This window comes from Hyphococcus luteus, assembly GCF_002943565.1.
Taxonomy (GTDB): Bacteria; Pseudomonadota; Alphaproteobacteria; order Caulobacterales; family Parvularculaceae; genus Hyphococcus; species Hyphococcus luteus.
This window is the reverse complement of sequence record NZ_PJCH01000007.1, coordinates 1-55,399: the sequence shown is the minus strand read 5'-3', so window position 1 is coordinate 55,399 and position 55,399 is coordinate 1. Positions and strand designations below refer to the sequence as shown.

Here is a 55,399-nt window from a genome sequence, read left to right as displayed (position 1 = left end):
GCCATCGCCGCCTCGCTCGTCTGCGGGTACGCCGGCATGGTCGACAAGATCGAACCGCGCGCGGAATATGTCGGCCAGGGCTATGACGACAGCGACAGCCCGCTGCCCGCGACGCTCACCGAAAGCATCGAAACCTTTTCCGAATCCGACGCCTTGAAAAAATACCTCGGCGAAGGCTTCGTCGACACCTACGCCGCAATCAAGCATTCCGAATTCGAACACCGCTCCAGCGTCCTCTCTCCCTGGGACGTGCGTTATCTGATGGTCAATGTGTAAACAATGAAAACCAATCTCGACATTAAGGCGCTCGACAGCGCGCACCACCTCCACCCGTTCACCACGCATCACGAATTGCGCGAACAGGGCCCCCGCGTCATCACTCACGCCGACGGCGTTTACATCTATGACGAGGACGAAAACCAGATCATCGACGGCATGGCGGGGCTGTGGTGCGTCAATATCGGCTATGGCCGCCAGGAGCTTGTGGACGTCGCCGCCGAGACGATGAAGACCTTGAGCTATTACAATCTCTTTTTCCAGACGACGACGCCTTATGTGGCGAAGCTCGCCGATCTCATCGCGGAAAAAACCCCCGAAGGCCTCGACCAGATCACTTTCGGCAGTTCCGGCTCGGAAGCGGTCGACACCGCGATCAAGCTGATCTGGTATTACTGGAATCTCGAAGGAAAGCCCGAAAAGAAAGCCATCATCAGCCGCGAGCGCGCCTATCACGGCTCGACCGTCGCCGGCGCCAGCATGTCCGGCCTGCCCTTCATGCAGGGGATTTTCGACCTTCCCCTGCCGCGCTTCCATCATGCAGGCCCGCCGCCGCATTATTATGAATACGCGAAGGACGGCGAGAGCGAACACGACTTCGCCATGCGCTGCGCCAAGGCGGTCGAAGACAAGATCCTCGAGCTCGGGCCTGAAAATGTCGCGGCCTTTGCGGGCGAGCCGGTCATGGGCGCCGGCGGGTTGATGCTCCCGCCCGAGGGCTATTGGCAGGAGATCGAGCGCATCTGCCGCAAATACGACGTTCTTCTTTGGTCGGACGAAGTAATCTGCGGCTTCGGGCGCACCGGCGAGTGGTTCGGCTGCCAGACTTACGGGTTCACGCCGGACATCATGACCATGGCGAAAGGCGTCACCAGCGGATATGTGCCGCTGTCCGCCACAGCACTCAACAAGCGCATGGCCGATCCCATCATCAACGCCGATACGGAAATGGCCCACGGCTTCACCTATTCCGGCCATCCGGTGGCCTGCGCCGTCGCCATCCGCAATATCGAATTGCTCGATGAACTCGGGCTTGTGGGCGAGCGCGGCGCGGAAATCTCGCGCTATTTCCAGGACAAGCTGAAAACCCTCGACGATCATCCGCTGGTGGGCGAGACGCGCGGCGTCGGGCTTCTCGGCGCGCTCGAAATCGTCAAGAACAAGGAAACGAAAGAGCGTTTCGACCCCGCCGGGTCTGCAGGGCTTGCCTGCCGCAATCATTGCTTCCAGTCCGGCGTCGTCATGCGCGCCGTGGGCGACGCCATGTTCCTGTGCCCGCCGCTCGTCATTTCCGAATCCGAAATCGACGAAATGTTCGCGCGCATCCGTAAAGCGCTCGACCTGACGGCGAAAGAACTGGACGCTTGAGCGACGCATGGCGGATGAGGAAAGACATAAAAGCCTTGAGAAGATGAAGGCGCGCGCGGAGGAATTGTTCGCCGCGACGCCGGATCTCAAATTCGTCGATGTCTTTCTCTCCGACCTCAACGGCGTCTTGCGCGGCAAGCGCCTCCCCGCCTCGGCGGCCATGAAACTGTTCAAGGGCGGCTTGCGCATGCCGCGCTCGCTCATCGGCGTCGATGTCTGGGGCAATGACGTGATGGAGAACGGTCTCGTTCTCGAGACTGGCGATGTGGACGGGCTTTGTTTTCCCGTCGGCGCGGGGCTTCTTCCCTGCCCCTGGACGGCGGAGCCGGCCGCGCAGATCATGCTGATGATGGGCGACGAAAACGGCGAAGCCTTTCACGCCGATCCCCGGCAAGTGCTGATCGACATGAAAGCCCGCCTCGCGGCGCGCGGCCTTCACCCCGTCGCGGCAATGGAGCTCGAATTCTATCTCCTCTCCCCTGACATGGACGAGCTTGGCCGGCCCCTGACGCCGGCCTCTCCCACGACAGGCCGGCGCATCGGCGATGCGCGCATGTACGCCATGTCAGAACTCGATGCGTATGGGCCGTTTTTCAATGATCTTTACGCGGCCTGCGACGCGCAAGGCATTCCTCTCGGCGCGGCGATCGTCGAAGGCGGCGCCGGACAGTTCGAAGTCAATCTCATGCACCAGCCGGACGTTGTCGCCGCCGCCGACCAGGCGGTCCTCTTTCGGCGCGCGGTGAAAGGCGTCGCCGCCAAACACGGGCTGATCGCCAGCTTCATGGCGAAACCCTTCGGCGATCTCGCGGGCAACGGCCTCCATGTTCACATGAGCATGCTGAACGGCAAGGGCGAGAATGTTTTCGCCGGCGCGGGTGACAAAGATTCGGCGCTTCTCGGTCAAGCGGTTGCGGGGCTCCTCGCTGCAACGCCCGAGGCGATGATTTTTCTCGCCCCCCATTTAAATTCTTATCGCCGGTTTCAGGATGCGAGCCACGCCCCCACCTCGCTCACCTGGGGCTATGAAAACCGCACAACAGCGATCCGCGTTCCGAACGACTCCGCCGCCAACCGCCGTTTCGAGTTCCGCATCGCCGGCGCCGACGCCAATCCTTATCTTCTGATGGCGGCGCTTCTCGCCGGCGTTTCCCACGGGCTTGAAAACAAGCTGGCGCCGCCGCCGGAAACGCAAGGCAACGCCTATGAATCCGGCGCGGAAAAAGTTCCAACCTCCTGGGACGGCGCGCTCGAGACTTTCTTGCAAGGGAAAATCCTGGCGCCTGCTTTCGGCGATCTTTTCACGCAAGTTTATGGCGCGCTCAAACGTCAGGAAATCATGAAAGCCAATGAGCGCGTCACCGATTTCGAATATGATTCCTATCTTCAGGCGTTTTGATCCTTCCCATGCAGATAAGACAACAGCACGCCCCCTCCTATTACGCCGCCAGCGCCACCCCCGCGCCGGAACGGCCCGCGCTCGATGAGGACATCGAGGCCGACATCGTCATTGTCGGCGGCGGCTTCACCGGCGTCGCCTCGGCATTATCGCTCGCCGAACGCGGCCATTCCGTCGTTCTTCTCGAAGCCAATCGCATCGGCTGGGGCGCGTCGGGACGCAATGGCGGACAATGCCTTGGCGGCTGGTCCGGCGAAGGCGAACTCGTCAAACAGGCGGGGCCCAAGGCCGAGGAATTTCTCTGGAACACGCGCTATCTCGGCAATGACATCGTCGAGGCGCGCATCCAGAAATACGACATCAAATGCGATTATGTGCGCGGCGCGGCGACCGTCGCCCTGAACGCCCGCCAGATGAAAGCGCTCGAAGAGGAATACGCCGACTACGCCGAACATGGACTGGACGAGGTCGTGGAGCTGGCGGACGGACCGGCTTTGCGCAAACACGTCGTCACGGACGCTTATGTGGGCGGGCTCATCGATCATCGCGGCGCGCATTGTCACCCGCTCAATCTCGTCATTGGCGAAGCGGCGGCGGCGGAGAAAAACGGCGTCAAGATTTTTGAAGGAACGCACGTCACGAAGATCGAGCACGGGCCCGCACCGGTCGTTCACACGGACCGCGGCAAGGTTACGGCGAAATATGCGATCCTTGCGGGCAACGCCTATCACGCGCTCGAAAAGCAAAAGCTTTCAGGCTACATGCTGCCGGCGAAAACCTATATCATCGCCACCGAACCGTTGAGCGATGCGCTTGTGCAAGAGCTGCTCCCCACCAATCTGGCTGTTTGCGACGCCAACTGGGTGCTCGACTATTTCCGCCTCACCGGCGACAAGCGGCTTCTTTTCGGCGGGCGCTGCAGCTATTCCAATCGCGACATCGACGACATCGAAGGCTCGATGACGCCCAGCATGCGCCGGGTATTTCCTCAGCTGAAAAAAACAAGGGTCGATTTTTCATGGGGCGGCGTGATAGGAATCCCTTTGAACCGCGTGCCGCTGATCGGCAAAGTCAGCGATAACGTCTTTTATGCGCAAGGCTATGCCGGGCATGGCGTTAATTGCGGGCATATTGTCGGCGAAATGTTCGCCGACGCCATTCGCGGCAAGGAAACTGGCGTCGATCTTTTCGACGCGACGAAACATTTCCGCGTGCCGGCCGCGGATGCGATCGGCGGCCCCATGCTCGCGCTGGGCATGAGCTGGTATCGCATGCGGGACGCGCTGGGCATTTAGAGCGCGGATAAGCCGGCGATTATCATTTCTGTACGGATCTATTTGATCGCACAGATGTGATCTCAAAGCCGCCGCTCTCGCAACTGCAAAAAAGACCTCTCCGGAGCCGCCCTGCCGGGGCGATTCAGTTTGCGCCGGCCCGGAAAAGCGGGCACGATGCCCTAAGGAAAATTGAGGTTGCGATGGACGGATCAGCGGCGCCCGGCGTGAGCCCGCCTTCACGAGAATTCTCCACAAATCAGTTTCAATTGCTGGCGGCTTCGCTGCGTCAGGATGTTGATGCGCGGCTGGCGGAGCTCCTGCCTTTCAAACCGGACGAGCCGGGACTGAAAGGCGCCATCGCTCATGGGGCCTTTTCCCCCGGCAAACGCCTGCGCCCGATCATGACCATGCTCGCCTGCCGCCAATGCGGCGGCGACGCCGCGGAGGCGCTGGACGCCGCCTGCGCCGTTGAAATGATCCACGCCGCCTCGCTGATCGTCGACGATCTGCCTTGCATGGATGACGCGCATTTGAGACGCAACGGGCTCGCCACCCATGTGGCCTATGGCGAAGGCGTCGGCATTCTCGCTTCCATCGCGCTCGTCAACGAAGCCTTTCGCACGCTGGCGAAAATGGACGGCGTCGATCCGCAAAAACGGCTTATCGCAACGGAAAAACTCGCCGACGCCATCGGCGTTGACGGCCTCGCCGGCGGACAGGAAAGCGATCTCGCCCGCAACGGCGCCGCGCCGGAGGGCGGCATGCGCGCCATCGAACAAAGCCATCTGGAAAAAACAGGCGCCCTGTTCTCCGCCGCCGCCGGCATCGGCGCGGTCATCGCCGGGGCGCGCACGATAGAGATCGACGCTATGGAGCAGTTCGGCTCGGCGCTTGGCCTCGCCTATCAGACCTTCGACGACGTCATCGACGCCGAATGCGATGAAAGTCAGACCGGCAAGGATTCCGGCAAGGATGAAAACCGCACCACCGTCGTCACCTTGATGGGCGCGCGCAAGGCGAATATGACCGCAAGCCATTGGATCGGCGAAGCCGTTGCGGCTGCGGCCCGCGTCGATTGCGGCGCCGGCGCGCCGCTCGCCGATCTCGCCCGCGCCGTCGAAGAGAAATTCAAGGCGCTGACCAGAAAAAGCTGACGCGCATTATGGACGCCCTCGCCTTCATCGCAGTTCTCATTGGCTTCATCCTCCTGATGGAGGCGGTCGCCTGGATCACACATAAATATGTAATGCACGGATTTTTGTGGTCCCTGCACAAATCCCATCATGAACCGCGCAAAGGAACGTTCGAGAAGAACGACTGGTTCGCGGTGTTCTTCGCTATCCCCTCTATGATTTTAATGTATTTCGGCGTGCACGGAACGCCCCTGGCGCTCGCAGCGGGGCTCGGCATTCTCGGCTATGGGCTCATCTATTTCTTCTTTCACGACATTCTCGTCCACCGGCGGATCGATTTCGGCCTCAGGCCCAAAAAGGGCTATCTCGCGCGCGTCGTGCAGGCGCACCGGCTGCATCACGCCGTCGAGGGCAAGCATGGCTGCGTTTCCTTCGGCTTTATCTTCGCGCCCTCGCCGCAAAGATTGAAAACGATGCTCGCCGCCACCCAGGACAAGACCATGCGCGCCCCGGCGAAGGCTTGATGAAATGACCGATCATCCCCGCGCAGGCGGGGATCCGGCCCATCTGCGTTGATTTCAATATCTGGGTTCCCGCTTTCGCGGGAAAGAGCGGATACGAGTCAGCTTCTCGCAGGCCTTGTCCACAAATCGCCGCGAGGACTTAAGGCGCGCCCGCGCAAACACACCGCCTGCCCGCCGCTCGCCGCGACGCCCAAGGCGGCAAGCCACAGCTTTCTCGGATTGGAGATGACCGTGCGCCTGTCCCAGGCGGCGGGGCCCAGTCTTTCCACCTTGCGGCCGATTTCGCGATAGACATTGCGCGCGGCGAGCACCGCGGCGGCGGCGCGCAAAGGCAGGCGCCGCGCGCCTTGGCTGGAGGAGGCGTAATAGCGGTCGGCTTCGGCAAGCACTTTCGCGACGACAGAGGCAATCGCGTTGCGGTTCGACGGATCGCGCAACGCCTCCGGCGTTCCCGGCACGTCCGCCTGCGCCAGCCAGTCCCGGGGGAGATAGACCCGCCCGCCCTCTGCGTCGTCGACCACATCGCGGCAGATATTGGTGAGCTGAAAGGCGAGCCCGAGATCGCAGGCGCGGTCGAGCGTTCCATTGTCGTTCGCATCGACGCCCATGACGATAGCCATCATCACGCCGACAACCCCGGCGACGCCGTAACAATACTCCATCAGCTCATCGAGGGTTTCGTATGTGCGCCCCTCGGCGTCATGGGCGAAACCGTCTAGCAAATCCATGGGATAGGCTTCGGGGACGCCCCGGCGCGCAGCGACGCCCATAAAACCGTCAAAGGCGGGAACCCCGGTATGCTCGCCATTCAAGGCCATGCGCGTCTGCGCGCGCAACAGCTCCAGCCGGTTCTGCATGTCCTCTTTAGAAAGCCCTGCATCCGGCGCGTCGCCGCCCAGCGTCTGCCCGTCGATCACATCGTCGCAATGGCGGCACCAAGCGTAAAGCATGTGCACATCGGCCTGCATCGCCTTGCCGAAAAGAAGCGAGGCGAGCGCGAAGCTTTTCGAGCCTTTCGCAATGCTCTCGGCGCCGTGTTCGGCGAGGCTCGCCTGCGTGTCGGCGACGGCTGTCATCTATTCCGCGACTTTCAAAGCAGGGGCCAGGTCTTCAAGCATCAAACCCGCCGTCGCCTTCGCCGAGCCGACAACGCCCGGCACGCCGGCGCCCGGATGCGTTCCCGCGCCTGCAAAATAGAGATTGGGAATCTTGTCGTCGCGGTTATGAGTGCGGAAATAGGCCGACTGCGTCAGGATCGGTTCGATGGAAAAGGCCGAGCCCGCATGGGCGTTAAGTTCGGTCTCGAAATCCGCCGGCGTGAAAATGTGGCTCGTCACGAGATCCTCGCGCAGGCCGGGGATGTAGCGCTTTTCGAGATAGTCGAAAATCCGGTCGCGATATTTCGGCCCTTCCACTGACCAGTCGATCTTCGCTTTTTCGAGATTGGGCACCGGCGCCAGCGCGTAAAAGGCGGAGCAGCCTTCCGGCGCCAGCGCGGGATCGGTCTTGGTCGGCATGTGCAGATAGAGCGAGAAATCATCCGGCAGGTCGGGCCCTGAGAAAATCTCCGAGATCAATTCACGATAGCGCGGCCCGAACAGGATCGAATGATGCGCCAGATGATCGTGTTTTTTCTTGAGACCGAAATAGGCGACGAAGAGCGAGTTTGAAAAACGTTTGCCCTTGAGCGACCGGCCCATAGACGCGCCGCGCGCATCCTTGCCGAGCAGCTTGTCGTAAGTGTGGACAATGTCGGCGTTCGAGGCGACGGCGTCGAAACGCTCGCGCCGCCCGTCTTCGAGCACCACCTCGTCGATGAGCCCGTCTTTCGTCGTCAGCTCCGCCACGGGGGCGTTGAGGTAAATCTCGCCGCCGAGATCGGTGAAAAACCGCGCCAGCCCGGAGACCAGCGCGCCGGTGCCGCCGCGCGGAAACCAAACGCCCCATTTGCGCTCCAGCGCATGAATGAGCGCATAGATGGACGAGGTCTTGAACGGATCGCCGCCGACGAGCAGCGTGTGAAAGCTGAAGGCCTGGCGCAGCTGCGGGTCCTTGATGAAATCGGACAGCCGCCCGTAAACGCTGCGGAAGCTTTGCAGCTGCGTCAGCTGCGGCGCAACGCGGATCATCGACCAGAAATTGAGGAACGGCACGGCGCCGAGCTTCACATAGCCTTCCTCGAACACCTTTTCGGAGAATTCATAAAAGCGTTTATAGCCTTCGAGGTCTTCCGGGTTCTTCTCCTCGATCTGTTTGTAGAGCCGCTCTTCGTCGCTGCAATAATCGAACGTATAGCCGTCCTCCCAGCAGAGCCGGTAGAACGGGTCCACATTGATGAGCTCCACATAATCGGACAGCTTTCTTCCGGTGAGCGCGAAGAGTTCTTCCAGCGCCGACGGGTCGGTGATGACGGTCGGTCCCGCGTCGAAGGTGAATCCGTCTTTTTTATAAACGTAAGCGCGCCCGCCGGGCATGTCGCGCTTTTCAAAAAGCTTGGTCTCAATCCCCGCCGATTGCAGCCTGATCGCAAGCGCCAGCCCGCCGAATCCGGCGCCGATCACCGCCGCTTTTTTGACTTCGCTCATCTCTTCCTATCCGTTTCCCATCACGCTTTCTTCGCGCATGACGCCCGCCGCCTTCACGACCGGCACCGGCGGCTTGCCCATCAGAATACGCGCCTTGTCCGCAAATCCCGAGCGCCCCGCATAGAACCGTTCAATGAGCGGTTCGGGCATTTTGTAAAACCGTTGAAGCACACGATAGCGCTTTTCGGGCGACGCTGCGAGAAACAGCATGCGCGTCAGGAAGCGGTAATAGCTGCGTTCGCGCCAGGCCCGCGTCGAATGGCCTCTGGTCACATTATAGAGAGCAGGCGCGGAAAGGTCGTCCTGCCCTGCGATTTCAAGCGCCAGCGCGACGGCGTCCGGCAGGGAGTAGCCGGTCAGCGGATGAAACAGCCCCGCGCGCATGCCGCCGCGCGCGAGCGGCCCCTCGACGCCTTGTTGCGGCGCGTCCCAGAAGGCGTCGATGTCGCCGCCAAGCGCGATGGGCAACACGCCCTCTTCCTCGCGGATGACCTCTTCAATGCGCCAGCCTTGCGCCGCTGCGTAATCGGCGATCTCCTTGCGGAAGACATCGACCGGCAGACCAGGACCGTCCGCATAGCGCGTATCCTCGATCAGCAATGTGCGCTCGTCGAAAGGCAGCACATAGATAAAACGGTATCCGTCAATTTGCGGCACGGTTGCATCCATGATGACCGGCGCGTCGAACCCGTGCGGGGCAGCGAGCCGCAATTCCTGGCCGACGAATTTTTGAAAACCCAGTTTCAGATGCGGCGAGGCTGCCGCACCGCGGCAGTCGAGCACGGCGCGGGCGCGGATGGTTTCTCCGGATTTCAAGGTCACGCTTTCCGGCGACGCTTTGTCGACAGGCGCTTCGAGACGCACGGCGGCGCCAAGCATCTCCATCAGCACGTCATGAAAACGCGACGAAGCGATGGAATTGTAGCCGGTGGAAAGGCGGCGCTCATAAGCCGGGAATTTTACCTGCTGCGCGGGCCATTTGTAGCTGATCAGCGGTTCGATCAGGGCCATGCCCTCACGCGTGAGGTCCGTATCGTGAAACGACCAGGTGTGCTCGCCGCCAAGGCGCGGCCCCGCCTCGATCAGCGCTACAGAGAGATCCGGCTTGCGGCGGTGGAGCGCCAGCGCCGCAAGACCGCCCGCCAGCCCGCCGCCCAATATCGCCAGATCAATGTCGCTCATGCCGCTTTTCGCGTCCTTTCATTCCATGACAGTGTAGCGGAATTTCGCTAGAAGTCGCTGATGAATTGGGTTTCCGAGATCAGCCCTGGCGAACTGGCGTTCACCTATTCCGCGCTCACCGCGATCATCTGGGCGCGTTATTTCGCGGTCGCCGGGCTGTTCTACTGGCTCTTATGGGGGCGCCCGGAAGAGAAAGTGCGCGCCACAAAGCTGTCGCCCGTGCGGCCGACGCGGAAAATCGTTTCCTTCGAAATCCAGATGTCGCTTCTGTCGTCGCTGATTTACGCCGCGCCGGGCGCGATCGTCATCGAGGCGTTCAAGCATGGCGGCACGGCGATTTATACGGAGATGAACGGGATCGGCGACTGGCTGTGGATTCCGGTTTCGGCCTTTATCTATCTTGCGATCCATGATGCTTATTTCTACTGGTCGCATCGGGCGATGCATCACCCGAAGCTTTTCCGCGCTATGCACCTTGCTCATCACCGCTCGCGCCATCCGACGCCCTGGGCGGGCTTTTCCTTTCATCCCTGGGAATCGCTGATCAGCGCCTGGCCGCTGCCGCTCGCGACATTCTTTATCCCGATCCATGTGGGCACGGTTTTCTTTTTGCTGATTTTCATGACCGTCGTCAGCATTACCAATCATGCGGGCTGGGAAATCCTGCCGCGCCGGATGACTCACGGGACTTTCGGACGGCATGTCATCTCCGCCACCCATCACGACGTGCATCACACCGATTACAGCGCCAATTACGGGCTCTATTTCCGGTTCTGGGACAAGCTGATGAAAACCGACAAAGGGTTCGGCAAGCGGACGGCGACCTAAGCCGCCCCGCCGGCGAATTTCACCAGCGCGGCGATGCGTTTTTCGATGGGCGGATGAGTGGCGAAAACGCCGGCGAAGGGGTGGGAATTGTCCACCATCATCTGCTGGATGTCGTTCGGGGCGTCGACCGTCGAGTGGCCGGAAATCTTCTTCAGGGCCGAGATCATGGCGTCGGGATTGCGGGTCAGCTCCGCCGCGCCGGCGTCGGCGAGATATTCGCGCTTTTGCGACAGGGAAAAGCGGATGACGAGCGCCAGCACATAGGCGATGACGATCATGGCGATGGCGATGAGGATCAGAACGCCGCCGCCGCGGCTGTCCCCGCTCCTTGAGCGCGTATGCCCGCCGATCCGGACGCCGCGATAGAACATGGAGCGGAAAACGAGTTCGCCGAAGAACGAAAAGACGCCGACGAAAATCACCGCGATGATCAGGAGCCGCACATCCTTGTTCATAATATGCGTCAGTTCATGGGCGAGCACGGCCTCAAGCTCGTCCTTGTCGAGCGTTTCGATCAGCCCGCGCGTCACCGTCACCTTGTAGCTTTTCTCCGAAAGCCCGCTCGCAAAGGCGTTCAAGGCCGGGGTCTCGATGATGTTGAGCGTCGGCATGGTCAGCCCGCGCGAGACGCAGAGATTTTCAAGCAGGTTGTAAAGCTCCGGCGCCTCTTTGCGCGTCAGGCCGCGCGCGCCCACCGACATCTCGATGATCGACTGATAGGAAAACCAGGCGATGGCGAACCAGAGCGCCGCGCCTAAAAACGCGAACGGCCAGAGCCGGCGCAAATGATCGAGGGCGAGGACCATGCCCTGCCCCACATTATCGATGGGCTGGGTCAGTCCCACATAACCGACCGACAGCCCATACATTAGCAAAAGCAACAGAACCGGAAACCCCGCCATGAGGACGACGGATTTCAGATTGTTGTTCCAGATATGGGTCTGAAGGCCGAAAGCGCCCATCAGACTTCTCCTTCCCCATAATACATATGCAGCGTTCCCCAAACTACTGGTGGATCATCATGCGGGCGCAATCTCATATTTTCAGCTAAGTGTTCGTCGAATTCTTCAAATCTCTCTGTATCGCAAAGCTGTTGAATATCTTCCACCGAAAGGACATGCAGCCCGATTTCACTAAACGATTTTCTAATTAACGTCTTAACCTCATCTTCTTTGCTGGCCAAAATACCGACCCACCCTACTGCCCCGTGTATATCCGGAGGCAGAATATTTTGTATGTCGGATGACTTCGCTGCACGAATAAAATCAACAAGAGCGATGTGCCATTCACCGCATAATTTGACCTCGGGATCCAAGGATCACCCCTCCCCAAAAGCGAAACGCGCCGCCGCCGCGGCATGCAGCCCGGTCGTGTCGAACACCGGAATATCGCAATGGTCCTGCGCGAGGATCATGCAGAGCTCGGTGCAGCCGAGGATGACGCCGTCCGGTTTGTGGCGGTCGATGATGGCGAGGAGCTCGTCACGCGAGGAATCGTAAACATTGCCAAGCACCAGTTCGTCGAGAATGACGCGCCCGATGAGCGCCTGTTCTTCCTCCGTCGGAACCAGCACTTGGCCGTCATAGCGCTTGGCGAGTTCGCTCCGGTAATGCGCCTCGCCCATCACCACGGGCGTGCCGAGAAGCAGCGGACGCTTGGCGCCTTTTGCTTTCATTTCTTCCGCGAGCACATCCAGCATATGAATGAGCGGAAGGCGCGTTTCGCGGGCCACCGCGTCGGCGGCGACATGGGTGGTGTTCGAACAGATGACGAGCGCCTCGACGCCGGCGCTTTCCAGATGTTTCGCACCCTTCACGACTTGCCGGTTAAACGCCTCCCAGTCGCGATTGTCGTAATGCTCGATCATCACGCCGTAATCGAGCGCGTAGAACATAAGATTGGCGGAATGGAGCGGCCCCAGCCGCGCCCGCGCCGCCTCAGTGAGGAGGCGGTAATAGATGACGGTCGCTTCCGGGCTGACGCCGCCGATGAGGCCTAAGAGTTTCATGACGAAGCTCCTTGCGGCGCGCGGCGCATGGAAAGCAGCGGCGGCGCGCCCGCTGGCAGGGGCAAAGGCGCCGTGACCCTAAACCCGAGCCGTTCGTAAAGCGGCGTATTTTTCGGGTTGGAGTTTTCGAGATAGGCGATCGCCCCCTCCTCGTCCGCGCGCTTCAACCCTTCGCGCAACAGCGCGCCGCCAAGCCCTTGCCCTTGCGCGCCCGGCGTCACGCCGACGGCGAAGAGATAATAATGCGGCTCTTGCGGGTGATGTTTCTCAAGGACCCCTGCAATTTTCAACGCGCGGGCGACGGCGCCGAAGCCGCCATGCCGGACCGACGCAAGGGCGATCCTCAGTTCATTGAGCGGCGGCAGGCTCAAGGCTGCACCGGCGGGAAGCCAGAGCGTCGCGGCCCTTCCGCCTCCAACGCCGCCGTCTGCGATATGCCCGAAGCCGTGTTTCAAATAGACCCCGCGGGCGAGTTCATGAAAAATCGTGCGAAAAGCGCTGTTCCCGCCGAATGTCCAGCTCATCACCGGGTCGGCGGCGAAAGCCGCGGCGAGTATGTCCGCCGCCGCGCCCGCATCGTCCATCCCGGCGGCGCGCAGCGCGGGCCGCTCCGGCGACATGATTAGAACTTCACTTCCGGCGCCGCTTCAACTTGCGCTCGGCTGGCTTCTGGAATTTCAAAGAATTCTTTCTTGGTGAAACCGCCGAGCGGCGCCACGAAATTGCCGGGGATCTGCTGGATCGCCGTGTTGAACTCCTGCACCGCATTGTTGAAGAAGCGCCGCGCCGCGGCGATCTTGTTTTCAACATCGGAAAGCTCGCTTTGAAGCTCCAGGAAGTTCGTATTGGCCTTGAGATCGGGATAAGCTTCGGCGAGGGCGAAAAGCCGTCCGAGCGCGGCGCCGAGGACGCCTTCCGCGGCGCCCTGTTCCGCCGGACCATGCGCGGCCTGCGCATTGTTGCGCGCTTCGATGACAGCGTTCAGGGTTTCCTTTTCATGCGTGGCGTAGCCCTTCACCGTCTCCACGAGATTCGGGATCAGGTCATGGCGCTGCTTTAACTGCACGTCCACGTCGGCGAAGGCCTGCTCCGTGCGCTGAGAAAGCGCGACGATGCGGTTGTAGATCGTGATGACGAAAACAACGACAACGACGATAAGGCCGAGAAATATGAGAATGCCGGACATGGCGTCTCCTTTTTGGATGTGAGGCGGCTTTCAGGCAAAATCGGGCTTTTCCCGCCGCGCGCCGGAATTTTCCTGTCAGTTTAGGGGGTTCGCCCGCCCCCCGCAATCCGCGAGACTCCTAGGCGGAAGGGATCAGCCAAAAGTTAACCGCCGCATGTGCATTGCTCCATCCCGTTTGCCTGGCAGGCTCTTACGGACGAGGCGAGATTTTCCGCATAGCGGCGATAGCGCGCATTGCCCTTGTCGATGAACACTTCAAGCGCCGAATCAAGATGCGCGAGCGAGACGTCGAAGGCGCCCGGATCGTTTTTCAGGACCCCCAGATTGCACTGAAGTTCGCCGAGATTGAGCTCCACCTCCGCCCAGTTCTCCGGCAGGGTCTCGCGCCGGTAAACGCGCTGCGCCGCGATGAAATCGGCTACGGCGCCGGAAAGCCCATCGGCGTCGCCCTCCATCTGCGCGAGGATCGCCGTCGCCGCGGCGAGATTGTTCTGGGTCATGGCCCAGTCGATCGCCGTATTGTCAGGAGAAAGGCGCGCTACGGCGTCAGCGCATCTTTTCTTTGCTTCACGAACCTGCGCCGCCGCTTCTCCGCCGAGGCGGGCGCCATGCTGGTAAAGCGCCAGGCAGATATTCTGCTGGGTGATCGCCCAGTCGAGCGGCCGGCGGTCGGGATCGAGCGCATCGAGCGCGCCTTTAAGATCGGAAAGCCCCTTGTCGAAATAATCCGAGGACGCATCGCCTTCGCTCAGTTCGCCCAAGCGCAGATAAACGACGCCGAGATTGCGACGCGCGGTGAGCTGTTGCTGCGGCGCCGGCGGACCATCCTCCAATACCAAAAGGAGCCCTTTTTCAGCCGCACGCAATTCGCCCAGCGCCGCGTCGCGGGTCTCGGCGTAATAATGAAGGCGAATGTGAGACGACGCCTTGTTGACCTGCAGCGCCGCCCAGTCTCTCGGGAAACGCGCTCTCGGGCGCACGGCGAGCCCTGCCTCGCATGCTTCGAGCGCATCGCGATAATGGTCCGCCTTGGCGTCGTAATCGCCGAGCAGGCGCAAATCGTAACAAAGCTGCATGTTGATCGCGGCCCAGCGCTGCGGATCGATTTCAGGATTGACCGAGCGCGCAAGATTGCGCTGACTGACGACCGCCGCGCGCAGCCAGTCGGCGGAGGATTTGTAAGACTGCATCGCCGCGTCGCGTAAATCCGCGAGCGCCGCGTCGCCGGGCGCAACGAGCTCAAGCGCGAAGCGCTTCACATCGGCGAGCGCCTCGCTGGGCAGTCCGATGGGCACGCGCAGTTCGATATTGTCTTCTTCGACTTTCAAAGGACGTCCCGACACCTCCAGCGCTTGGGGCGAGACGTCGCGGCGGGTGGTGATGAAACGCACGATGATGTCATCGCCGTCAAGCTCGCCCCAGAGCATCACATGCCCGCCCGCGCGGCCGAGTTTCTTTCGTCCCTTCTCGCGAATCTCGGCGAGCTTGCGCCGGAGGTCGCCGGGGCCGGTCCAGCGCGGGCGCGCGCAGGTCGCAATCACCGACGTATAAGGCGCGAGATTGCGGTCATTGGCGAGGCTTGCGGCGAGATATTGCTGGGCGCGGTTTTCGGGATCGCCGGCGAAGCGGGCGACGACGATCCCCAAGGTTCCCTCTTCCACCGCCGGGCGCGCCACCGCTTCGCGCAAGCCGCATAACGGCCCTGAAGGCCGGACCGCCAGCGACGCGCCCAGGAGGAGAAATGCAAAGACCAGCGAAAAAATCGCCAGCGTCTGAAGCCGTTCGATGCGCGAAAGCCGCGCTGCGGTTTCCGATCCGGCGGCCGCCCAGCCCTCGTTCGCCGCCGCCGGCGCCTCGGAGCGGTCCGCAGATGCGTCCGGCTCTTCAAGATAGAGCGTCTGCGCCTCGACGCCGAGGCCGCGGGCGACGCGCTCCAACGTCTGGGGGTCGACGGGAAGCTCGCGGAAGACCTTGCTGACGAGATCCTTCGGCGCCGCGTCCAGCTCTTCAAGATCGGCGATTCGTTCGGCGAGCGCGGCCTGGGTCTTGCGCTCGAGATCGCTTGCTCCGAGCGCCTGCTCAAGCTTGATGCGCGAGGCGCGCACGCCCCTTCGCTTGGTCCGGGGAAGCTGATCTTCCGATTCGGCCATCGCTCGTCCGAAACCCCTCTTCTCGCCCCCGGACTTTTCGCCCCCGCACTTTCGCAAAGACCAGGCCGCCAGCGCGCCGGAAAACTAGCGTTAATAGCGCTAAGTGTCTATTTCCGCCGATTTCGCTCGACGCTTTTTTCTCCGCATTTTCATATCCCTAGCTCTGGCGCGCCCGCTCAAGGGACGCCGCCGGAGAAAAGCGGCCGGCCCCTTTAAGGGCGGCCCGGATATCAAAGGAGATAGAAAATGCAGCATCCCCCTCGCCGGATTTTGCCGTACCTCATCGCGGCGTTCGCCGCCGCAGGCCTGTCCGGCTGCGGGGGCGAGAAGTCATCCGATTCATCCAGACCATCCTCATCGAGCGAAGACAGATGGCTCGACGCCTGGGGCCCGGAACAGATGTATCTCGCCCAGATCAAAATGGAGGCGATCGACGCCGGCGAAAACCCGAACGCCGCCGACCAGAGCTGTGAAGCCAAGCTCGAACTGGCCGAAGAATCCTTGAGCGACACCAGCAATGTCGGGACCGTCGTTCAGTTGATGTACAAGACCTGCGCCGATGCGGGTCTCAAATTCCAGAACGAGGTCCGGTGCGAAGCCGACCGGCTGCAGGTGCTGTGCCGGTAAGGCAGGCGCGAAACGGCTTCAGCAACAATCCATGAGAATTAGACCCCATTCGGAGAAAACCGATGAAGAAGATTGGCGACGGCATTGCAATATTTAAGAAATACAGCCTTTTTGAGGTAACCGGTGAGGTCGAGAGCGAGACCACGCGCGCCGAGACGGAAGTGCGCGGCGAAATTCCTTCCAACCAGGGCCCCTTTGCGGGCCGCATTTCTTCGAAAACCACGCGTTACCAAACCATCTATCTGAAAGACGACGATGGCGGGCAGTACGCTGTCAATCTCGTCGATTTCGTCATCCCCTGCCGCGAGGGACACAAGCTTGTGGTCCGCGGCGCCGACAAGAACCTGTGGTTCGACGTCACCAACGAAAACACCGGCGAGGCTTATGAAGACGGGTCCGGCCTCGCCAAATACGCCTTTCCCGATCTTGTGGTCTTCGGCGGCGCGGGCGTCGTCGCCGCGCTCGTCTTGCTCATGATCATGATGAGCGAGGGCGGTTTCGGCGAAAAGCTTTTCTTCGGCGTTCTCGGCGGCGGGGTTTCCGGCGCGGTCGTCTTCGGCCTTCTCTGGGTGCCGGGCCGCATCGTCGCCTCGATGCGCGCCGCCCAGATCAAGGCCAAACTGAAACAGGTCGTCGGCGCCTATCGGCCTCACTGACAGGCCTCGCGGCGCGGGCCCTACTGCGCCGTAATGCCGCCGTCGATCTTGAATTCGGAGGCGGTGATGTAACGCGACTCGTCGGCGGCGAGATAAAGGATACAGTAGCCCACGTCTTCCGGTTCGGCGAGGCGGCGCCACGGGATCTGCTGGACGAGGCGTTTTTCGCCTTCGTCCCCGCCGCCGCCCAGTTCGATCAGCGGATCGATGATCGGCGTGCGGGTGAAGACGGGATGCACGGAGTTGCAGCGGATGTCGTAGCCCGACCGCGCGCAGTGGAGCGCAATGGATTTGGTCATCATCCAGACCGCCGCTTTCGCCGTGTTGTAAGCGATCATATTGCCGTCGGCGATCAGGCCGGCGACCGATGAGATATTGATGATCGACCCCGGCTGCGAGCGCTTAAGGTAAGGCATCGCCAATTGGGTTCCGGTGAAAATGGAATCGACGTCGATCGCCTGGGTGCGCCGCCAGTTCTCCTCCGTCTCGGTCTCGATGCTGCCGAAGGTTCCGACGCCGGCGTTGTTGATGAGCGTGTCGATCCCGCCCATCGCTTCGGACGCAGCTTCGAGCGCCGCCGTCCAGTCGTCACGGTTCGTTACGTCATGTTCGATGGACGACGCCGCGCCGGCATGTTTCTCATTGATAGCGGCGGCGGTCGCTTCCGCGCCATCGCCGTTGATATCGGTCAGAAAGACTTTCGCCCCTTCGTCGGTCAGCATGCGCGCGAAACAGGCGCCCAGCCCTTGCGCCCCGCCGGTAATCACAACCTTTTTGCCGCTGACGCGTCCCATAAGCCGTCTCCTCTGATTTCCCACTTTTGGGACACCCTAGCCCAGCGCAGGAGAAACCGCAGGCGGCAAATGCAGCTCTGGAGCGGCATTCCTGCTGGCGGCGTCATGCCGCAATGCGTCTTCGCCGCCGGCGTCATATATTCGGTTTATGGAATACGCTGACGCAGACAAACCTGCTTCCGCGCCGCCCGAAGGCGGCGCCAAGGGACTCGACTGGCGGCTTGTGCGGTTTTTGCTGACGCATCTCATCATCGGCACGGTGAGCGGCTGGATTTTCGTCGCCGCCCTCATCTGGTTCGACATTGGCGGGCTCGGCTCGCTGGTGACGGGCTCTTCCGTCGGGCCGATGGCGGTCATCATGTTGATGATCGTGATGATGATCACCTGGGGCGCCGGCTCCATGGGCACGGCGGTCTTCCTCCTGCCGCGCAAGGAAGAGGACGACGACAAGGGCAAGCCCATGCCGCTGTTTCCTTTGCGCTTGCAGCCTGCCCGGGCGAATGCGCCGCGCCGGCGTTAATTCAGATTTATTTCGACGGCGCCGTCAGGAGATAAAGGCCGAGCCCGCCATAGACGCTGGCCGACAGCGCCTTCATGCCTTTTTGCGCGCGCGGATCTTCAACAAACCTGGCGCGCAGGGCGCCCGCCGCGGCGGCGACCGCGATAAGAACGCAAGTTCCGGTGAAACTGAAAATCGCGCCGAGGACGAAGATCTGAAAGGCGGGGCTTCCCGCCTCCGGCTGAACGAAGCCGGGCAGGAAAGCCAGAAAGAAAAGACCGACTTTCGGATTGAGCAGATTGGTGAGCATGCCGGCGCGAAACGCCTTCAAGCCGCCGCCCGCCCCACTCATCTCCGGCGGCGCTTTCTTTTCCATGATGACGCGCACCGCAAGATAAAGAAGATAAAGCCCGCCCGCGATCTTGATGATCGTCAGCGCGTGATCCGACGCCGCTAGGAGCGCGGCGAGCCCCGCCGCCGCGGCGACCGCCCAGCCCAGCGCCCCGGCGCCGACGCCGAGCGCGGCGGCGATCCCGGCGCGGGTTCCGCCCCGCGCCGACGAGGCCAGCGTGAACGCCATGTCCGGCCCGGGCGTGATGTTGAGAAGAAGCGCGCCGCTTAAGAACAACGCAAAAGCCGTTCCCTCGATCATGGCCTTGCCTCCTCAGCGGATGAGCGCCGGCGCTTATTCGCCTTTTTGAAGCTGCTGGACCGCCTCGGCGAGGAAATCGGTCATCTGGCGACGAATCTGATGGTCCGACTGATCGACCCCGGCGGCGTCGAAATCCGCCCGGATCTTCCGGAACACATCGTCGTCGCCCGCCTCTTCGAAATCGGCTTTGATGACTTCCTTGACGTAGCTTTCGGCATCAGCCCCGGTCTTGCCCATGAGGTCGGCCGCCCAAAGCCCTAAGAGCTTGTTCCGGCGCGCTTCAGCCTTGAAGCGAAGCTCCGCGTCATGGGCGAATTTCTTCTCGAACTTGTCTTCGCGATCATCGAAGGTCGTCATCGGGTGCCTCTCCAAACTCGTAATGAAAACGGGCCTTTGCAAGGGTACTTAATGCCGGTTTGGGCGCGGCGCAATGTAAAGCGGAAAATTGTCGGGCCCGTCTCCGGCAAGGGGCTTTTCATCGCCCGCGGGGGAGCGTAAACCCCCGCTTCTCCCGCCGCGCCAGCCGTGCTAGCCAAAACGGGAGGGCCCGCAGCCCGCAAATGGCGCGACCCGGCCCTTGAAATAGCCCGCCCTGCGCCGATCTATCCGCCCGCAAGGCGCTGAAAGGATTAATAAAATGGCTCGCCGCAAACAAATCTACGAAGGCAAGGCGAAAATCCTGTTCGAAGGGCCGGAGCCCGGCACGATCATCCAGTATTTCAAGGACGACGCCACCGCCTTCAACAACCAGAAAAAAGCGGTGCTGGAAGGCAAGGGCGTCCTCAACAACCGGATTTCCGAATTCATCATGACCGGGCTCGAGCGCATCGGCGTTCCGACCCATTTCATCAAGCGCCTCAATATGCGCGAGCAGCTCGTGCGCCATGTGGAAATCGTGCCGCTCGAAGTGGTGGTGCGCAATTACGCCGCCGGCAGCATCTCGAAGCGCCTCGGCATCGAGGAAGGCACGGCCCTGCCCCGCTCGGTCATCGAATTCTATTTCAAGAGCGACGAGCTTGGCGACCCTCTCGTTTCCGAAGAGCACATCACCGCCTTCAACTGGGCCAACCCCCAGGAAATCGACGACATGATGGCGCAAGCGCTCCGGGTGAACGATTTCCTGTCGGGCCTGTTCGCCGGCGCCGGCATCAAGCTCGTCGATTTCAAGATCGAGTTCGGCCGGCAATATGAAGGGGACATGATGCGCCTCATCGTCGCCGACGAGATCAGCCCCGATTCATGCCGGCTGTGGGACATGGAAACCGGCCACATCATGGACAAGGACCGTTTCCGCAAGGATCTCGGCGAGGTCACCGACGCCTATCGGGAAGTGGCGCGCCGCCTCGGCATTTTGCGCGAGAACGAAAGCTCCGGCCAGTCGGGCCCGGTGCTGGTCTCCGACAACGAAAAATAAGTTCGCAGCGGAAAATCCGGACCTGTTAGGGAAATATAAGGCGGGGGCTGCCACTTTGCGGCCACGACGCCCGCCCCACCTAACTGTGGTCAATCAAGTCTTGAACTAATCGTTAAAAATCACCCCTGTTTGCGAACGCCCCGGCAAGCTTTCTGGGGATAACCTTAAGCCGTTATGGCTTATGTAGGATCAGCACAGGGTTCCGGGCGCGCCACGGCTGGCGCGGTTACGCCCGTGCGCGCTGCAGCGGCTGACCGTAAAGCCCCCGATCCGCTCAATCCTGAAGAATCGGCCCCCAGAGAAAACAAGCCGGCAGGGTCCGCCGAGACCGATTCGAAAAGAACGACGGATCGCGAGACGCCGAAACAGCCCGCCAGCGACCCGCACGCGGAAGCGGCTGCGCGCCGCGCCGCCCAAAACAGCCCTGCCGACACAGGCCCCGAGCCGCTGACGCCGCCAGAGAAACGCGCCGAAGACATCAAGGCGCTGAAAAAACTCGAATCACAGGCGCTCTATTCCGGTCCGCCGACCATCCGCGAGCGCGCCGTCGCCCAGCTTGCGCACGCCTTTCTCATCCGCGAAGAGGCCGCCCTGCGCGCCCACGAGCTTGAAGAATCCTGGAAAGAAAGTCAGCGTCAGGACGCCGCGCGCTTCCTCGCCGCCCAGGCCGCCGCCGCTTACCGCCAGCTTGACGGCTTTTCCGGCGCGCCGTCTGACGCCGCGCTCATTCACTGACCTTCCGGCGCTCGAGCGCCCGCCTTTCCGGCCCCCTCGCATTGCGCGCTTTCCCGGCCCGGTGTATCAGCCCCGTTGACGGCTTAGACCAGCGGGCGAAGGGCTCATGAAAGCGAAAATCACCATCACGCTCAAAAACGGCGTTCTCGATCCGCAAGGCGCGGCCATTGAAAGCGCGCTCGCCGGGCTCGGCTTTGCAGGCGCGGAAGATGTGCGTCAGGGCAAGGTGATCGAGATGAAGCTCGCCGAGACCGACGAGGCCGCCGCCCGGGCCAAAGCCGAAGACATGTGCAAAAAACTGCTCGCCAATCCGGTGATGGAGAACTACTCCATCGAAATTCTCGCCTGAGGGCGGTCAAACGACATCATGGTCAAACTCGCCGCCAAGCCCGATCCGGTCGATATCGACCTTCACCAATCGGCGCTGGTGGTCGTCGACATGCAGAACGCCTTCGCGTCGAAAGGCGGGATGCTCGACCTCGCCGGTCATGACATTTCGAAGGCGGCGGCGGTCGTCGACATCAACAAAAAGCTGATCGAAACGGCGCGCAAAGCGGGCGTCAAAGTCGTCTATCTTCAGGTCGGCTACAAGCCGGACCTCTCGGACGCCGGCGGCCCGCGCTCGCCGAACTATCACAAGGAGCTTTCCTTGCGCACCATGCGCGCGCGGCCCGAGCTTGAAGGCAAGCTTTTGATCCACGACACATGGGACTGGGAGATCGTCGACGACCTAAAGCCGCAGCCGGGCGATATCGTCATCCGCAAGTCCCGTTACAGCGGCTTCGCCGGCACGACCCTCGACAACGATCTGCGCGCCTTGAATATCCGAACGCTCTTCTTCACCGGCATCGCCACCAATGTCTGCGTGGAAAGCACGGCGCGCGACGCCTATTTCCAGGAATACTGGCCCGTCATGGTGGAAGACGCCATGAACCATGCGGGACCCGACTTCGTCCGCGATGCGACCCTCTGGAATTTTGAAAACGTCTTCGGCTGGGTGACCGATTCGGACAATCTCATCGCCGCCTTTGAAAACAAGACCAACCAGTGATGGACCTGTCATGAAAACCGCTGTCATCGTCTTTCCCGCCTCCAACTGCGATCGCGACATCGCCGTCGCGCTCGAACAGGCGACCGGAACCAAGCCGGCGATGGTCTGGCATGGCGACACGGATTTGCCGGATGCGGATTTCTACGCCCTGCCCGGCGGCTTTTCCTATGGCGACTATTTGCGCGCCGGCGCCATGGCGGCGAAATCGCCGATCATGCAGGCGGTGATCGACAAGGCGAAAGCCGGCGCGCCGGTGATCGGCGTATGCAACGGGTTCCAGGTCCTGTGCGAGACGGGGCTCCTCCCCGGCGCCCTGATGCGCAACGCCGGGCTCGATTTCGTCTGCCGCACGGTGACGCTCAAGATCGAGAACAACCAGTCGATCTTCACCCGCGGCTTCGAAAAAGGCGCCTATGTGAATTTTCCGGTCGCCCATCATGACGGCAATTACTACGCCGACGACGAAACCCTCGACCGGCTCGAAGGCGAAGGCCGCGTCGCGCTGCGCTATGTGGACAACCCGAACGGCTCGGCCCGCGACATCGCCGGACTGATCAACGATTCCGGCAATGTCATGGGGCTGATGCCGCACCCGGAACGGGTGATCTCTCCCCTCCTCGGCGGAACCGACGGCGCGGCGTTTTTCAAGGGGCTGATCGAGGCGGTTTCCTAGCCCCAAACCGCCGGACGGCGGCCCGCCCAGGGCTTCGCTTCTTCGAGTTCATAGGCGAGCGCGAGCAGCCGGTCTTCCCGGCCCAAGGGCGCGCCAAACATGGCTCCGACGGGAAGCCCGTCCGGCGACATGGACAGCGGCAGAGAGATCGCCGGCGCGCCGGTGACGTTATAGAGCACCGTATACTGAACATAGTCCGTCAGACGCTGCATCAGCGTTTCGTAATCGAGCGTCGCGCCGAGATAACCGATCTCCGGCGGCGGCGCCGTCACCACCGGCGACAGAACGAGATCGTAAGTCTCGTGAAACGCCGCCATGCGCGCCGCCACGGCCTGAAGCCGCTCGATGGCGCCGGGAAAGTCCGCCTCTTCGCGCTCGAAACGGTCCGCAAGCCCGATGGTGAAGGGTTCGAAGGCGAGCCCGTTGCGCGGCAAATGAAAAGTCTTTTCCCACATGGCGACGGTCGCATGCGCGAACGCCGCCCAGTAAAGCGTGAAATCTTCGGAGAGGCCGTCATCCACGGGCAAGGAAGCTTCCTCCACATGGTGGCCGAGATCCGCGCAAAGCGCAGCGGCGTCTTCTGCCGCCTGCTTCACCGCCGGGTCGGGCGCCCGGCCGGCGAGACCCTGCGTCGTCACGGCGATGCGCAGGCGCTCCTTGCCGGGCGCCGTAACGAGCGGCAAAGGCGCGAGCCCGCTTTCGCTCGAAGGCAGCGCCAGCGTCGCGGCGACCGCCGCCGTATCGCGCACCGTGCGCGTCTGAACGCCGTGAACGGCGAGCGAAATCGGGCCCACCGCATCTTCCGGCCGCGCCATCGGATTGCGCCCCCGCGAAACTTTCAGCCCCACATTGCCACAGCAGGAGGCCGGAATGCGGATCGAACCGCCGCCGTCGCTGGCGTGCGCGATGGGGACGACGCCGCTCGCGACGAGAGCCGCCGCGCCGCCCGAAGAGCCGCCCGTCGAATGCTCCGTATTCCACGGATTGCGTGTTTGGCCGGTTGCGATGGATTCGGTCGTGGCGGAAAGGCCGAATTCCGGCGTCGCCGACTTGCCGAGGCTGACGACGCCCATCCCCAAAAACGCATCGATGAGCGGCGTCTGTTCCTTGCCCTTGTAGAAGGGGAAAGCGCGGCTGCCGAACCGGGTGGTTACGCCCGTAACGTCGTCGAGATCCTTGACGAAAGTCGGCACGCCCGCCCAAAGACCGGCATTGGCTCCCTTGGCCGCCGCCTCTTTCCGCGCGCGCCGGAAGGTTTTGGTGACGATGGCGTTGATCTGCGGATCGACGCGCTCGGCCCGCGCGATCGCCGCCTCGACGGCTTCGGTTGGTCCAAGCTCGCCCGATTTGAGTCGCGCCGCCGTCTCCACGCCGTCGAGTTCGGCGAGGTCGTTCGAGGCCGCCTGATCGGGCCGCGAACACGCGCCCGCCGCCGTTAAGAGCATGGCGGCGTAACCGCCGGACTGCATCAGGTTCCGCCGCGTCAGTGACATGCAAAGCTTCCTTTTATTCCCGGCCCGTTTCCGGCATCATCGGATGCTGTAAGGGGCCGCGCCCAAAATCAAGAACGAGACGCAGGACGCAAAAGGGAGACGTCATGAAGAAGCTCATATTCGCAAGCGCAGCAATGCTGATGCTCGCCGCATGCGGCGAGAAACAGGAGGCTGCGCCGGCCGGCGACGCCTCTTATCAGGAAACCCTGATGGCGGCGCTTCTCGACGCCGAGCCCGGCGACGTCATCGAGATCCCCGAAGGCCGTTTCGCCTTCGACCGCTCTTTGAGCCTCACCGTCGACGGCGTCACGATCAAGGGCGCCGGCATGGATAAGACGGTTCTGAGTTTCGCCGGACAGATTGCCGGCGCCGAGGGCCTCCTCGTCACCGCGAGCGATTTCACCATTGAAGACCTCACCATCGAGGACACTATCGGCGACGCGCTCAAAATCACCGAAGGCGAGAACATCGTCATCCGCCGGGTGCGGACCGAATGGACGGGCGAGCCGAAAACCGAAAACGGCGCCTACGGCATCTATCCCGTGCAGGTCAAAAACCTGCTGATGGAGGAATCCGTCGCCATTGGCGCTTCGGACGCCGGGCTTTATATCGGCCAGTCGCAGAACGTCGTCATCCGCAACAACCGCGCGGAATACAATGTCGCCGGCATCGAAATCGAGAACACCTTCGACGCCGACGTTTACGGCAATGTCGCGACCAACAACACCGGCGGCATTCTCGTCTTCAACATGCCGAACCTCAAACAGCCCGGCGCACGCACCCGCGTTTATGACAACGAGATTTACGAGAACAACACGAAAAATTTCGGCCTTGAGGGCACCGCCGTCGCCTCCGTCCCGGCGGGCTCCGGCGTCGTCATCAACGCCAATGACGAAGTCGAGATCTTCAACAACGACATTCGCGACAACAAGACGGCGAACGTCATTGTCGCCAGCATCTTTTCTTCCGGCCTCTCCACCGATGGCATGGAGGCGGATTTCGATCCCTATCCGGACGGCATCTACGTCTACGGCAATCGTTTCGAAGGCGGCGGCGGCAATCCCGACGGACTTGAGCTTAAGGCGCTGAAAGTCGCGGTCGCCGGTTTGGGCAGCCTGCCCGACGTCCTGTGGGACGGCTATGTGGATCCGGCGCTATCCGGCCCCAAAGAGGTTTTGTGCGTGCAGAACGGCGAAGCGAAAGTCCTTAATGTGGATGCGCCCAACGACAACAAGAGCCCGAAAGTCGAAGACGGCGCGGCCCATGACTGCGCTTTTGACAAGCTGCCCCCGGTTGAACTCAAAGGACCCCTCGCCGGCTTATGATTTCAAAGTTTGCCGCTGTTGCGTTGATCGGTTTCTCGCTCGCCGCCTGTTCGCAAGAAACGGCGCCGACCTATCACGCCGAAGACAATCCGGAGCATTTGAGCGACTGGGGCATGATCGCGGCGAAGGACGGCGCGCTTCGTTTAAGCGAGGGCGTGACGCCTTACGATCTCGCTACGCCGCTGTTTTCCGATTACGCGCTGAAACTCAGGACGGTCTGGACGCCGGGGGGAAAACCCGCGGTCTACAATCCCGACGACGCTTTCGATTTTCCGGTCGGGACGGTGATCACCAAAACGTTTTATTTTCCGGTTTCGGAAAACGACTGGACCGGCGATATCCTGATCGGGAAAGAGCGCAGCCTCAATGACGGCCCAAAAGGCAAAAGCTTGGCGCTCGATCATCTGCATCTCGTGGAGACTCGCATCCTCGTCCATCGCGAAGATGGCTGGGATGCGCTCCCTTATGTCTGGAACGAGGCGCAGACCGAGGCCGTATTAAAACGCACCGGCGCGGTCGTTCCCATGACGCTCCACCGGGATGACGGGCGCATGGAGCCCTTTTCCTATCTCGTGCCAAACGCCAACCAATGCGCCGGCTGTCACGCCGACAATGCGACGACGAAAGAGATCAAGCCCATCGGTCCCAAGGCGCGACACCTCAACAAGCCGTCGAGCTTCGCGCCCGGCTTCAACCAGCTCGATCACTGGCTGGCGAAGGGCCTTCTTGCCGGCGAGATCGAGGCGCCGGCGCCGCGCAATGTCGACTGGACTGATGAAACCGCGCCGCTCGACGCCCGCGCGCGCGCCTATCTCGACGCCAATTGCAGCCATTGCCACAATCCGGACGGGCCTGCGGACACCTCCGGCCTAAATCTGGAACCCGACGCCTCCGGCCCCGCCATGGGCAAGTGCAAAGCGCCCATCGCAGCGGGCCGCGGCACCGGCGGGCGGCCCTATGACATCGTCCCCGGCCGGCCCGATCTTTCCATCACCGTCTTCCGCATGGAAACGACCGACCCCGGCGCCATGATGCCTGAGCTCGGCCGCGCCGTGAGGCATGAGGAAGGCGTCGAATTGGTTTCGAAATGGATTGCGCAGATGGAAGGCGGTTGCAGTTAAGCGCCCGCCATCATCTTCCGTACCCGCCCCATCGCCATCATCGGGAAATAGTGGCGGTAGAGATTATAGTTGATCATGAAGGCGCGGGAGAGTTCGGGGCCCTGCTTTAACCGCTCCTGCAATTGCGGATCGGTGAGCTTGATGTGCTGGCCGACGCCGTAGCCCGGGAACCCTGTGCCGGTATATTCCGGCTCTTCCCAGGCGCCGTCCTTCTGGCGCTCGATCAGGAACTGGACGCCGTCGGCGATGGCGCGTTCGTCCTCGGCGCGCCCCACGGCGGCGAGGCCCATCAGCGCCCAGGCGGTCTGCGAGGCGGTCGACTTGCCCCGGCCCATCTGTTTGACGTCCATATAGGAGGCGCAAGACTCGCCCCATCCGCCATCCTCGTTCTGATGCAGGATCAGCCAGTCTGACGCCTTCTTGATATAATGCTGCGTCATGTCCTCGCCGATGGCTTCGAGCGCCGGCAGGACCGCGCCCGTGCCGTAAACATAATTGACGCCCCAGCGGCCGAACCAGGCGCCGTCCGCCTCCTGCTCGGTCTTGATGTAATCGAGCGCGCGGAGCATGACCGGATGGTCTTTCCGGATCCCGAGCTTGCCGAAGGCTTCGATGATATGCGCGGTGACGTCCACCGAAGGCGGGTCGAGCGCTTCGCCGAAATCGCAGAACGGAATCTTGGTCAGGATCTGCTTGTCATTATCCTTGTCGAAAGCGCCCCAGCCGCCGTTTTTGCATTGCATGCCGATGAGCCATTCAACGCCTTTTTCGATGGCCTCTTCAATGCCCTTGTCTTTCCATTTCGGATCGTTGCGGAAGGGCGCGAGCGCGATCAGCGCCACCGCCGTATCGTCTGTGTCCGGATAGTAATAGTTTTTATATTCGAAAGCCCAGCCGCCGGGCTCGAGCTTCGGACATTTGACGCTCCAGTCGCCCTTGCGCAGGACTTGCTGCGAAAGGAGCCAATCGAGCGCCTTTTCGACTTCCTTTTCGTGGCGCTCGCTAAGATCGCAGTCTTCCAGCGCCAGCAAGGTCAGTTCGGTGTCCCAGACAGGGCTGGTTGAGGCTTGTATCCATGTCGCCTCGCCTTGATCGACGCGCCAGCGCGGATCGTCGAGCGCGCCAAGCCCTTTCGCAACGACCGAATGATCGTGCGCATAACCTTCATTGTAGAGCGCCATCAAGGAATAGATCCATGGCGGCTGGATCCCGCCCCAGACGCCATCGGCGTCCTGATGCTTGATGATCCATTCGAGCGCGCGAGAGATGGCGCCCTTGCGCAAAAGGCCGATCCCCGCCGTCTGACCGAAACTTTGCAGCGCATGCAGAATTTTATCCGCCGTCAGGAAAAATGCTTCAGCGAAGCCGGCGCCCGGCTTTTCGGGATAGGCGTAATTATATTTCTCGCGCCCTTCCGGAAAAAGCTCATCGAGCCGGCGTTCCGCCGGCAAAGGCCGCGACGGCCGGCGCGCGGAAAGAACCGCGATGGGCATCAGAGTCGCGCGCGCCCATTGCGCGAAATTGTAGATCGAAAACACGAACCAGTTCGGAAAGAAGATCACTTCCGGCGGCAGGTTCGGGGTCTTCTTCCACGGCCACTCGCCGATCAGCGCCAGCCAGTAGCGCGTGAAAACGCGGATGTTTTTTAGCCCGCCTTTGGAGAGAATCCATTCGCGCGCGCGGACCATATGGGCTGCGTCCTTGTCGTCGCCCATGGAGCGCAGCGCCGCATAAGCCTCGACCGTCGTGTTGATGTCGCCGGCGGGCGCCCCGTAATAAATTTCCCACGAGCCGTCTTGGCGCTGCGTTTCGCGCAGGGATGCGGCGAGACGCGGGCGCAGATGATGGTCCTCAAGCTCCATGAACCACAGAGCGAGAATCCACTGCGCCTCCATGCAGGCGTTGGATTCGAGCCGGCCGACCCAGTAGCCCTCCGGTTTCTGCCGCGGCGCTAACCAGTCCGCCGCCGCCTCGATCGAGGCCGTAAGCTGGCGGTCGAAATTGGAGCGCTTGTCCGCGCCGGCTTCCTTTTCGTCGAACATGACCTAACCCCTTGACGCACCGGGTTCTTAGCGCGCCATGAGCGACCGCGCCAGACCTTGACGCCGTCTTCCGCCATCCCCTGAAAAACGCGCGCGCCGGCCCCTTGAAAACCAATATATATCATTTATGTTATATGATAAGTATAGGATGAAAGTGATGGCGAAACCACTGCCCATAGAGGACCTTAAGGACAATGCTGAAGACGTTTCGGCGCTCCTCAAGACTCTCTCGCACGCCAACCGCCTGATGATCGCCTGCGCCCTCACCGAAGGCGAGAAAAATGTCAGCGAGATCGCGGCGGAGGTCGACGCGCCGCAGCCGCATCTTTCCCGCGATCTCGGCCGGCTGCGCGCGGCCGGACTCGTCAAGGCCCGGCGGGAATCGAAAAACGTCTACTATTCGCTGGCGGATGACCGATTACCCAGCCTCGTAGGCGCGCTGTGCGCCGCTTTCGGTCCGAAATCAAAACAACCCCGGAAAGGAGACCGGTCATGAAACCCGTCGTCAAAACCTTCTTCGATGAACCAACCTCGACCGCAAGTCACGTCGTTGTCGATCCCGCCACGAAAAAATGCGCCATCATCGATTCCGTGCTCGATTACGACCCGGCCTCAGGGCGCACGATGACGAAATCCGCTGACGAGATCATCGCTTACGTCAAGGAGAACGGTCTTGACGTCGAGTGGATTCTCGAAACCCACGTCCACGCCGACCACCTCACCGCCGCGCCCTATCTCAAGGAAAAACTCGGCGGCAAGATGGCGATCGGAAACAAGATCGATGTGGTGCAGTCGACCTTCGCGAAGATTTTCAACGCCGAAAGCGCGTTCAAACGCGACGGCAGTCAGTTCGACCGGCTCTTCGCCGACGGCGATAGGTTCAAACTCGGCGAGATCGACGCTCATGTCATCCACACGCCGGGCCACACCCCTGCCTGCACGACCATCGTGATCGGCGATGCGGGCTTTGTCGGCGACACGCTCTTCATGCCCGATTACGGCACGGCGCGCTGCGACTTCCCGGGCGGGGACGCCGCAACCCTTTACCGCTCCATCCAGAAGATCTTCGCCCTGCCCGGCGACACGCGCCTCTTCATGTGTCACGACTACAAGGCGGAAGGCCGGGACGACTATGCCTGGGAGACAACCGTCGCCGAAGAGCGGGAGAAAAACATCCATGTTCATGAAGGCGTCAGCGAAGAGGAGTTCGTGAAAATGCGCGAAGCGCGCGACAAGACGCTCGCCATGCCGCGGCTGATCCTACCCTCGGTTCAGGTCAATATGCGCGCCGGCGACATGCCGCCGGCGGAAGACAACGGCGTTTCCTATCTCAAAATGCCGGTGAATCAGTTCTGATTGCAGAAAAGCAAAAAGGCGCGCCCATATGCTGAGCCGCTATCTTCCCATCCTGCGCTGGGGCCGGCGTTATACGCCGGCCCTTTTCGCCGACGACGCGCTCGCCGCGCTGATCGTCACCATCATGCTGATCCCGCAATCGCTCGCCTATGCGCTGATTGCAGGTCTGCCGCCGGAAGTCGGCCTTTACGCCTCCATGGCGCCGCTCCTCGCCTATGCGGTTTTCGGCACGAGCAACACGCTCGCCGTCGGACCGGTAGCGGTTGTCTCCTTGATGACCGCCAGCGCGGTCGGCCGTCTCGTCGAGGCCGGCGGGCCGGATTACATCATGGCCGCGGCGGCGCTCGCCCTCATCACCGGGGTCATGCTGCTGGCGCTGGGCGTCTTGCGGCTCGGTTTCCTCGCCAATTTCTTAAGCCACCCGATCATCGCCGGGTTCATCACCGCATCGGGCGTTCTGATCGCGGCGAGCCAGATGAAGCATGTGCTCGGCGTTTCCGCCCATGGCGACACGCTCGTCGAAATCGGCGAAAGCCTTGGCGCGCATCTCGGTCAAACCAATCCCGTAACCCTCGCGATTGGCGCCGGTTCAATTTTATTCCTGTTCCTGACGCGCGCTTTTCTGCAAAAGCTGCTGCACGCGGCCGGCCTCTCAGAACGGCTCGCCGCCTCCATCGCCAAGGCGGGACCGCTCCTCGCCGTCATCGGCGCCACGGCGATTGTCGCCGGGTTCGGTCTTGAGGCGAAAGGCGTCGCCATTGTCGGCGACATTCCCCGCGGCCTGCCGCCGGTCGCCGTTCCCGATTTCGACGCGGCGCTATGGCGCGAACTGGCGGGCGCCGCATTCCTCATCACCATCATCGGTTATGTGGAATCGGTGTCCGTGGCGCAGACTCTTGCGGCGAAACGGCGCGAGCGCATCGACCTCGATCAGGAGCTCGTCGGGCTCGGCGCCTCGAACATTGCAGCGGGCGTCACCGGCGGCTTTCCGGTCACCGGCGGCTTCGCGCGCTCGGTCGTGAATTTCGACGCCGGCGCCCGAACGCCCGCCGCCGGCGCCTTCACCGCTGCCGGCATTGCGCTGGCCGCGCTCTTCCTAACGCCGTTTCTTTATTATCTGCCCCAGGCGACACTCGCCGCGACCATCATCGTCGCCGTCCTGTCGCTGATCAATATCGGCGCGATCCGGCGCACATGGGCGTATTCGAAAAGCGATTTCGCCGCGATGATGATCACCATTTTCGGCGTCTTCCTGTTCGGCGTCGAAGTCGGCGTCACGGCAGGCGTCGCGCTCTCCATCCTTCTGCTTCTTTTCCGCGCCTCGAAGCCCCATTGCGCCATTGTCGGCCAGGTGCCGGGCACGGAGCATTTCCGCAACATCAACCGGCATGACGTCATCACAAGCCCAAGCGTCGCCGCCCTGCGTATTGACGGCAATCTCTTCTTCGCCAATGCGCGTTTCCTGGAGGACAAACTCTTGGGGCTCGCCGCGGACGCGCCGGAGCTTAGACATATCGTCCTGATGTGTTCGGCCGTGAACGAAATCGACGCCAGCGCGCTCGAAAGCCTCGAGGCGATCAATGAAAGGCTGAAACAGGCCGGCGTTGTTTTTCATCTATCGGAGGTGAAAGGTCCGGTCATGGACCGGTTGAAACACTCGCATTTCCTCGAGCGCCTGACCGGCCGCGTGTTCCTCAGCCAGTTCGACGCCATGCACGCGCTTGCCCCGGAGACATTCAAACTCGTCAATGGCGCGCCTTCGCATCAATCCGCCGACGTGCTAAAATAAATAGTATGACGAGTGAAAACTTCTTCACCGCCTTGCATGCGGCCTATCGCGATGCGCTTGACAAGCCTTTCCTGACCCTTCCCGACGGGCGCAGCCTGTCCTATGGCGAGATGGATGCGCGCTCGGCGCAGATGGCCGGCGCCCTGCGCGCCCTCGGCGCCAGTCCCGGCGACCGTATTGTCATGCAAGTCGACAAATCGCCGAAAAATATCGCGCTCTATCTCGGCGCCATGCGGGCCGGACTTGTCTATGTGCCGCTCAACACCGCTTATACTGCCGAAGAAGTCCGTTATTTTCTCGAAGATGCGGCGCCGAAAATTTTCGTCTGCACTCGGGAAAGCCACGACCAATTGGCGCATGTCGCAAAGGAAGCGGGCGTCGACCATGTGCTGACGCTTACGGCCGACGGCGCGGGAACGCTCTGCGATGCGGCCTTCGCTGCAAAGCCGGACGAAACCATCGTCCCGCGCGCGGAAACCGATCTCGCTGTCATCCTTTACACATCCGGCACCACGGGGCGCTCCAAGGGGGCGATGCTCACGCATGAAAATCTCGCCTCCAACGCGGCGACCCTGAACGCGCTTTGGGAGTTTTCAGAAACAGACGTGTTGCTGCATGCGCTGCCGATTTTTCATATTCACGGGCTTTTCGTGGCGCTGCATACGGCGATGCTCAGCGCCTGCGAAATCCTGTTCCTGCCGAAATTCGATGTCGGCGACGTCCGCAAGGCCCTGCCGCGCGCCAGCGTGATAATGGGCGTGCCCACTTTTTACACGCGCCTGCTCGCGGAAAAGGATTTCGGCAAGGGCGACACGGCGCATATGCGGCTTTTCATATCCGGTTCGGCGCCGCTGACCATTGAAGCGTTCAACACGTTCGAGGAGCGAACCGGCCATCGCATTCTTGAACGCTACGGCATGTCGGAAGCGGGCATGATCGCGTCAAATCCGCTCGATGGCGAGCGCATCGCCGGCACGGTCGGTTACGCCTTGCCCGGCATTAACGTGCGCATCGCCGGCGAGGCCGGCGCGCCCGGCGAAGTGGAAGTCAAAGGCCCGAATATCTGCGCCGGCTACTGGAAGAAGCCCGACAAGACGCAAGAGGCGTTCACCGAAGACGGCTGGTTTCGAACAGGCGATGTGGGAATGCTGAGCGACGACGGGCGCCTGTCGCTTGTGGGACGCGAAAAAGACCTCATCATCGCCGGCGGCTTTAACATCTACCCCATCGAAATCGAACAGATTCTCGATGCGGTCGCGGGCGTCGCCGAAAGCGCGGTCGTCGGCGTTCCCCATGCCGATATGGGCGAAGGCGTCGTCGCGGCGCTGGTGGCCGACGGCGCCGCGCCAGATGAAGACATGCTCGCCGCCGCCCTCTCGCCGCTCGCGAAATTCAAACGCCCGCGCAAATTCTACTGGCTCGACGCCCTGCCCCGCAACACGATGGGCAAGGTGCAAAAACAGGCGCTACGCGAACGGTTCAAAGACGCTTTTACGAACGGTTGAAGACGTCGCGGTGAAAAATGAGTGTTTCATCGCCGTGATAGTCAGCGCGCGCCGCTTCGCGGAAGCCGCATTTTTCCGCGACTCGTATCGAGGCGAGGTTTTCCGGGCTGATGATGCAGGACATGGTATCTTCACTCAAATGCTGGTCGCCCCAGGCGACGACGGCGCGCGCCGCCTCGCTCGCATAACCCTTGCCATGCGCCGAGGGCGCCAGCGCATAACCCAGCTCCGGCATGCCCTTGATCGACGGCGTCAGATCACGCTTGAAATCGGCGAGCCCGATCTCGCCGATCACGGCGCCGGAGTCGCGCTCGACCAGCACCCAATAGCCGTAGCCGAGATGCGCCCATAACCCTGCATTGCGCAGGAATTTCATCCAGACCTCTTCTTCGGCCCGGGGTTTGCCGCCGATGAGACGGGTGACGTCCGGGTCGCTCCACATCTTAAGAATGGCCGGAAAATCCTCGAGCCTGTGCTCGCGCAAAATGAGCCGCGCCGTTTCGAGAATCGGAATGGAAAACGCCGTCACGCCGTCTATTCCGCTTTCGTTTCCGCAATATAGTCGTCGATTTCGTCACGAAGAATGTCGAGCGGCAGACCGCCTTTGTCGAGCACTGCATCGTGAAAGTCGCGAATGTCGAATTTGTCGCCCAGCTCGCGCTCGGCTTTCTCCCGCAGCTCCCACAGCGTCAACTCGCCCATCTTGTAAGCGAGCGCCTGCCCTGGCCAGGCGATATAGCGGTCGACTTCGGTTTGCACATTATGCAGCGACAGGGCGGTGTTGTCGGCGAGATAATCCATCGCCTGCTGGCGGGTCCAGCCTTTCGCATGAAGCCCCGTATCGATGACGAGACGGCAGGCGCGCCACATCTCCATGGAAAGCCGGCCGAAATCGTCATAAGGGGTTTGATAAACGCCCATCTCCACGCCGAGCTTTTCGGAATAAAGCCCCCAGCCCTCGCCAAAGGCGTGCGGATAAAACTGCTTGCGGAATTCCGGCGCATCTTCGACTTCAAGCGCCAGCGCATTTTGCAGATGGTGGCCGGGCACCGCTTCATGCAGGGTCAGCGCCGTCATTTCATAAAAAGGCCGTTTGTCGAGGGCGTATGTGTTCACCCAATATTGCCCGCCGCGGGTTCCGCCCGGCGGCGCTGATACATAACGCCCGCTCGTATAGTTCGGCGCGATTTCCGCCGGCACCGGCTCCACCGAATAAGGCTGACGCGGCAGTTTGCCGAAATAGCCCGGCAGGCGCCCGTCAATATCCTTGGCGATCCAGGCCGCGCGCTCCAGAAGCGCCTCCGGCGTTTTCGGATAGAATTGCTTGTCCGTGCGCAGGAAGTCGACGAACTCATCGAACGTGCCGTCGAAACCGGTCTCCTCGATGACGGCGTTCATCTCCTTGCGGATGCGCGCCACTTCCTTAAGGCCGAGCGCATGAATGCTTTCGGGCGTCGCGTCATCGAGCGTCGTGAAATAGCGCACCAGGTCGCGATAATAGTCGCGTCCGTTCGGCAGGTCATAGGCGCCGAGGGTGTCGCGCGCGCCCGGCATATATTCGTCGCGCATGAAATCCACGAGACGCGCGAAAGCGGGAATGACCTCGTCTTCAAGCACGGCCTTGCCTTCCTGGCGCAGGGCCGACTGGCGCCGCGACGAGATCGCAGACGGCATCGCCTTGAATGGCGCGTAATAGGGATGCGCCGCCGCATTGTCTTTCACCTGCGCCTCGAAGGACGGCATGATGTAAGGCAGGATCTCCTTCGGCTGGGTGAAGCCGTCGGCGAGGCCCTGGCGCATGTTCTCGATATTCTGATCGATATAGGCCGGCAAAGCCTTCAGCCGCGCAATGTAGTTTTCATAATCCGTTTCCGTGCGGAAGGGGGCCGCGCTCACGACATAGCCGAAATTGGTGTGAAACCCCGTATCGGCGAGAAAGGGAATGCGCCAGCTGTCATAAGCGGCGAGCGTAATGTCGTGCTTTAGAATAAACGCCAGAAGATCGGCGCTGAGCGCGTGATTCTCATCGACCGCGCTAAGATCGATCGCTTCGAGCCGGGCCAGAAACGCTTCGGCCTCTTCGCGGCGGCGGGCATAGTCGGATGGCGCGACGCCCGGGATCTTGTCGTCATAGCCGGAAACGCCCGACTGCGTCGCCGCAAACGGGTTTTCCTCCATCTCGTTCGCCCAGTAGTCGTCGAAAAGCGCATCGAGATCCTCGGCGGGCCCCGCCAAAGCGGCGCCCGGCAAAATTGCGACGCCGACGAAGATCGTCGCCGCGGCGGCCAGCGCTTTCAACATAGATATCTCCCTGCCTGATCTGCCCTGCATCCCCTTATTTTTCTTATCACGCGCCGCCACGCATCCAAAATACCGCTTTTTTTGAGGAACGCTCCCGCGCCGCGCCTGTTCTTTTCAAGGCAGACACCATCACTGAAGCCATCGGGAAGCGCGGGGCAACCCTATGAAATACTTTAGCTATGGCCGCACCCAGTCGACCCCGGCCAGCGCGCCGGGCAAAGACGGAAGCGAAAACGCCGGAGAAGCCGTGAAAGAGACGGCGGACGGCGTTGATTCGTTTTTCGACAAGCTCGGCCCGCGTCTTCAGGAGGGCTGGGACTGGATTCAGGCCAACGGATCGGACTTCGCCCTCGCGGTCGGCGCCTGGATCGCCGTCTTCCTCGTCTTGCGCATCGCCCGGGCGGTGATCGCCGGTTTCATCAAGCGCAAGAAAAAAGGATATTACGATCCAGCCAATGTGGTGTCCCGCCTCGTCACCAAGACAAGCTCGATCTTCCTGCTTGTCGTCGCGGCGGCGCTGGTCATGCCGTTTTTCCCGATCATTCCCGAAGGCTGGGGCGGTTATGCGCGCACCCTCGCCGTCATCATCGGCATTATTCAGCTCGCCGCCTGGGCGCGCGAACTCCTGACCGCAGGAATTGTCGGATACGCCGACACAGCGTCCGCACAGTCCGGCGTGCTCACCAACGCCATCAACCTCATCAAAACCCTGGTGACGATCGCCGTCTGGTCCATCGCCTTTTTGATGATCCTGTCCAATCTCAATATCGAGATCACGGCGCTCATCGCCGGCCTCGGCGTTGGCGGCATCGCCGTCGGCCTCGCCGCCCAGTCGATTTTCAAGGACCTCTTTTCCTCTTTCGCCATCGTTTTCGACCAGCCCTTTGTGCGCGGCGACTTCATCAGTTTCGATCAGGGAGACTATTGGGGCGACGTCGAAAAGATCGGCATGAAAACGACGCGCATCCGCTCGCTTTCCGGCGAAGAGATCGTCATCGCCAATTCGCAATTGCTGGACAAGGAAATCCGCAATTACCGGCGCATGGACGAACGGCGCGCGCGCATCACCCTTGGCGTTCTCTACCAGACGCCCCACGAAAAGCTGAAAAAAATACCGCAGCTCGTGGAAAAGGCGGTCGAAAACGTCGACAAGGCCCGGTTCGAGCGTTCGCATTTGAAAGAATACGCCGACAGCTCGATCAATTTCGAATCCGTCTTCTGGATCGAGGATCGCGCCTACATGACCTATATGGATGTCAATCACGAAGTGCTCTTGAACATCCACAAGGCCTTCGAGGATGAAGGCATCGACTTCGCCTATCCGACCCGGACGCTGCATGTGGAAAGCCTGCCGCCGGAAGAGCCGAGGAAAGAAAACGGCGGCAAGGCCGGTTAGTCATCATCAAGGATCGCAGCGATGTGATGTCGTTTGAATTGGCAGGCGCTGGGCTTCGTCCTAGGACTTTCAGACAAAGGCGTCGGAATACGCCCTTGCCAGTCCGGGAGCCAGCCATGGTCAAACGCTTCGTCATCGCTTTCGCCGCCTTCTTTCTTGCCGCCACAACGGCAAGCGCCGCTTTTGCGAAAGATCCGGTTTATACGGGTCTTTTTTCAAACAACGCCGTAGACGGCTATGACGCCGTCGCCTATTTCACCGAAGGAAAGCCGGTGAAGGGCGAAAAGACCTTCTCGATGGAATATAAAGGCGCGGAATGGCGCTTCGCTTCCGCCGATAATCTCGCCGCCTTCAAAGCCGAACCGGAAAAATACGCGCCCCAATTCGGCGGCTATTGCGCCTGGGCGGTTTCGCAAGACTACACCGCCCGCGGCAATCCGGAGAACTGGACGATTTACGAAGGCAAGCTTTATCTCAACTATAATGACGAGATCCAGAAACGCTGGGAAGCGGACATTCCCGGCCTAGTCGCCGCCGGCGAGGAAAACTGGCCGGGCGTTCTCGACAAATAAACTTAGAGCCCAAACGAATATTCACCAAAGCCATGCAAATGAGGGTTTGTCAGACGTTCGTCAGCCGGAAAGCGATGCGTCTCGGGCCCTACTCTTTAGAAGAATTAAGGGCCTGCCGGCGTACCGTGCTGCGGCTAGCTGACGTCTGATCATCGTAATTTTGCTGCATTGCCGGATTTTCGTTCAGGCTCTTAAGACGCCGGCGCATCTTCTTCCTGTAGAGCAATGAGCTTGAATTCGCCTTGGGCGACAAGATTGCGCACTTCGCCCGTCACTTCGCGTTGCGCCGTTTCGCCGTCGGTTTCTGAGGGCGTTTCCATTTCGGCGAGTTCTTCCTTGTACTGTTCGACCATGCGTTTGGAGATATTGCCGAACAGAAACTCTACTGTTTCAGGCGCATTGGTCTCGCCATATTTGATGGCTTTCAAAAGCACTTCGCGATCGAGATCGCGCAGGAGCGCCGTGGCGCCCGCCGCCGGCATGCGCGCATGCAGCTCTTCGAAAGTGAGGATCGCTTTCCTGACGGCCGCGCCGATTTCGGGATCGGCTTCTTTAAAGTGATCGAGCAGCGCATCGCGTTTCGCGCCCGGCAGGTAATTGATGATCTCGCCCACTTTCGCGCCGGCGTTGTTTTTGGGTTTCGGCCCGTCGCCGTCTTCCCCCTCTTCTTCATCGGCGCCGCCTGAAGATTTCAAAAGCTCCTCTTCCAGCACATTGGCGATCGCCTCCAGCGCTTCGCCCGAAGGCGGCTGTTTGCGGGCGAGTTCAAGAAGGACGGCCTTGGCGTAATCGCCTTCGGCAAGGTCAAGGACGCTTGCGGTTTTCTCATGAGACAGTTTGGAGATGATGGCGGCGGCGACCGGCATGCGCTGCGCCTGGATATAATCCGCAAGCTCCTGATCTTCGATCTTTTCGATCCGCGGCCAGACGGCGGAGTCTCCGCCTCCGCCCATATCCGAAAGAATGCGCTCCGCCCGCTCCTCCTGCGCCATCAGCGCGAGGACGCGGCGCGTCTCGTCCGGCCCGCCGGCGAGATTGTTGTCTTCCTGGCCGACCTCGGCGATGAATTCCTCGGCCACCGCCTGCAAGAGTTGCGGCGAAACGGATTTCAGTTCGGAAAACGCTTTCGCAAAAACGCGCAGCTCGGCGTCGGACATCTCCTCGACAATCGCCGCAGCGGCTTCCGCGCTCAAAGACGCAAGCACGATCGCCGCCTTATGCGCCTTCGTGAACCAGTTCTCATAGCGCATCTCGCCGCGCGTCAGCTCCTGTTTGCCTCCGCGCATGTCCGCTTTTTGCAGCGCCGTCGACATTACGAATACCCTCTTACAAGCGCGCCGGAAACGGCGACCCATCCATTCGTCAACACAAAGAACGCCACCTTGAAAGGCAGCGACACGATCGCCGGCGGCACCATCATCATGCCCATGGCCATCAGGATCGACGCGACCAGAAGGTCGATCACCAGAAACGGCAGAAGCACGATAAAGCCGATTTCAAAGGCCCGCTGAATCTCCGACAGAACGAAAGCCGGCACCAGCATGGACAGCGGCGTCGCGCCGTCCGCGGCCTGCGCCGTCTCGATCGGCCGCGCATCCATCAGAATGTCGACGGCGCCCGGATCGACCCGCGCCTCCATAAACATCCGGAACGGCTCCATGGTGAGCGCAAAAGCCGACGCCTCGCTGATCGTCCCGTCCAGAAGCGGCTGAATACCGGCGCTCCAGGCGTCCTTGAACACAGGCTCCATGACAAAATAGGTGAGAAAGATCGCAACGCTGACGATCAGCATATTGGGCGGCGCCTGCTGCAGGCCCACGCCCTGGCGCAGGATCGACAGAACGATCAGCATGAAAGGCAGACAGGTGACCATCATCGCGATGCCGGGCGCAAGGCTCAGCACCGTGACCATGAGGAACATCTGGATGATGCGCTTTGAAAACCCGCCTTCGGCGACTGTTTGAGCGGTCTCGCGAAGCGGATCGGCCGCTTGCCCAAGCGTTTGCGCCGCCGCCGGCTCGGCGATGAAAATCACCGCCGCCGCAAGCGCCAACGCCAAAAACGCCTTTACGCGTCTCATGCCCCTCTCGCCCTTCCCGACCTAACCGCCGATGCCGCAGATCTCGAGCATCTTCACGCCGATGCCATTCTCATTATCGGTGGCTTCCACAAGCTCGCCCTTTGCGATCAAACGGTCGCCCACAAAAATATCCACCGGGTCCTCGATCAGTTGTTCAAGGTCGATGACCGTGTCCTTGGTCATCGCCAGCAATTGCTGAATGGTGATCTTGGCCGAGCCGATAGACACCATGATGCGCACCGGCAGCTCGAGGATGTTGCGGTTTCCGGCGCCGCCGTCGCCGCCGGCGAGAACATCGGCGATGATTTCCTCATCGCTTGCGTCTTCAACGGCCGTCACTTCATTTTTTTCTTCACTCATCGCTCGTCTCCTCAAGCGGCGCGGCCTCTTCTTCCAGCGCGCGCATTACCTCTTCGATCAACCCGTCCGGATCGTGAAACAGGCCGCCGTCTTTCCATTTCGCATCGATCATGGCGGGCGCGCAGCTCTCGTCGCGGATCAGCGTCACTTCCGGCGCTGAAGCCAGAACGCGGCTCTCCTTGTCAGGAAGATGCGCCGCCAGCGTCGGATGCACCCGCAAGACAAGATCGGACTTTCCTTGCACAACGCGTTCTTCGATCAGCTGCATGATGTCAGCGAGCGACGAACGCCGCGCCAGCGTCGGCGCCGCTGCAGCGAAGAGCCGCGTAATGAGCGTGAGACACTCGCTGCGATAGCGCGCATCCATCTCGGCGAGCATCTCGCCGGTCTTTTTCGCGAAATCCTCGTGCCAGGCTTCCTGCTCTTCGAGCTGCGCCAGAAACTCCCGGGAGGCGGCATCGAAACCAGCCTTATAGCCTTCGGAATTGACGTCGACAGACGGGCCGTCGCCGCCATGACGGCGCCCCGGCAGGGATGGAATGCGCACCGACTTCGCCTCGGCGTCTTCAGAAAAGTTGAAGGAGCTTGCCGCCATTTACGCCGCCCGTTCCGTGTCGCCGAGCCATTCTTTCAGCAGCGTGGCCGTCGCTTCCTTGTCGGATGAGCTGAAATCGCGCAACTCTTCAAGCGGCGAGCGGGCGACGTCGCCAGCCGGCTGCAATTCGGCCGGTTCGGCGGTGAGCAGCGCGGGCGTTTCAGACGATCCCGCAATATCCTGAGTCAGAACCGGCTTCAGGACAAACATGCCGAGCACGATGACGACAATCGCCGGAATGACGATCTGCAGGATCGACATCACATTCTGCTGCGCCCAGAGCATGATCCCGCCGGTTTCCTCCGGCGTCTCCACCGCTTCGAATTCGTGGAACGGCATCGATTTCACGGTGACGATGTCGCCGCGCGCCTCGTCATAGCCGACGGCGGCGGTCACAAGCTCGCGGATCGATTCAAGCTCCGCATCGCTGCGGGGCGCCGGTTCGGCACCGTCGGCGCCCGGCGCGTTATTGACCAGCACCGCCACATGCACGCGGGAAATCGCGCCGGGCAGTTTTTCGCGCTGACGGTTCACTTCGGAAATGTCGAAGCGGGTTTGTTCGTTGGTTTCGCTGCGCGACGAGCTCGATTGCGACGTCTGGCCGCCGGCGTCGCCGTCCGGCAGATTGCTGGCGACCGACACGGCCCCCGACGCGCCGCCCTGATCGGATTCCTGCATTTCGGTGGTTTCGCGGCCCATCATCACCCGGCTTTCCGGATCGAGAATACGCTCGGAGACCGTTTCGTGCTCGCGGTCGATATCGAGAGAAACCGTCACCCGGGCGTTGCCGGGACCGACCCGCGCTTCAAGAAGATCCATGAGATTGGCTTCCAGGCGGCGTTCGCGGTCGAGACTGTCGCCTTCGGCCTGAACCACGGGATCGCCGGCGCCGGGCTTTAAGACGACGCCATTGACGCTGTCGATGATCGCCACCTGCTCGGGCTCCATATCCGGCACGGCGAGCGCCAGAAGATACCGCATAGCCGTCGCATGTTGCAGGTCGAGCCGGCCGCGGCTCATGGTGATGGTCGCCGAGGCGCTCGGCGGCCTGCGCCGCCGGGCGAATGAGGACGATTTCGGAACCGCAATGTGCACGCGGGCCGATTTCACGCCCGGCGTCGCCAGCAGCGTGCGGGCGAGCTCGCCTTCTTTGGCGCGCCAATAGGCGGCGTCAAACATTTCCGAAGTCGTTGCAAAGCCGTTTAATTCGTCAAGGAGCTCAAACCCCGGCTGGCCCTGCTGCGGCAGGCCCTGACGGGCGAGCGCCATGCGCAAGCTGTCGCGGCGGTTTTCAGGCACATAGATCGCCTCCCCGCGCACTTCCGCCTCGACATCCATCGCCTCGAGCGCGCCGAGAACGTCGCCCGCCGCAGACGCGTCGAGACCGCCATAAAGAAAAGCCATGCGCGGCTTCGTCGCCATATTCATGACGGCGGAAAAAACGATCAGCGTCGCCACCAAAACGCCGACCAGGATCGCCTTCCTTGAAAGCGACATTTCGTTCCAGACAGAAGCAAGTTTAAACATACAAAAGCCCCGAAGGATGACCGCGAGGAGCGGCGCATACCTGAAATTTCATGGTTAATTTCCGGGGGTATGATTAATTTAGGGTTTACGTTTGGCTGTCTATGGTGCGTTTCGAAATCAACAGGTGCGCTGCGTCGTGTCCAACGAAACGCCAAAAGAGTCCGAAGCCGAAAACAGCGCCGAGGACGCCGAAGCCGAAGAGACGCCCAAGGCCAAAACCCTGGGGCTAATCCCGATGATCGCCGCCGGCGTTGTCGCCGCAGGCGTTGCGGGCGGCGCGGCGTTTGTGCTGACGCCCGGCGCCGAAGAAGAAAACGCCGCCTGCATTGAAGCCGCCGGCGGTCATGGCGGCGATGAACACGGCGCCGAAAGCAACGAACAAGATGCAGCCGCGCTTGCGGAATGCGAAGAACAAAAACTCGCCAGCAAAGAAAAGAAGAAAAAAGCCGGCAAAAGTCATGGCGGCGGACATGGCGGTCAAGGCGGCGAGAACGCCAAAAGCGATATAAAACCACTCGGCGAAATACAGCATTCGCAACACGCCACATTCGTCGTGATGGATCCGATGGTCGTGTCGATCTCACCGATCGGGCGTTCCAAGCATTTAAAGATTTCACTGGTTCTTGAGACCGATGACGACGGTGCCGAGCAGCTTCTCGAAAACGGTTTTTACGTTCAGGACGTGCTCAATACGTTTCTGCGCTCGATCGGCAGCGAGGTGCTTGAAGATCCTGCAGCCATGTCGCGCCTGCGCGCGCAAATTCTCCGGCGCGTGCGCGCCATCGTTCCGGACGCCAATGTTCAGAACGTTCTCATCACTGAATTCGTCTTAACCTGAGGGGCCTTCGAAATGGAGATGATCATTGATTTTATGTTGCTCGCCGCATCCGGCGCCGCGACATTTTACTGTTTCATCCTCAGCCGCAAACTGGAAGCGCTGAAGAACACCGAAAAAGGCCTCGGCGCGACAATCGCGACCATGTCGCATACGGTCGACCAGGCGCGCTCCACCGTGACCATGGCGAAGGAATCGAGCGCGGAAAGCATCAGCGAGCTGACCCCGCTGATCGAGGAAACCAAAGACATCCTGCCGCAGCTGACGGAAATGATCGACGTCATTTCCGAACTGGCTGAAATCGCCATCCGCGACGTCAATGAGGCGTCCGGGAAAGCCGGCGCCGAGCTCGACGCGCGCCTCGCCAAGGCGAAAGCCCTGCAGGAGCGCCTCGACGAGCAGATCGATTTCTTCCTTGTGGACGGTCCGGATCCGGACGGCCCGGGAACGCGCGCGCCATCCGGCAAGCCAACCGGTGACAATGTCTCCTATCTCGACATTGACGAAGACGAGACGCCGGCGGCCGCCAAGGCGAAAGCGAAATCCGCAACCAAGGTGACGGCCGCGCTCATGAAAGCCCGCAATCAGCGCAAAATGAAAAAAATCGCCGGGTAAATCATGAAAACCAGAGCGTTGTTAGTCCTGGGCGTCGTTTTCTTCGCCTCCTTTATCGGCCGCATCGCCGTGCTCGCGTCGGAAGCGACGGGCAAGGCGTCGCCCGGCGTAGAGCAAGGCGACGCCGTCGGCGCCTGTGTCGACGGCGAGCTTGCATCGGCCGTCAAGGACCGGATGTATTCGCTCGACCGCCGCGAGACCGCCATCGCCGACCGCGAGGCCGAACTCAAAACCTATGAAGCGCAGATCGACAAGCGTCTCGCCGAACTTGAGGAGGCCAATGGCGCGCTTCAGGACAAGATCGAGACAGTCAAAGAGTCGCGTAATGAAGACATCGCCAAACTCGCGGCCATCTATGAAGGCATGAAACCGGACCAGGCCGGCAAAATCATCAATGAGATGGACTCGAAATTCGCCGCAGGCCTGTTGTCCGCCATGAACAACGAACAGGCCGCCCGGGTCGTCGCCAGCATGGACTCCGAAAAGGCCTATCTCGTCAGCGTCATCCTCGCCAATCGCTCGCAGCAGCTCGCGCAATAATAACGCGGGGTTTCAGCGAAGATTAACTTCTCCATGGAATACATGGTTAAGCGAGAAGTTAAATTTGCAAACACTCACTGCGGGCTTTTATGGGACCTATCCTCGGCATTGTCATTACGCTCGGCATGGTGTTCGGCGGCTATCTCATGGCTGGCGGCAAGATGGAGATCATTCTCCATTCCCTCCCCTATGAGCTTATGATCATCGGCGGCGCCGCCGCCGGCGCCTTCGTCGTCAGCAACGACTTCGGCACCATAATGCATGTGGGCGGCGATATGATGAAGGCGCTCACCGGCCCGAAGTGGAAGAAGAAGGATTACCAGGACCTTCTCTGCCTGATGTACGAGCTTCTGCGCGTCGCCAAGGAAAGCCCGGTGCAGGCGGAAGCCCATATCGAGAATCCTGCGGAATCGACAATCTTCCAGCGCTATCCGAAAATCGCCAAGGATCACGACGCGACCGACATCATCTGCGATACGATCCGCTCCATCCTGATGAATTTCGATAATCCGCATCAGGTGGAAGACCTTCTGGAAAAACAGCTTGACGCCATGCACCACGAAAGCCTGCATGGCGGTCATGCGCTGACCAATATCGCCGACGCCCTGCCCGCGCTCGGCATCGTCGCCGCGGTGCTCGGCGTCATTAAAACCATGGCGTCGATCGACAAGCCGCCGGAAGTCCTCGGTCAGATGATCGGCGGCGCGCTGGTCGGCACTTTTCTCGGCGTTTTCCTCGCCTATTCTCTCGTCGGCCCGTTTGCGAACCGCATCCTTGAGGTCAACGAACAGGAACAGCGTTTTTACAAGCTCATTCGCGAATGCATCGTCGCGCATCTTCAGATGCACACGCCGCAGATGTGCGTCGAAGTGGCGCGCCGGAATATTCCGGGCCATGACCGCCCCGGTTTTTCCGACATCGACGAAGCCTTGAAACAATTGAAAAAGGAGGCCGCTTGATGAGGCGCGCGCTCCTCGCCCTGCTTCTCCTTCTCGTCCCCGCCGCAGCGCATGCGGCGGGCGAAACCTTGTCCGTGCGGGCGGGCGAGCATGGCGACTATTCGCGTCTGGTCATTCCCAACGCCCCGACGGACTGGCGCATCGCCACATCGGACCGAAAAATCGAGATCACTTTTCCCAAAGGCTACGATTTCGAACTCTCCGATATTATCGACAAGCGCAAGGCGCACCGCGTTCTCAATGCGCGCGTTCTCGATATGGGCGAAACGCGCGCGCTCATTCTGTCGCTCACCTGCGACTGCCCCGTGCGCACCTCGAAAGGCGCTGGAAACTCCATCGTCATCGATATTTTCAACAAAGCGCCCGCAACGCTTGCGGAGAAAGAAACCGATCCGCAGCCGGAAATTTCCGAGGCCGCCAAGAACAGCGAGCAAGCGACGCCGGAATCCATGCGCGCCGCCCGCGACCGCATGATCGCGCTTCTCGCCGAAGCGCGCAGCCAGGGCGTCGTGCAGCTCAAAATAGACAAGGAAGACGAAACCGAAGCCCCTGCGGAAGAAACGCCGGCCCCCTCCCCGCAAGCCGCGACGCCCGTCACCAAAGCGTCCCATGCGCCGGAGACGTTTGACGCGCCTCACGCCGACGGCGCCCCTGAACCGCTGATCGCGGCCGATCTGCGTGAAGAGCATATCCAGCAGGCCGTTCTTTGCGCCGATCCCACGCTGTTCAACGAGCCGCAAGACGATGAAGGCGAGTTCGACTTTTCCGCCATCACCAATCTGCGCCAGAGATACGAACTGGCGCTTGACGATGAAGAACGCCGGGACCTCGCCGCCACGCTTTCGCTCGCTTATATCCATATCGGTTTCTTCGAAGAAGCCAGCGCCGTCGCAAGCCCGCTCGCCCGGGACGGCGATGCGACTATGGCGGTCGCCGGCGCCCTCGCTGACATTGCGGCGGGATCGAAATCGCGCGCCAGCCGCCAGCTCGCGCCCTATCGCGATTGCGGCCCGTTTTTCGAAATGGCCTATGCGGCGGCGGCGCGGATTGACGATGACAATGTCGTTCCCATGCAGGAAAAACATCTCGCCGCGCTTCGGCCCGTCACACAGGCCCTGCGCGCGCCGCTTGCCGAAAATCTCGGCCTCAACGCCATCGAGCATGGCGACATGCTTGTCGCGAAGGAATTCTACAAAATCGCGAAAGCCGCGCGCGGATCTGAAGGCAGTCCGGCGCTGGTGATCATGGAAAACACGTTCGCTGCGCAGTCGGGCGAAACCACACAGGAAGAAGACAGCCAGGACGCGGCGGAAACGCCGCAAACCGGCCATGGCGCATCGCCGGCCGCAAGGGAAGAGCTGAAAAACATCGCGCAAAATCCCGGCCCCATGCAGGCGCGCGCGCTCGCCCTCCTCGCCGAGGATTATCAAGAGCGCGCCGACGCCGCCTATGAAGGCCTTCTTGACGACATCGCCTCTCAGACATCGCGCAAGAGCGCCTCGCTTTCCGAAGCACGCGCCTCTTTCGCCGGCGCCAAGGCGCTCATCAGCGCGGGCCGCCTGCGCGAGGGCGTGACGGTCCTGAACGCGGCGGCGGACTCCGCGCCCGCTGCGCGCGAGGCAAGCCGGGCGCTCGCCCGTTCGTTCATTCTGAATGCGCTCATGGAAGATGACGAAACGCGCCTTGAGGCCGTGGCGGCGTTTTTCCAGAACCGCGATTTCCTAGCGATTTCCGGCGACGGCGATCTCAATATCGCCGTCGCGCGCGAACTCGCCGCCTATGGCGCGAACGCGCTTGTGGACGAAGCGCTCGCCGGCGTCCCTGCGTCCTGGCGCGCCCAGGCCGACGCCATGAAGGCGCTTTCCCATCTTAACAGCGGCGACGCCCAGGGCGCGCTCGATATTGCGGCGCACGGCCGGTTAAGCCCGGAACTCGGCGTCGTCGCCGTGAAGGCCCATGAACGCAATCATGACCGCGCCGGCGCTGTCGCCGCGATCAAGTCGGCCATGCGCGGCGGCGCGGCGGATACGGAATTCGCCAACGCCGCCTGGCGCGCCGGGGATTGGCCGCTGACGACGCAAGCTTTCGAAAAGGCGCCGAAAAAACAACGCAACGCCGACGCCGCCGCCCGCGCCGCCCTCGCCGCCTTGAATGCCGGCGCCGGCGATCTGCCGCTTTCCGTGCGCGAAACCCTCGCCAGGAATCCAGACGCGCTCGCCGCCCTCGCCCACATGTTCAACGCCGCGCCGGCGGTGAATGTCCGCGCCATCGACCTTTTGTCGGATTTCACGCAGGGCGTCGCGAAAGAAAAGAACTTCATGGAAACCGGTCTTGCAAGGATCGACCTCGACGCCGGAGGAGAAGGACGATGAGCAACACGGTTTACGCCGCGCTTTCGAAGCAGGCGGGCTTGTCGAAAGAACTCAACAGCGTTGCGAACAATATCGCCAACGCCAGCACCGCCGGCTATCGCCGGGAAGGCATGCTGTTTTCCGAATATGTCCGCGCGCTGGGTCCGCAGGACCGCAGCATCTCCCAGGCCAATGTGGGCGGTCATTATTTTGACGCAACGCCCGGCGCGGTCACTCAGACCGGCGGCATGTTCGACGTCGCCATCGACGGCGAAGGCTATTTCCTCGTGGAGACGCCGTTTGGCGAGCGCCTGACCCGGCAGGGAAGCTTCATGCTCAATGCGGAAGGCCAGCTTGTGACGTCCGCCGGCCACCGCGTCCTCGGCGACGGCGGCTCGCCCATCGCGATCCCGCCGGAAGCGACAAGCATCACCATCGCCCAGGACGGCTCCATCGCCGCCGACGGCGCACCCATCGGCAAGCTCGGTCTTGTGACGGTCGAGCCCACCGCCCTCGCCCGCGAAGGCGCCAATCTTTTGCGCGCCGAAGAAGAATACCGCGAAGTGGAATTCCCGAAGCTCCGCCAGGGCTTCATTGAAGAATCGAACGTCAACACCGTGCTTGAAGTCTCGCGTCTCATCGAAGTGCAGCGCGCCTACGAAATGGGCCAGCAGCTTTTGAAAGACGAAGACGAGCGGATTTCGAAAACCGTTGACGCGATGAGACGCCGTTAAGGGCGCAAGAACAAGAAGGAGGCTACATCATGCAGGCTCTAAGAATCGCCGCGACAGGCATGGACGCGCAGCAGAAGCGCGTTGAAACCGTGTCCAACAATATCGCGAATATGAGCACCACCGCCTATGACACGCGGCGCGCGGAATTCGCCGACCTCCACTATCAACAGCTTCGCGCGCCCGGCGCGATTTCCTCTTCCACCGGCCTGATTGCGCCGGCCGGCATCGAGCTCGGCCTCGGCGTCCGGACGTCGGCGATCTCGGTCAACCACACGCAAGGCTCGCTGCGCCAGACCGGCGGCGATCTCGACCTCGCCATCGAAGGACGCGGCTGGTTCGAGGTGACGCTTCCCTCGGGCGACCCCGCCTACACCCGCGACGGCGCGTTCAAGAAGACCGGCGAAGGGCTGATCGTCAATTCCGAAGGCTATCCGCTCGCCGGCGACATCACCATTCCGCAGGATGCGCGCTCGATCACCATCAACGCCAATGGCGAGGTCTACGCCTATTTCGACGGCGAGACCGAAGGCCAGCAGGTCGGCGCCCTGCAGACAACGATTTTCGTCAACGAAAAAGGCCTCGAAGCCATGGGCGGCAACATGTTCCGGGAAACGCAGGCCTCGGGCGCGCCGATCCCAGGCGAACCCGGCCTCGACGGGCGCGGCGCCATCCGCCAGGGCTTCCTTGAGGAAAGCTCAGTGGACGTCGTCGCGCAGATCGCCGACCTGATCGAAGCCCAGCGCGGCTATGAGTTGAACTCAAAAGTGATTTCCGCCGCCGACCAGATGCTCGGCTCCACAACGCAGCTCCGGTAACATCATGAAACGCGCTCTATTCACCACCGCCGTTCTTTTCGCCGCCATCGCGCCCGGCGCCGCGCAGGATCTCGCCGCGCTGGCGCCGACGCCGCAAAACGTCGCGAACAGCGCCAAGGGCGACATCCCCATGTCCTCGGTGATGCCGGTAAAACAAAAGCCGGCCGTCGTCAAAGCCGCGCATAATTTGCGCGCCGGAACCGTGCTTCACGCCTCCGACCTCATCGCCGAAGGAGAGGACGCAGATGCGCTCGACCTCTTTGTCGGCATGGAGCTGAAGCGCGCCCTCTATAAAGGCGTCAAACTGTCTCCGAACGATGTGGGGCTCCCGACAGCGGTACAGCGCAACGCCATCGTCACGCTTGAATTCGTGCGCGGGCCTTTGATGATCACCACCGAAGGCCGGGCGCTCGACGCCGGCGCGGTCGGCGAAGCCGTCCGCGTCATGAACCTTAATTCGAAAACCATTCTCACCGCGGTCATCACCGGCCCCAACAAGGCGGTTGCCAAATGAACAGAAAACTCCTTCTTCTAACCCTGCCGGTCATGGCGGCGACAAGCGGATGCATGTCGCGCCTCGACCATATGTTCACGCCGCCGCCCATGTCTCCGGTCGGAGACGTGCGCGGCGATCCGATGCCGCCGCCGGACCCGCGGCGCTATAACGTGCCGCCGAAACCGGTTCAAAAGACGGAGGCGAAAATCACCACCGCCTCGCTCTGGCGCTCTGGCCCCTCGTCGCTCTTCGGCGACCGCCGCGCGCGCACCAAAGGCGACATCGTCACTGTTGTCATCGAAATGGACGATGAGGCGGAGATCAAGAACTCGACGAGCCGCTCGCGCAGCTCCAATGACGACATGGCTGTGTCGAACTTCTTCGGCCTCAATTCTCTCGCCGAAGACGTCTTGCCGCGCGGCGCGACGCTCGATCCTGCGATCGGCGCAAACTCGTCGACCACGTCATCCGGCGACGGCCAGATCAAGCGTGAAGAAAAGATCACCCTGCGCGTTGCGGCGACCGTGACCGACGAATTGCCGAACGGCCACCTCGCCATCGCCGGCAGCCAGGAGATCCGCGTCAATTACGAGCTGCGCGAACTCCTCGTCGCCGGGATCATCCGGCCGGAGGACATCGCGCGCAACAACACCATCACCTATGACAAGATCGCCGACGCGCGCATCTCCTATGGCGGACGCGGACAGATATCCGATCTGCAGCGGGCGCGCTACGGCCAGCAGGTGATCGACCTCATTTCGCCCTTCTAAGAGGAGCTCTCCCCCCGTGCTTCAGAAACTGCTTCCCGTCATCCTTATAGCAGTCGCCGGCGTCGCCGGCGGCGGGGGCGGCTATTTCGCCAAGACGATGATGTCGGGAAAGACCTCCGCCTCCGGAGAAGACGGCGCTCATGGCGAGGCGGATGACGGCCATGGCGAGAAAAAAGCCAAAAAAGGCGGTCATGGCGGCGGCCATGGCGAGGAAGACGCCACAAGCACCACCTATATGAAATTCAGCCGCCAGTTCGTCGTTCCCGTCGTTCATAACGGCAGGCCGAAATCCATGGTCATCCTCGACATCAATATCGAGGTCGACAGCAGCGAAAGCGAGGGCGTTTACGCGCTCGAACCGCGTCTCAGGGACGCCTTTCTGGCCCGGCTGATGGCTCTTTCCGGCGAAGGCATGCTGCCGCAGATGCTGGAGGACATGGACAAGCTCGAATACACCAAGATGGCGCTGCTCGAAGAAAGCCGCAAAATCATGGGCGACGCGGCGCTGGACGTTTTGATCCTCGATCTCGGCATCCAGAATTACTGATCTTGTTTCAACGTAAAATTCGGGAACAAAAAAACGCCGCCCTAAAAGGCGGCGTTTGCGATTCATCTGTTCGCAGCTTCCGCTTATTCTTTTTGGCCGAGACCGGCGACCTGATCGGGCTCAAGATCGACGCCGCCTTCGAGAATGATCGACGGTTCATCGCCTTCAAGGCGCACTTCGCGAACGCCGCCGAATGTGTTGGCGATTTCTTCGCCAATCACCTTGCCGTCCTCGTCATAGTAAAGCGCAGTCACGGCGTAAACGCCCGGCGCCGCGGATTCATCGTCGACCACGCCATTCCAGCTCTGAACCATCGCTCCGTTGACCGTATCGAAGCGCGTGACTTCTTGGCCTGCGGGATCGGTGATAACGGCTTCGACGCGGCTTGCTTCGCTAAGACCGGACAACCGGTATTCCACCGGGTTCGTCCCGTCGAAATAGGCCGGTGCGTCTATCGCTTCGGCTTTTTTACCGATCCAGCCGGCATATTTTTCGATGCCGTCGGCGACCATGGCCGAAGCGATGTTATCGAGCTTGGTGTTGGCGTTGACCAGCTGCTCGACGGAGCTGAACTGGGCGAGCTGGGCGACAAATTCGGTGGAGTCCGCCGGATTGAGCGGGTCCTGATTGCGCAGCTGCGCCGTCAAGAGCTTCAGGAAGTTCTGGAAGTCCGCCGCATTGAGCGCCGGATTGCTCTCCCCTTCCTTTGCGCCTGCGGCCGCTGTCGCGCCGCTGCTTTGCTGCGGCTGGGTAAACGGCGAAACGGTTGGCGTTGCCTGCATGATGATGCGTCTCCCTTGGGTTTTGACGCCTAGAACCGGCGGTCGAGACGGCCGAGCGCGACTTGCGGCGCCGGGCCGGAAGCGGCCGCCATCGTTTCCTCTTCTTCAGCGAGGCGGAAACTCTGAGAATGGCCATTGGCCTCATCAGCCGGGTTTTCCCAGGTCCCTTGATCGGTAAATTGAAGGTCAAGACCGGCGAAGCCCTGATCCTCCAGCGCGCGCTGGAAAACGTCCGCATGACGGCGCATGAGATCGAGCGTGTCCGGCGTATCGGCGGAAACAACCGCCCGCACCATTTCGGCGCCGTCGCGGTCAAAATGGATGGTCACGCGGCCAAGCTCCGGCGGGTCGAGCCGCACTTCAAGCCGGCCGTCGCTATGACGGGCGGCCACCGCCGCAACGATCTGGTCGCGCACGGGATTAAGATGGGCGGGCCGGTCGGAAGCCGCAGAAGTCGTTTCGAGGCGCGTGGTGGCCAGCCGGTCGAACTCGGGACCGCCCTCGTCACGGGTCACGGCGGAATAGCTCAAGGCCTCCGGCGAGGCATGTTCTGCGATCGCCGCCGCCGCATTCGCATGGGGATTCGCCGCGAAACCCGGCGTTTTCAGATGTTGGTCCGAAATCAACAGCTGGCCCGGCGCGTTGTCGCTCTTGCTTTTCCGCGTATCAAGAGACGCGTCAATCTCCGACGCGGGCTCTTCAGTTGAAGGCGTCCCGGCGTCTGCGGCCTCAGCCGCATTCGCCAAGGCCAGCGCCGGGGTTTTCTGTTGCGTCTGCGCTCCTGCATTCACAATCGCCGTTTGCGTCTCAGTCCCCGCTTTGCCGGCGGCGCTTTCGACGCCGCGATCATTGGCTGCGGAATGGCCTTCGGCCTGTCCGCCTTCCTTTGCGAAAGCAGAAACGAGCAACTGGGGGCCCGTCTGGGTTTCAAGCGGCCCCGCCGGCGCATCAGCGCCAGCGAAAGCATCCGCGGAAGCCTCGGGATGAGAGACCAGCCCCGGCGCAAGCACGCCCTCTTCGGTTAAAGCGAGAGAGCCGCTCTTCGCGGATGACGCGGCGTCATCCTTTGGCGCAAAATCCAGACTGACCGAGGCGCCTGCAAACGGCGTCTGCGCGCCGAGCGGATTGGCCGCATCGTCTCTGCTCTCCGGCTCCGTCATTAACAGACCTTCAATAAAGGAAAAGAAACCCTGACCGCCCTTCTCGGCGTCGCCCGGAGTGTTCGCGAAAAGCGCATTGGCGCCGGAGGATTTATCGCCTGCCGGCTTGCCGCCGAAAAGCGCCGTTAAAATTGAAAGCGGAGCGTTTTCCATAAAGCTTTCTTACATTTGATAACTTATTTTTTAGTTACGCGGCCTAGTTTGTCTAAAATTTTTCCAATCCGGAGCGTCCTGATGGACATCGCCAATCTCTCGCTCGCATTGAATTCGGCGGCCGCCGGCAAGGCCCGCCAAGCGCCCGATTCGAACGCCGAACAGACAAAGGCTGAAAAAGAAAAAGCCTTGCGCAAGACCGCGCAGGAGTTCGAAGCCGTTTTCATTTCCGAAATGCTGTCGCACGCCGGTTTCGACAAGGCCGTCTCGCAAGACGCCGGTTTCGGCGGCGAAGCCTTCTCAGGCATGCTGGTTGAAAGCTACGCCGAAGATCTCGCCGAAAAAGGCGGCTTCGGCCTCGCCGACCAGATTTACCGTCAGCTGAAAGGTCAGCTCAAGTGAAAAGCCAGCTCGACAAACTGAAAGCAATCATCGCGAACCTGAAAACGGTGACCGAGCAGGAAGAAACGTTCATCGGCAAGCGGGCTTTCGACCAGATCGCAGCGCTGACGACGCAAAAGGAATCACTGCTCGCTGAATTCGATGAAATCGCGCGCGAACTCGACGCCTCCGAGCTCAGTGAACAACTGGTTGCCGAACTCGATGCAATTCGTCAGAAAGCCGAGGAAAACGCCGCCATCCTGAAAGCGACGGCGCAAGGCGTGCGCGAAGCGCGCGCGCGGTTGAAGAAGATACGCGAAGCCGAATTCAACACCGGCGCATACAGCGCCGACGGCGCCGCGCTGCGGAACCCGAACGCGTCAACAATTGCAGCCAAGGCGTAATTTTAACTTCGCGGAAAGCATACTTCTTAAAGGCATATTATTCCGCAATTCATATAACTTATTTTACGCAACCACGTGGTTGCCGCGGACATGCTTAAACGGCCTGCCGCGAGCTAAAACGGCTCATAAATTCCTGCAAAATCTATTTGCGGGACTCCCGACAACTCCTTTGCGAGGTCGGACCGTTAAAAATAACGATCCAACACGGAGTCTCAATCATGACGAATAGTCTTCTCACCAACACATCCGCGATGGTGGCGCTTCAGAACCTGCGCACGGTCAACAAAGGCCTCAATATGGTTCAAGAGCAAATCTCGACCGGTAAAAAGGTCTCGACCGCCAAGGACAATGCGGCGATCTTCGCGATCTCCACCGTCATGCAGTCGGACGTGAAAGGCTTTGAAGCCATCAACCAGTCTCTCAACCTCGGCAGCGCGGCTGTGGGCGTTGCCCGCGGCGCGGCTGAAAAAGTGTCTGAACTGCTCGTTGACATGAAAGGTCTCATCGTTGCGGCTCAGGAAGACAACGTCGACCGTACGAAAATTCAGACGGATATTGCACAGCTTCGCGACCAGATCGACGGCATCGTCGATGCGGCGCAGTTCAACGGTCTGAACTTCCTCAAAGGCACGGATTCGACCGACTTCCTGGCCTCGCTTGACCGCGATTCCAGCGGCAACGTGACGGCGAGCGCCATCACGGTCGATTCCTTCAGCCTCGAAACGACGGCTGGAACGGCCGTTGATTCCAGCCTCGGCGCCGGCGCGTCCGGCGTGAACGGCAACCAGAACAGCGCCGCTCAGCTCGTCGCCAACGGCAACGACTTCGCTCTCGACATCGACCAGAACTATGACCCTTCCGCGGGCGGCGATGTCTGGGAAGTCCGCATTGACGGCCGCAAATTCACCTACACCGCCCAGGTCGGCGACGACCTTAACGATGTGGGCACGGGGCTGAACAACCTGCTGACCGACGCGGGCTACACCACCACTCTTACGGCCGGCACCGCCGGTTCAGCCGACGTTCAGCTCGATATCACCAACGACACCGGCGGCACCGTCGCCTACGAAGTCAATGTGACGGACGGCACCGGCGGCGGGCTTGCCAACCTGAACACTCTTGACGTTTCGACCTCCGCTGGCGCCGCCGATGCGCTCGTCAAAATCGAGGGCCTCATTCAGGAATCGGTCGACGCTTCGGCTGAATTCGGTTCCGCCCAAAAGCGGATCGAAATTCAGAACGAGTTCGTCTCGAACCTGACGGACTCGCTGAAAACCGGCATCGGCGCCCTGACCGACGCTGACCTGGAAGCGGCTTCGGCCCGCCTGCAGTCCCTGCAGGTCCAGCAGCAGCTGGGCATTCAGGCGCTCTCGATCGC

At 61.3% G+C, this 55,399-nt stretch carries 59 protein-coding genes (1 of these 59 cut by a window edge); 36 read left to right on the top strand and 23 right to left on the bottom strand.

Going from position 1 to position 55,399, the window contains the following annotated elements:
- From CW354_RS11720 to CW354_RS11695, 6 genes are all read left to right on the top strand, one after another.
- Positions 1-276, top strand: the 3' portion of a protein-coding gene (locus CW354_RS11720) for a glutamine synthetase family protein (RefSeq protein WP_104830284.1). The gene continues 1,074 nt to the left of window position 1, outside the view; only the last 276 of its 1,350 coding nucleotides appear in the window; its start codon lies beyond the left edge, outside the window; it ends in the stop codon at positions 274-276.
- 3 nt (positions 277-279) lie between these two features.
- Positions 280-1,644 carry an aminotransferase gene (locus CW354_RS11715; RefSeq protein ID WP_104830283.1) on the top strand — a complete coding sequence of 455 codons (1,365 nt, stop codon included), beginning with the start codon at positions 280-282 and terminating at the stop codon, positions 1,642-1,644.
- Between the two features lie 7 nt (positions 1,645-1,651).
- Positions 1,652-3,043 (top strand): glutamine synthetase family protein, encoded by a 1,392-nt coding sequence (locus CW354_RS11710; RefSeq protein ID WP_207764777.1) that lies wholly within the window; start codon positions 1,652-1,654, stop codon positions 3,041-3,043.
- Between the two features lie 8 nt (positions 3,044-3,051).
- Entirely contained in the window at positions 3,052-4,338 is a 1,287-nt protein-coding gene (locus CW354_RS11705) for an NAD(P)/FAD-dependent oxidoreductase (protein ID WP_104830282.1), read from the top strand.
- Between the two features lie 182 nt (positions 4,339-4,520).
- On the top strand, positions 4,521-5,474 hold the full coding sequence (locus tag CW354_RS11700; RefSeq protein ID WP_104830281.1) for a polyprenyl synthetase family protein: 954 nt from the start codon (positions 4,521-4,523) through the stop codon (positions 5,472-5,474).
- A gap of 8 nt (positions 5,475-5,482) precedes the next feature.
- Positions 5,483-5,977 (top strand): sterol desaturase family protein, encoded by a 495-nt coding sequence (locus tag CW354_RS11695; protein WP_104830280.1) that lies wholly within the window; start codon positions 5,483-5,485, stop codon positions 5,975-5,977.
- 98 nt (positions 5,978-6,075) lie between these two features.
- On the opposite strand, the gene CW354_RS11690 is transcribed toward CW354_RS11695, so the two are convergent.
- From CW354_RS11690 to crtY, 3 genes are read right to left on the bottom strand one after another with little or no spacing between them, the layout of a single operon-like run.
- On the bottom strand, positions 6,076-7,053 hold the full coding sequence (locus CW354_RS11690) for a phytoene/squalene synthase family protein (RefSeq protein WP_104830279.1): 978 nt from the start codon (positions 7,051-7,053) through the stop codon (positions 6,076-6,078).
- Entirely contained in the window at positions 7,054-8,562 is a 1,509-nt protein-coding gene (locus CW354_RS11685; RefSeq protein ID WP_104830278.1) for a phytoene desaturase, read from the bottom strand.
- A gap of 6 nt (positions 8,563-8,568) precedes the next feature.
- Positions 8,569-9,744, bottom strand: a complete 1,176-nt coding sequence (gene crtY, locus CW354_RS11680) for a lycopene beta-cyclase CrtY (protein ID WP_104830277.1) — start codon at positions 9,742-9,744, stop codon at positions 8,569-8,571.
- 60 nt (positions 9,745-9,804) lie between these two features.
- Here crtY and CW354_RS11675 point away from each other — a divergent pair, with 60 nt between their 5' ends.
- Positions 9,805-10,572, top strand: coding sequence for a sterol desaturase family protein (locus tag CW354_RS11675; RefSeq protein ID WP_104830276.1), 768 nt, complete (start codon positions 9,805-9,807; stop codon positions 10,570-10,572).
- On the opposite strand, the gene CW354_RS11670 is transcribed toward CW354_RS11675, so the two are convergent.
- The 6 genes from CW354_RS11670 to CW354_RS11650 all read right to left on the bottom strand — a co-directional run bounded on the left by CW354_RS11670 (position 10,569) and on the right by CW354_RS11650 (position 15,916).
- Positions 10,569-11,534, bottom strand: a complete 966-nt coding sequence (locus CW354_RS11670; protein WP_104830275.1) for a M48 family metallopeptidase — start codon at positions 11,532-11,534, stop codon at positions 10,569-10,571. The genes CW354_RS11675 and CW354_RS11670 overlap by 4 nt on opposite strands.
- Entirely contained in the window at positions 11,534-11,887 is a 354-nt protein-coding gene (locus CW354_RS23085; RefSeq protein WP_133162290.1) for a hypothetical protein, read from the bottom strand. Before CW354_RS23085 ends, CW354_RS11670 begins: the two co-directional genes overlap by 1 nt.
- Before the next feature lie 3 nt (positions 11,888-11,890).
- The gene (locus CW354_RS11665; RefSeq protein WP_104830274.1) at positions 11,891-12,580 is read right to left on the bottom strand and encodes an aspartate/glutamate racemase family protein; all 690 of its coding nucleotides are present in this window, start codon (positions 12,578-12,580) and stop codon (positions 11,891-11,893) included.
- Positions 12,577-13,200, bottom strand: a complete 624-nt coding sequence (locus CW354_RS11660) for a GNAT family N-acetyltransferase (RefSeq protein WP_104830273.1) — start codon at positions 13,198-13,200, stop codon at positions 12,577-12,579. The genes CW354_RS11665 and CW354_RS11660 overlap by 4 nt, the downstream gene beginning before the upstream one ends.
- A gap of 2 nt (positions 13,201-13,202) precedes the next feature.
- Positions 13,203-13,766 carry a LemA family protein gene (locus CW354_RS11655; protein WP_104830272.1) on the bottom strand — a complete coding sequence of 188 codons (564 nt, stop codon included), beginning with the start codon at positions 13,764-13,766 and terminating at the stop codon, positions 13,203-13,205.
- 143 nt (positions 13,767-13,909) lie between these two features.
- Positions 13,910-15,916, bottom strand: a complete 2,007-nt coding sequence (locus tag CW354_RS11650) for a hypothetical protein (RefSeq protein ID WP_104830271.1) — start codon at positions 15,914-15,916, stop codon at positions 13,910-13,912.
- Between the two features lie 246 nt (positions 15,917-16,162).
- Here CW354_RS11650 and CW354_RS11645 point away from each other — a divergent pair, with 246 nt between their 5' ends.
- Entirely contained in the window at positions 16,163-16,543 is a 381-nt protein-coding gene (locus tag CW354_RS11645; RefSeq protein WP_104830270.1) for a hypothetical protein, read from the top strand.
- 62 nt (positions 16,544-16,605) lie between these two features.
- A complete protein-coding gene (locus CW354_RS11640) occupies positions 16,606-17,199 on the top strand; it encodes a hypothetical protein (RefSeq protein WP_104830269.1) in 594 nt (197 codons plus the stop codon).
- A 20-nt stretch (positions 17,200-17,219) separates the two neighbouring features.
- Here CW354_RS11640 and CW354_RS11635 read toward each other — a convergent pair whose 3' ends face one another.
- Entirely contained in the window at positions 17,220-17,993 is a 774-nt protein-coding gene (locus CW354_RS11635; RefSeq protein WP_104830268.1) for an SDR family oxidoreductase, read from the bottom strand.
- A 148-nt stretch (positions 17,994-18,141) separates the two neighbouring features.
- Here CW354_RS11635 and CW354_RS11630 point away from each other — a divergent pair, with 148 nt between their 5' ends.
- Positions 18,142-18,513 (top strand): hypothetical protein, encoded by a 372-nt coding sequence (locus CW354_RS11630; protein WP_104830267.1) that lies wholly within the window; start codon positions 18,142-18,144, stop codon positions 18,511-18,513.
- Between the two features lie 7 nt (positions 18,514-18,520).
- Here the strand turns inward: CW354_RS11630 and CW354_RS11625 are convergent, their stop codons facing one another.
- Together CW354_RS11625 and CW354_RS11620 are read right to left on the bottom strand one after the other, a co-directional pair.
- Positions 18,521-19,144: a LysE family translocator gene (locus CW354_RS11625; RefSeq protein WP_104830266.1), complete on the bottom strand. Its 624-nt coding sequence runs from the start codon at positions 19,142-19,144 to the stop codon at positions 18,521-18,523.
- A 33-nt stretch (positions 19,145-19,177) separates the two neighbouring features.
- The gene (locus tag CW354_RS11620) at positions 19,178-19,501 is read right to left on the bottom strand and encodes a DUF1476 domain-containing protein (RefSeq protein ID WP_104830265.1); all 324 of its coding nucleotides are present in this window, start codon (positions 19,499-19,501) and stop codon (positions 19,178-19,180) included.
- A 280-nt stretch (positions 19,502-19,781) separates the two neighbouring features.
- On the opposite strand from CW354_RS11620, the gene purC reads away from it, so the two are divergent.
- The 5 genes from purC (at position 19,782) to purQ (ending at position 23,017) form a co-directional block, all read left to right on the top strand.
- Positions 19,782-20,558 carry a phosphoribosylaminoimidazolesuccinocarboxamide synthase gene (gene purC / locus CW354_RS11615; RefSeq protein ID WP_104830264.1) on the top strand — a complete coding sequence of 259 codons (777 nt, stop codon included), beginning with the start codon at positions 19,782-19,784 and terminating at the stop codon, positions 20,556-20,558.
- Between the two features lie 174 nt (positions 20,559-20,732).
- Positions 20,733-21,293, top strand: a complete 561-nt coding sequence (locus tag CW354_RS11610) for a hypothetical protein (protein WP_104830263.1) — start codon at positions 20,733-20,735, stop codon at positions 21,291-21,293.
- Positions 21,294-21,399: 106 nt separating this feature from the next.
- Complete coding sequence (gene purS / locus CW354_RS11605) at positions 21,400-21,642, top strand: phosphoribosylformylglycinamidine synthase subunit PurS (protein WP_104830262.1); 243 nt, start codon at positions 21,400-21,402, stop codon at positions 21,640-21,642.
- Between the two features lie 18 nt (positions 21,643-21,660).
- Positions 21,661-22,344, top strand: coding sequence for a cysteine hydrolase family protein (locus CW354_RS11600; protein WP_104830261.1), 684 nt, complete (start codon positions 21,661-21,663; stop codon positions 22,342-22,344).
- A 10-nt stretch (positions 22,345-22,354) separates the two neighbouring features.
- Positions 22,355-23,017, top strand: coding sequence for a phosphoribosylformylglycinamidine synthase subunit PurQ (gene purQ / locus CW354_RS11595; RefSeq protein WP_104830260.1), 663 nt, complete (start codon positions 22,355-22,357; stop codon positions 23,015-23,017).
- Here purQ and CW354_RS11590 read toward each other — a convergent pair.
- Complete coding sequence (locus CW354_RS11590) at positions 23,014-24,510, bottom strand: amidase (protein WP_104830259.1); 1,497 nt, start codon at positions 24,508-24,510, stop codon at positions 23,014-23,016. The genes purQ and CW354_RS11590 overlap by 4 nt on opposite strands.
- 104 nt (positions 24,511-24,614) lie before the next feature.
- Between CW354_RS11590 and CW354_RS11585 the strand changes: the two genes are divergently transcribed.
- Both CW354_RS11585 and CW354_RS11580 read left to right on the top strand, forming a co-directional pair.
- The gene (locus CW354_RS11585; protein WP_104830258.1) at positions 24,615-25,835 is read left to right on the top strand and encodes a parallel beta-helix domain-containing protein; all 1,221 of its coding nucleotides are present in this window, start codon (positions 24,615-24,617) and stop codon (positions 25,833-25,835) included.
- On the top strand, positions 25,832-26,956 hold the full coding sequence (locus CW354_RS11580; protein WP_104830257.1) for an SO2930 family diheme c-type cytochrome: 1,125 nt from the start codon (positions 25,832-25,834) through the stop codon (positions 26,954-26,956). Before CW354_RS11585 ends, CW354_RS11580 begins: the two co-directional genes overlap by 4 nt.
- Here the strand turns inward: CW354_RS11580 and shc are convergent.
- Entirely contained in the window at positions 26,953-28,998 is a 2,046-nt protein-coding gene (gene shc / locus CW354_RS11575; protein WP_104830256.1) for a squalene--hopene cyclase, read from the bottom strand. The two genes, CW354_RS11580 and shc, sit on opposite strands and share 4 nt — an antisense overlap.
- 157 nt (positions 28,999-29,155) lie before the next feature.
- Between shc and CW354_RS11570 the strand changes: the two genes are divergently transcribed.
- From CW354_RS11570 to CW354_RS11555, 4 genes are read left to right on the top strand one after another with little or no spacing between them, the layout of a single operon-like run.
- Positions 29,156-29,494, top strand: coding sequence for an ArsR/SmtB family transcription factor (locus CW354_RS11570; RefSeq protein WP_207764776.1), 339 nt, complete (start codon positions 29,156-29,158; stop codon positions 29,492-29,494).
- Positions 29,491-30,354: an MBL fold metallo-hydrolase gene (locus CW354_RS11565; RefSeq protein WP_104830255.1), complete on the top strand. Its 864-nt coding sequence runs from the start codon at positions 29,491-29,493 to the stop codon at positions 30,352-30,354. The genes CW354_RS11570 and CW354_RS11565 overlap by 4 nt, the downstream gene beginning before the upstream one ends.
- A 28-nt stretch (positions 30,355-30,382) precedes the next feature.
- Positions 30,383-32,143 carry a SulP family inorganic anion transporter gene (locus CW354_RS11560; protein WP_104830254.1) on the top strand — a complete coding sequence of 587 codons (1,761 nt, stop codon included), beginning with the start codon at positions 30,383-30,385 and terminating at the stop codon, positions 32,141-32,143.
- Between the two features lie 5 nt (positions 32,144-32,148).
- Complete coding sequence (locus CW354_RS11555) at positions 32,149-33,648, top strand: AMP-binding protein (protein ID WP_104830253.1); 1,500 nt, start codon at positions 32,149-32,151, stop codon at positions 33,646-33,648.
- On the opposite strand, the gene CW354_RS11550 is transcribed toward CW354_RS11555, so the two are convergent.
- Both CW354_RS11550 and CW354_RS11545 read right to left on the bottom strand, forming a co-directional pair.
- Positions 33,635-34,177, bottom strand: coding sequence for a GNAT family N-acetyltransferase (locus CW354_RS11550; RefSeq protein WP_207764775.1), 543 nt, complete (start codon positions 34,175-34,177; stop codon positions 33,635-33,637). The two genes, CW354_RS11555 and CW354_RS11550, sit on opposite strands and share 14 nt — an antisense overlap.
- A gap of 5 nt (positions 34,178-34,182) precedes the next feature.
- Positions 34,183-35,949, bottom strand: coding sequence for a DUF885 domain-containing protein (locus CW354_RS11545; RefSeq protein WP_104830251.1), 1,767 nt, complete (start codon positions 35,947-35,949; stop codon positions 34,183-34,185).
- A gap of 163 nt (positions 35,950-36,112) precedes the next feature.
- Between CW354_RS11545 and CW354_RS11540 the strand changes: the two genes are divergently transcribed.
- The gene (locus CW354_RS11540; protein ID WP_104830250.1) at positions 36,113-37,345 is read left to right on the top strand and encodes a mechanosensitive ion channel family protein; all 1,233 of its coding nucleotides are present in this window, start codon (positions 36,113-36,115) and stop codon (positions 37,343-37,345) included.
- 116 nt (positions 37,346-37,461) lie between these two features.
- The gene (locus tag CW354_RS11535; RefSeq protein ID WP_104830249.1) at positions 37,462-37,917 is read left to right on the top strand and encodes a YHS domain-containing (seleno)protein; all 456 of its coding nucleotides are present in this window, start codon (positions 37,462-37,464) and stop codon (positions 37,915-37,917) included.
- A 191-nt stretch (positions 37,918-38,108) separates the two neighbouring features.
- On the opposite strand, the gene CW354_RS11530 is transcribed toward CW354_RS11535, so the two are convergent.
- The 5 genes from CW354_RS11530 to fliF are packed head-to-tail and all read right to left on the bottom strand — an operon-like array spanning position 38,109 to position 42,479.
- A complete protein-coding gene (locus tag CW354_RS11530; RefSeq protein WP_165793672.1) occupies positions 38,109-39,230 on the bottom strand; it encodes a FliG C-terminal domain-containing protein in 1,122 nt (373 codons plus the stop codon).
- A complete protein-coding gene (gene fliP, locus CW354_RS11525) occupies positions 39,230-39,997 on the bottom strand; it encodes a flagellar type III secretion system pore protein FliP (protein ID WP_104830247.1) in 768 nt (255 codons plus the stop codon). Before fliP ends, CW354_RS11530 begins: the two co-directional genes overlap by 1 nt.
- 21 nt (positions 39,998-40,018) lie before the next feature.
- Positions 40,019-40,357 (bottom strand): FliM/FliN family flagellar motor switch protein, encoded by a 339-nt coding sequence (locus CW354_RS11520; RefSeq protein ID WP_104830246.1) that lies wholly within the window; start codon positions 40,355-40,357, stop codon positions 40,019-40,021.
- Positions 40,350-40,952: a FliH/SctL family protein gene (locus tag CW354_RS11515; protein ID WP_104830245.1), complete on the bottom strand. Its 603-nt coding sequence runs from the start codon at positions 40,950-40,952 to the stop codon at positions 40,350-40,352. Before CW354_RS11515 ends, CW354_RS11520 begins: the two co-directional genes overlap by 8 nt.
- Entirely contained in the window at positions 40,953-42,479 is a 1,527-nt protein-coding gene (gene fliF / locus CW354_RS11510) for a flagellar basal-body MS-ring/collar protein FliF (RefSeq protein WP_104830244.1), read from the bottom strand.
- Positions 42,480-42,615: 136 nt separating this feature from the next.
- Between fliF and CW354_RS11505 the strand changes: the two genes are divergently transcribed.
- From CW354_RS11505 to CW354_RS11460, 10 genes are all read left to right on the top strand, one after another.
- The gene (locus CW354_RS11505) at positions 42,616-43,317 is read left to right on the top strand and encodes a flagellar basal body-associated FliL family protein (protein WP_133162289.1); all 702 of its coding nucleotides are present in this window, start codon (positions 42,616-42,618) and stop codon (positions 43,315-43,317) included.
- Between the two features lie 12 nt (positions 43,318-43,329).
- A complete protein-coding gene (locus CW354_RS11500) occupies positions 43,330-43,929 on the top strand; it encodes a hypothetical protein (RefSeq protein WP_104830242.1) in 600 nt (199 codons plus the stop codon).
- A gap of 3 nt (positions 43,930-43,932) precedes the next feature.
- Positions 43,933-44,469, top strand: a complete 537-nt coding sequence (locus tag CW354_RS11495; RefSeq protein ID WP_104830241.1) for a MotE family protein — start codon at positions 43,933-43,935, stop codon at positions 44,467-44,469.
- 89 nt (positions 44,470-44,558) lie between these two features.
- A complete protein-coding gene (motA, locus tag CW354_RS11490; RefSeq protein ID WP_104830240.1) occupies positions 44,559-45,428 on the top strand; it encodes a flagellar motor stator protein MotA in 870 nt (289 codons plus the stop codon).
- Positions 45,428-47,800, top strand: a complete 2,373-nt coding sequence (locus tag CW354_RS11485) for a hypothetical protein (protein WP_104830239.1) — start codon at positions 45,428-45,430, stop codon at positions 47,798-47,800. Before motA ends, CW354_RS11485 begins: the two co-directional genes overlap by 1 nt.
- Positions 47,797-48,513, top strand: a complete 717-nt coding sequence (locus tag CW354_RS11480; RefSeq protein WP_104830238.1) for a flagellar hook-basal body complex protein — start codon at positions 47,797-47,799, stop codon at positions 48,511-48,513. The genes CW354_RS11485 and CW354_RS11480 overlap by 4 nt, the downstream gene beginning before the upstream one ends.
- A 29-nt stretch (positions 48,514-48,542) precedes the next feature.
- Complete coding sequence (gene flgG, locus CW354_RS11475; protein ID WP_104830237.1) at positions 48,543-49,328, top strand: flagellar basal-body rod protein FlgG; 786 nt, start codon at positions 48,543-48,545, stop codon at positions 49,326-49,328.
- A gap of 4 nt (positions 49,329-49,332) precedes the next feature.
- The gene (gene flgA, locus CW354_RS11470) at positions 49,333-49,842 is read left to right on the top strand and encodes a flagellar basal body P-ring formation chaperone FlgA (RefSeq protein ID WP_104830236.1); all 510 of its coding nucleotides are present in this window, start codon (positions 49,333-49,335) and stop codon (positions 49,840-49,842) included.
- Positions 49,839-50,594 carry a flagellar basal body L-ring protein FlgH gene (gene flgH / locus CW354_RS11465; RefSeq protein ID WP_104830235.1) on the top strand — a complete coding sequence of 252 codons (756 nt, stop codon included), beginning with the start codon at positions 49,839-49,841 and terminating at the stop codon, positions 50,592-50,594. Before flgA ends, flgH begins: the two co-directional genes overlap by 4 nt.
- 16 nt (positions 50,595-50,610) lie before the next feature.
- On the top strand, positions 50,611-51,141 hold the full coding sequence (locus tag CW354_RS11460) for a flagellar basal body-associated FliL family protein (RefSeq protein ID WP_104830234.1): 531 nt from the start codon (positions 50,611-50,613) through the stop codon (positions 51,139-51,141).
- An 83-nt stretch (positions 51,142-51,224) separates the two neighbouring features.
- Here CW354_RS11460 and CW354_RS11455 read toward each other — a convergent pair whose 3' ends face one another.
- Positions 51,225-51,923: a flagellar hook capping FlgD N-terminal domain-containing protein gene (locus CW354_RS11455; RefSeq protein WP_104830233.1), complete on the bottom strand. Its 699-nt coding sequence runs from the start codon at positions 51,921-51,923 to the stop codon at positions 51,225-51,227.
- Between the two features lie 29 nt (positions 51,924-51,952).
- A complete protein-coding gene (locus tag CW354_RS11450) occupies positions 51,953-53,236 on the bottom strand; it encodes a flagellar hook-length control protein FliK (RefSeq protein ID WP_104830232.1) in 1,284 nt (427 codons plus the stop codon).
- A gap of 81 nt (positions 53,237-53,317) precedes the next feature.
- Here CW354_RS11450 and CW354_RS11445 point away from each other — a divergent pair, with 81 nt between their 5' ends.
- The 3 genes from CW354_RS11445 to CW354_RS23945 form a co-directional block, all read left to right on the top strand.
- Entirely contained in the window at positions 53,318-53,638 is a 321-nt protein-coding gene (locus tag CW354_RS11445) for a rod-binding protein (protein WP_104830231.1), read from the top strand.
- Positions 53,635-54,021, top strand: a complete 387-nt coding sequence (locus CW354_RS11440; protein ID WP_104830230.1) for a hypothetical protein — start codon at positions 53,635-53,637, stop codon at positions 54,019-54,021. The genes CW354_RS11445 and CW354_RS11440 overlap by 4 nt, the downstream gene beginning before the upstream one ends.
- A gap of 218 nt (positions 54,022-54,239) precedes the next feature.
- Positions 54,240-55,399: flagellin N-terminal helical domain-containing protein (locus CW354_RS23945; protein ID WP_104830229.1), on the top strand; the 1,160-nt coding region annotated here is incomplete at its 3' end.

Excerpts from the sequence above, each read along its gene's own strand:
- CW354_RS11715 (WP_104830283.1), top strand. The coding sequence starts at position 280 with ATGAAAACCAATCTCGACATTAAGGCGCTCGACAGCGCGCACCACCTC.
- CW354_RS11710 (WP_207764777.1), top strand. The coding sequence starts at position 1,652 with ATGGCGGATGAGGAAAGACATAAAAGCCTTGAGAAGATGAAGGCGCGC.
- CW354_RS11705 (WP_104830282.1), top strand. The coding sequence starts at position 3,052 with ATGCAGATAAGACAACAGCACGCCCCCTCCTATTACGCCGCCAGCGCC.
- CW354_RS11700 (WP_104830281.1), top strand. The coding sequence starts at position 4,521 with ATGGACGGATCAGCGGCGCCCGGCGTGAGCCCGCCTTCACGAGAATTC.
- CW354_RS11695 (WP_104830280.1), top strand. The coding sequence starts at position 5,483 with ATGGACGCCCTCGCCTTCATCGCAGTTCTCATTGGCTTCATCCTCCTG.
- CW354_RS11690 (WP_104830279.1), bottom strand. The coding sequence starts at position 7,053 with ATGACAGCCGTCGCCGACACGCAGGCGAGCCTCGCCGAACACGGCGCC.
- CW354_RS11685 (WP_104830278.1), bottom strand. The coding sequence starts at position 8,562 with ATGAGCGAAGTCAAAAAAGCGGCGGTGATCGGCGCCGGATTCGGCGGG.
- crtY (WP_104830277.1), bottom strand. The coding sequence starts at position 9,744 with ATGAGCGACATTGATCTGGCGATATTGGGCGGCGGGCTGGCGGGCGGT.
- CW354_RS11675 (WP_104830276.1), top strand. The coding sequence starts at position 9,805 with ATGAATTGGGTTTCCGAGATCAGCCCTGGCGAACTGGCGTTCACCTAT.
- CW354_RS11670 (WP_104830275.1), bottom strand. The coding sequence starts at position 11,534 with ATGGGCGCTTTCGGCCTTCAGACCCATATCTGGAACAACAATCTGAAA.
- CW354_RS11665 (WP_104830274.1), bottom strand. The coding sequence starts at position 12,580 with ATGAAACTCTTAGGCCTCATCGGCGGCGTCAGCCCGGAAGCGACCGTC.
- CW354_RS11660 (WP_104830273.1), bottom strand. The coding sequence starts at position 13,200 with ATGTCGCCGGAGCGGCCCGCGCTGCGCGCCGCCGGGATGGACGATGCG.
- CW354_RS11655 (WP_104830272.1), bottom strand. The coding sequence starts at position 13,766 with ATGTCCGGCATTCTCATATTTCTCGGCCTTATCGTCGTTGTCGTTGTT.
- CW354_RS11650 (WP_104830271.1), bottom strand. The coding sequence starts at position 15,916 with ATGGCCGAATCGGAAGATCAGCTTCCCCGGACCAAGCGAAGGGGCGTG.
- CW354_RS11645 (WP_104830270.1), top strand. The coding sequence starts at position 16,163 with ATGCAGCATCCCCCTCGCCGGATTTTGCCGTACCTCATCGCGGCGTTC.
- CW354_RS11640 (WP_104830269.1), top strand. The coding sequence starts at position 16,606 with ATGAAGAAGATTGGCGACGGCATTGCAATATTTAAGAAATACAGCCTT.
- CW354_RS11635 (WP_104830268.1), bottom strand. The coding sequence starts at position 17,993 with ATGGGACGCGTCAGCGGCAAAAAGGTTGTGATTACCGGCGGGGCGCAA.
- CW354_RS11630 (WP_104830267.1), top strand. The coding sequence starts at position 18,142 with ATGGAATACGCTGACGCAGACAAACCTGCTTCCGCGCCGCCCGAAGGC.
- CW354_RS11625 (WP_104830266.1), bottom strand. The coding sequence starts at position 19,144 with ATGATCGAGGGAACGGCTTTTGCGTTGTTCTTAAGCGGCGCGCTTCTT.
- CW354_RS11620 (WP_104830265.1), bottom strand. The coding sequence starts at position 19,501 with ATGACGACCTTCGATGATCGCGAAGACAAGTTCGAGAAGAAATTCGCC.
- purC (WP_104830264.1), top strand. The coding sequence starts at position 19,782 with ATGGCTCGCCGCAAACAAATCTACGAAGGCAAGGCGAAAATCCTGTTC.
- CW354_RS11610 (WP_104830263.1), top strand. The coding sequence starts at position 20,733 with ATGGCTTATGTAGGATCAGCACAGGGTTCCGGGCGCGCCACGGCTGGC.
- purS (WP_104830262.1), top strand. The coding sequence starts at position 21,400 with ATGAAAGCGAAAATCACCATCACGCTCAAAAACGGCGTTCTCGATCCG.
- CW354_RS11600 (WP_104830261.1), top strand. The coding sequence starts at position 21,661 with ATGGTCAAACTCGCCGCCAAGCCCGATCCGGTCGATATCGACCTTCAC.
- purQ (WP_104830260.1), top strand. The coding sequence starts at position 22,355 with ATGAAAACCGCTGTCATCGTCTTTCCCGCCTCCAACTGCGATCGCGAC.
- CW354_RS11590 (WP_104830259.1), bottom strand. The coding sequence starts at position 24,510 with ATGTCACTGACGCGGCGGAACCTGATGCAGTCCGGCGGTTACGCCGCC.
- CW354_RS11585 (WP_104830258.1), top strand. The coding sequence starts at position 24,615 with ATGAAGAAGCTCATATTCGCAAGCGCAGCAATGCTGATGCTCGCCGCA.
- CW354_RS11580 (WP_104830257.1), top strand. The coding sequence starts at position 25,832 with ATGATTTCAAAGTTTGCCGCTGTTGCGTTGATCGGTTTCTCGCTCGCC.
- shc (WP_104830256.1), bottom strand. The coding sequence starts at position 28,998 with ATGTTCGACGAAAAGGAAGCCGGCGCGGACAAGCGCTCCAATTTCGAC.
- CW354_RS11570 (WP_207764776.1), top strand. The coding sequence starts at position 29,156 with ATGGCGAAACCACTGCCCATAGAGGACCTTAAGGACAATGCTGAAGAC.
- CW354_RS11565 (WP_104830255.1), top strand. The coding sequence starts at position 29,491 with ATGAAACCCGTCGTCAAAACCTTCTTCGATGAACCAACCTCGACCGCA.
- CW354_RS11560 (WP_104830254.1), top strand. The coding sequence starts at position 30,383 with ATGCTGAGCCGCTATCTTCCCATCCTGCGCTGGGGCCGGCGTTATACG.
- CW354_RS11555 (WP_104830253.1), top strand. The coding sequence starts at position 32,149 with ATGACGAGTGAAAACTTCTTCACCGCCTTGCATGCGGCCTATCGCGAT.
- CW354_RS11545 (WP_104830251.1), bottom strand. The coding sequence starts at position 35,949 with ATGTTGAAAGCGCTGGCCGCCGCGGCGACGATCTTCGTCGGCGTCGCA.
- CW354_RS11540 (WP_104830250.1), top strand. The coding sequence starts at position 36,113 with ATGAAATACTTTAGCTATGGCCGCACCCAGTCGACCCCGGCCAGCGCG.
- CW354_RS11535 (WP_104830249.1), top strand. The coding sequence starts at position 37,462 with ATGGTCAAACGCTTCGTCATCGCTTTCGCCGCCTTCTTTCTTGCCGCC.
- CW354_RS11530 (WP_165793672.1), bottom strand. The coding sequence starts at position 39,230 with ATGTCGACGGCGCTGCAAAAAGCGGACATGCGCGGAGGCAAACAGGAG.
- fliP (WP_104830247.1), bottom strand. The coding sequence starts at position 39,997 with ATGAGACGCGTAAAGGCGTTTTTGGCGTTGGCGCTTGCGGCGGCGGTG.
- CW354_RS11520 (WP_104830246.1), bottom strand. The coding sequence starts at position 40,357 with ATGAGTGAAGAAAAAAATGAAGTGACGGCCGTTGAAGACGCAAGCGAT.
- CW354_RS11515 (WP_104830245.1), bottom strand. The coding sequence starts at position 40,952 with ATGGCGGCAAGCTCCTTCAACTTTTCTGAAGACGCCGAGGCGAAGTCG.
- fliF (WP_104830244.1), bottom strand. The coding sequence starts at position 42,479 with ATGTTTAAACTTGCTTCTGTCTGGAACGAAATGTCGCTTTCAAGGAAG.
- CW354_RS11500 (WP_104830242.1), top strand. The coding sequence starts at position 43,330 with ATGGAGATGATCATTGATTTTATGTTGCTCGCCGCATCCGGCGCCGCG.
- CW354_RS11495 (WP_104830241.1), top strand. The coding sequence starts at position 43,933 with ATGAAAACCAGAGCGTTGTTAGTCCTGGGCGTCGTTTTCTTCGCCTCC.
- motA (WP_104830240.1), top strand. The coding sequence starts at position 44,559 with ATGGGACCTATCCTCGGCATTGTCATTACGCTCGGCATGGTGTTCGGC.
- CW354_RS11485 (WP_104830239.1), top strand. The coding sequence starts at position 45,428 with ATGAGGCGCGCGCTCCTCGCCCTGCTTCTCCTTCTCGTCCCCGCCGCA.
- CW354_RS11480 (WP_104830238.1), top strand. The coding sequence starts at position 47,797 with ATGAGCAACACGGTTTACGCCGCGCTTTCGAAGCAGGCGGGCTTGTCG.
- flgG (WP_104830237.1), top strand. The coding sequence starts at position 48,543 with ATGCAGGCTCTAAGAATCGCCGCGACAGGCATGGACGCGCAGCAGAAG.
- flgA (WP_104830236.1), top strand. The coding sequence starts at position 49,333 with ATGAAACGCGCTCTATTCACCACCGCCGTTCTTTTCGCCGCCATCGCG.
- flgH (WP_104830235.1), top strand. The coding sequence starts at position 49,839 with ATGAACAGAAAACTCCTTCTTCTAACCCTGCCGGTCATGGCGGCGACA.
- CW354_RS11455 (WP_104830233.1), bottom strand. The coding sequence starts at position 51,923 with ATGCAGGCAACGCCAACCGTTTCGCCGTTTACCCAGCCGCAGCAAAGC.
- CW354_RS11450 (WP_104830232.1), bottom strand. The coding sequence starts at position 53,236 with ATGGAAAACGCTCCGCTTTCAATTTTAACGGCGCTTTTCGGCGGCAAG.
- CW354_RS11445 (WP_104830231.1), top strand. The coding sequence starts at position 53,318 with ATGGACATCGCCAATCTCTCGCTCGCATTGAATTCGGCGGCCGCCGGC.